The organism is Mammaliicoccus sp. C-M13 (assembly GCF_022386845.1).
GTDB lineage: Bacteria > Bacillota > Bacilli > Staphylococcales > Staphylococcaceae > Mammaliicoccus > Mammaliicoccus lentus.
On record NZ_JAJNHQ010000017.1, the window covers coordinates 1 to 47,469 of the forward strand.

Genomic DNA, 47,469 nt, shown 5'->3' on the forward strand with positions numbered 1-47,469 from the left:
CTACAATATTTTCTTAGTCGATTACATTGTACTAAAGTGAGCTATATTTGGCTCTTTTTTTATTACACAATTATATGGACATATTCAATAAAGGTGTGTGTACTTGGATTATCGTAGGAGTAAATCCAATAAGAGTGTGGTTACTTGGATTATTGTAGGAGTAAATCCAATAAAAACGTGTGTAGTTGGATTAATGAGGTAGAAAATCCAATAAGAGTGTGGTTACTTGGATTAATGAGGTAGAAAATCCAATAAGAGTGTGTCTAATTGGATTATTGTCGGAATAAATCCAACAACAATATCAACTCTTGCTTTTTGATCAATCCAAAAAAAGAGCTAAGGTTTTATGTCCATAGCTCTTTTTCTTATATTTATTTCTATTAAGTCAAGCCTGCACGAACAAAATGGAAGATTATATAAAAATAACATCTCATTTCTAACTGAATAAACAGTGAAATGAGATGTTATTTTGAGTTAGGATTTATGTCCCAGACTTTTTATTCATTATTTATTTAAAAGTTCTTTCTTAAAGAAATCAGATTGTTTTTCTAAAGAAATAGGATCTGAATACAAGAATTCATTAATTGAGTAATAAATGACATGGTCATTTTTAATTGCGTCAGTATTTTTCCAAACGTTACTCTTAGTAAATGCATTATTAGGAGCTTTGCCATCTTGAGTCGGCACTAATAGGTAATCGCCAGTGTACTTTTGGAAATCTTCTTGTGAAACTTCCATGTATCTTTCCTTAGGAATATCTTTCTTAGCATCTGGATCTTGTTTCAAGCCATAACCATTATATATGACATCACTACCTCTACCAAATCCAGGGCCGAACAAATACATAAGTTTAGGTTGGATATCCATAATCGTATAAGTATTATCCTCCCCTAGTTTCTCTTTAACTTCCTTACCATCATCTTTCATTTTCTTATCTAAATCTTTAATCTGTTGTTTTGCATCATCTTCTTTACCAACTAACTTGCCAATATCTTCATGCATATCTTTATAAGTTAAATCCTTAACTCTAAACGATACAGTTGGTGCTATTTTTTTCAATTTATTTATATTTTTATTCTCAGCATATGCAATAATTAAATCAGGCTTCAATTTAGCAACAGCTTCAGGATCTTCAGGATCTACCTTTTTAATATCATCTTGTTTTAAGAACTTTGAATCAGGATATACATTAGTAATTGCTATAGGTTCAACACCTAATTTTTTAAAATTACCATAACTAGCAGTTAAATCTACAATTCTTTTAGGTTTATTAGGAACCTTAATTTTATTACCATCTTGGTCAGTGTATGTAACTTCCTTACTATCACTACTATCTTTGGAATCTTTACTATCATTATTGCCACACGCAGCTAACAAGAATACTAAACATGCCATAAATAAAAATAAATATCTTTTCAATTTTTACACTCCTTTATTGAGAATCTTTATCAATTATACTATTAATTTAGAATTCTACAATATAAAATTGTAAAAAAGATATATTATTCATATTTTGATTAACTAAATAATTTATAAAAGTAAAAAAAAGAAACCCTAATGTACAGGGTTTTAAATATTAAAATAAAGTATATTATTTATCTTTGTTTGAAAAATCATCAAAATATGGATGTACTACTGTTTTTGTTTTTTCTTCTGCTTGAGCGTATATTTCAATTGTAAATTCTCCTGGTGACTTAAAGTAAAATGTATATGAACCATGTGCTAAAGCTGGTTCCCACACTTCAAAACCGTCTTCTTTGAGTGTCTCATATATTCTGTCTACACTTTCTTCATCTTCCTGTGGAAAGCCTATATGGAACGTATCTGGATAACTTGCATTTTCATCTTTTATTAAATTGAATAATAAACCATCATCGTCATTTAATGCTGTAAACATATTTCCAGCGGAAGCAATACATTTTAAACCAAAATATTTTTCTAAAAATTCCTTTGTCGTCACAACATCTTTAACTGCTATATTTATATGATTAAGTTTCATTTTTTTACCTCTTTCTCTTCTTTTGAATTCTGAATTTGAGTTTCTAATAACTCTGTAAATCCTCCTAAAAAACTTTTAATTGTTTCTAATTCTTGTTCATTATAGTTAGAGCTTAATCCTAGCAAATTCTTATTTAAATCTGAAAAAACCTCTTGAACTTCAACTTTTTGTTCATATTGTGGAACGATAATAACTTTACGGCGATCTTCAGGATGCCTTTCTCTTCTCACGTAGCCTACTTTTTCTAATCTATCTACTAATGAAGTAACACTTCCAGTTGTTAATCCTACTTTATTAGCCAACTCGCCTGCTGTGATAGGCCCAGTCTCTCGTAATAAATCTATCGAAGTAAAGTCATGACTGTAAACTTTCAATAATTCAGAAACACGTTGTTGATATAATACAATGCGTGTTCCTAAACCTCTCACCAGAGAAACTAATTCTTCATCAGAATTAGTTATTTCATCTTTATTATTTTCTTTCAAAAGTGCACCTCCTTTTATCTTGATAATCAAGATACTTTGTTGTCTAACTAACTTAACACGTGTGATTTTATATTGCAATGATTTCTGTTTACACACCACTTTCTAAAATTATTTAAAAAGTAAAAAAGACCTTACCTAGCGTTAACTAAGTAAGATCTTTAAGTATGAAATATCTTAAAAGATAGTTATCAATGAATATTGAATATCCCCTAAAATGTATTAACTATAGTAATTTTAGTTCAGTATATAACAATATGTTGCATTAATTCATATTTGCTTTAATCCAATTATATATTTCATCGTTTATCGATATGTATGTAATTTTTCCTTCTCTTGGCCCACTTAAAACACCTAATGTGTGTCCATCTTTATTAAGCAGCGGACCTCCTGATTGTCCAGGATAAGTTTCTAAATCCGTCTCAACGAAGTATTTTGAAGACCCTATTATTTTACCTACATCTCCCCATTGACTTACACCTTCTTCTTCTTCTTCTTTAAAGCCTGGATATCCTACAGAAGAAACTTGTGTGCCTACTTTTTTATTTGAATCTTTCGTCTCCATAGACACTGGAGGAACAACATCACCTATATGTTGATTATTTTTATTAGGTTTTACCTTTATTAACGCAATATCATAACTCCAGCGAGTATTTTGATCTAACCAACCTTCATGTATGATGATGTCTTTTGATTCAAATACACCATACGGTTTTTCATCTTTATTTTGACCAGGCGTTATTTTTACTTTAGTAGCCTTGCCAGCGATGTCATGTTTATAGAGACAGTGAGACGCTGTTAAAACTGTATCTTTAGAAATAACAGTCCCTGTACAACCCGTATGCTTAACTTTCTCTATCTCCCCATTATAGTTTCCAAAATCTATATTTAATTTTGTTACAGATTGATTGACTGGTGATACTAAATTAAGTTCTGCTTTTGCCTGTCCAGACATAAAACCTGAAGCAAGTAGTATAATTATAGTGCTCAAAAATAATATCTTTTTCATTTTTGCTCCTTCTATCTTTTGATGTTCTATTTTGATACGCAAATATTATTATATACTGACTTTTATCATACTAAATTTTCAATAAATATTCCATATATTTCAATTTAAAATTCTAATAAATTTTAAAATATACAAAAAACACCACAATGTTACCTTATTAACATTGCAGTGTCTTAAAAATATTGTAAATATATAGTTTATAGAAAAGAACTCCATTAACTTTTTTTAATAAAGTTTAAAAAACGTAATAAAACAGTTCATATTATTAAATAAATCTATTCCAGTTAAATTCATCAGTAAAAAATTAAGAGGTTCTAATATTTCAATCCCCTCGATATTCACTATCATTTATTTCATGAACAAAAAAAGAGCAAGGTCAACGTGTCAGAGAATTACTCTCTTGACACTTTTTTGACACTTGCTCTTTATAAATTTCCTTCAAATAATGAAGAAAGCTAGTAATATCAACGTCTTGGAGTTGTTGATAATTAAGGTACAAACGGAGAGTGAGGGATTCGAACCCTCGAGACGCTTGTGACGCCTACACACTTTCCAGGCGTGCTCCTTCGGCCAACTCGGACAACTCTCCACATAAAAAAATCAGAAGCGATATTTCACCTCTGATTATATGACCCCTACGGGACTCGAACCCGTGTTACCGCCGTGAAAGGGCGGTGTCTTAACCGCTTGACCAAGGGGCCTTATGGCTCCACAGGTAGGATTCGAACCTACGACCGATCGGTTAACAGCCGATAGCTCTACCACTGAGCTACTGTGGAATAATAATGGAGCGGGTGATCGGAATCGAACCGACATCATCAGCTTGGAAGGCTGAGGTTTTACCACTAAACTACACCCGCGTAGTAAAAATTTATATGGGGCGACTGATGGGAATCGAACCCACGAATGTCGGAACCACAATCCGATGCGTTAACCACTTCGCCACAATCGCCATACTTGTAAAAAAGTATGGCTCAGGACGGAATCGAACCGCCGACACAAGGATTTTCAGTCCTTTGCTCTACCGACTGAGCTACTGAGCCAAATTTATAAATGGCGGTCCCGACGGGAATCGAACCCGCGATCTCCTGCGTGACAGGCAGGCATGTTAACCGCTACACCACGGGACCATCATTGAAAAAAAGTAATTGCGGGAGGCGGATTTGAACCACCGACCTTCGGGTTATGAGCCCGACGAGCTACCGAACTGCTCCATCCCGCTTTAATATTAAATAAATCGGCTACCCTTTTAATATAACACAATTATTAATACTATGTCAAGAAAATATTAAAATTATTTTATTTAAAATGGTGACCCCTACGGGACTCGAACCCGTGTTACCGCCGTGAAAGGGCGGTGTCTTAACCGCTTGACCAAGGGGCCTCTCCATGAGAACTACTTTATTATATATAGAAATATAGAAAAGGTCAATGCTATTTCTTTACTTTCTTTAATAAAAAACAAGTACTTTTAACATCTTCGATACAATTTTCACTAAAGGGAAAAATAGACTTGATTTTTAAAGATTTTTTAAAGATAAAGCTAAAAATTATAATGTGAATTACATAAAAATATAGCCTTATCTTTAAATATAAATCCTTAATTAATTTAAATAATTTATCATTTTATCACTTGCATTTTTCGCCATTTGAACACAATCTGGTAAACCTACCGCTTCAAATGATGCTCCTGTAAGAATTAAATTGTTATAATTATCTTCAATATGTTTTTGTATATGACGAATACGATCAATATGCCCTACTTCATATTGCGGCATACTATTAGGTAATTTCGTTACAATGAAGAATTCAGGTTCACCTTTAATCGTCATAATTTTATTTAAATCATTTAGTGCTACTTGTTTAAGTTGTTCTTCATCTTTATGATGAATAATATTTGACCCAGGCTTACCTACATAAGCTCTTAGTAATACTTTGCCTTCAGGCGTCGTATGTGGCCATTTTTTATTAGTCCATGTGCACGCAGTTATAGCAGTATCGCTCGTTCTAGCTATTACAAAACCAGTACCATCTTTATCATTAAGTACTTGTTCTTTATCAAAAGCCATCACAACTGTAGCAACACTTGTAGAAGGCATATAATTGAAATAATCTAATTCTATATCATCTTGGAACCACTTCACAAAATGTTGGTGTGGCGTTGTTACAATGACACCATCATAATGATGATTTTTACCATTAACTGTGACAACTGTTTTTTTGCCTTTTTGTTTAACATTTTGAACTTCTGAATTTAAATTTATTTTTACATTTCTATCTTCAAGGTTATCTTTTAATGTATTAACGAAAGATTCCAAACCATGTTTGAATTGTTTGAACTGCCCTTTAGGTTTTACAGTAACATTTTGATTCGCTTTATTTTTTGCTTTTTGTGCAATCATACCTTTGATGAGACTACCTTCTTGTTCTTCTTGCTCTTTAAAATGTGGGAAAGTAGTTTTCAAACTTAATTTATCAATGTCTGCACCGTAAATTCCAGACATTAACGGTTCAATTAAATTTTCAAGTACTTCATTTCCTAGTCGGTGTCTAAAAAAGTGACCTATTGATATATCAGTATGCATTGGTTTAACTGGCAAGAAATAATCTAACCCAGCTCTAGCTTTAGCGAGTGGAGATATTAATTGGGTTTTTAAAAATGGTTTTATTTCTGTAGGAATACCCATAATAGAACCACCTGGTATAGGATATAGCTTGTTATGACTGTATATATAAGATTGACCTGTTTTGTTTGTTACTAAATCATCAGCAATCCCTATTTCTTCTGCTAGTTCTGTCATAATAGTTTTTCTACCGAGATATGATTCTGGTCCTAATTCTATTGTATATCCATCTTTACGGTAAGTTTTAATTTTACCGCCAACTCTATCTGATTGTTCATAAACATCTATTTTTAAATCTGAATCTTCTTTTCTTAAATAATGGGCAGCAGATAACCCAGTTATCCCTGCCCCAATTATTGCAATTCGTTTTGACATATTTCACACTTCTTTCTTCTTCGAGAATCGAATTAGAATTTTTTATTTATTGCGGAAACCATAGCCTCAATGAATTTTGGATCGATATTCGGCATAGGCGGTCTATGATAATTTACGCCTAATTCATCACATACTACTTTACATTCATAGTCGTTATCATATAAAACTTCTAAATGTTCACATACAAATCCTACTGGCGTATATATAAAGTGCTTATAACCTTTTTCATTATATAAATCACGTGTTAAATCTTGAACATCTGGTCCTAACCAAGGTTCACCTGTCTGTCCTTCAGATTGCCAACCTACTGAAACATGTTTAATATCTGATTCTTCAGCTAAAATACGAGCTGTTTCTTCTAGTTGATCTGGATAAGGATCATTAGCTTTTTTAATTTTTTCCGGTAAACTATGCGCTGAAACGATAAGTACAGTTTCATCATGACTTTCTTTAGGAATCATTTGTAACGTATCGTTAATCATTGTAGTCCAATATTCAATAAATGCTGGTTCATTATAAAATTGTTCAACATGATGTAGTTTAATACCATATTTATCCGCTTCTTCTTGAGCACGTTTATTATAGCTACCTACTGAGAAGTTTGAATAATGTGGAGCCAATACGATTGTAACAGCCTCATCAATTCCATCTTTATTCATTTGTTCAACTGCATCTTCAATGAAAGGATTGATATGTTTTAGGCCGATATAAAGTTGGAATTCTACATCTTTATAATTTTCATTTAAAGCTCCTTGTAGACTTTCAGCTTGCTTTTTAGTTGTACCCGCTAAAGGTGAAATACCACCAATTGCTTTGTAACGGCTTTTCAAATCTTCAATTTGTTCATCTGAAGGTTTGCGCCCACGTCTAATATGTGTGTAATAAGGCACGATATCACTTTCTTCATAAGGTGTACCGTATGCCATAACTAATAATCCTATTTTTTTACTCATTTTCCTTACTCCCTCTAATAAAATTAAAGCTATTTAATGTGATTACTGTTTTGATTTATATTCTGCTGAATAATCATGTACAAATTTTGCTACGCGTTGTAATGTAGATGGTTGAACTTCTGGAAATACACCATGACCTAAATTAAAGATATAGTTATCATTCATTAAGCCTTGATCTAATATTTGTTTTAATTTATCTTCTATTATTTCCCATGGAGCCATTAATACAGCTGGGTCTAAATTACCTTGTAGCGCTTTTGTTATACCTTTTGCTCTTGCTTCTTTAATTTGTAAACGCCAATCTAAACCAATTACATCTACAGGTAATTGATTCCACTCTTCAATTAAATGACTAGCTCCTACTCCAAATGTTGTAACCGGTACATTTTTCTCTTTAATTGCGCTGAAAATTTTATTCATAGATGGTCGAATAAAGTAATGATAGTCTTCAGCATTTAAAGCCCCTACCCATGAATCAAACACTTGAATCATCTTACAACCTGCATCTATTTGTGCATGTGTATAGCGTATAGACATATCTGCTAACATATCCATCAATTTAAACCATGCTTCAGGTTGCTGATACATAAACGCTTTTGTTTTATTATAATTTTTTGAAGGTCCACCTTCAATCATATAGCTCGCTAAAGTGAAAGGCGCACCTGTAAATCCTATTAAAGGAACATTTAATTGTTCTTGAGTTAATATCTTGATAGTGTCTAAGACATATTTAACATCTTCTTCAGGATTAATTTCTCCTAATTTGTTTATGTCTGAAATGTCCTTAATAGGATTATGAATAACTGGACCTATTCCAGCCTTGATTTCTACATCTACACCAATACCAGTTAATGGCGTCATTATATCCTTATATAAAATTGCTGCGTCCGTATTGTATTGATCAACAGGCAATTTTGTAACATAAGCACATAACTCAGGTTGATGTGTAATTTCAAATAAAGAATATTTTTCTTTAATCTTTCTATATTCAGGTTGAGATCTCCCTGCTTGTCTCATAAACCATACTGGTGTATGCGTTGTTTTTTCTCCTCTTGTTGCCTTTAAAATTGTATCGTTAAACGGTACACTCATTTATTTCACCTCATTATAATCATTACAATCTATTCTAACATATTCTGTTATAAACACATCATTGTGTGAAAAAAGTCATAAATTATACAAAACATTCAGATATATGTTTTATTTTACCGCTTACATGTTTATAATTTAATTAAAGAGATAGGGGGTAAAAAATTATGAACTTTTATATAACAACAGGAACATATCATTTTCTTCAAAACATAATGAAGAAGCATCCAAACGAAAATATTCATCATTATACTAGACAAGATACTACAGTTCTTATTCACGAAACAAATGGTGAATCTGTATTTGCACAACCAAGAGAATATAGTGTTATCGAATCTCGAGGTGAGTTTTACGACCATGAGTTCATAGCAGCAAGCTACATTCCTGTTTCAGAAGAAATGAGACATCGATTTGAAAATCATTATACTAATATCGATAGTGAGTTCGACAGATTTGAAGGTTTTGAATCCTTTAGATTATTACGTCCTAAAAAAGGTGATACTTACATGATTCTTTTAGGTTACGATTCTAATGAATCTTATGAAGACTTTACGAAGTCAGCATTTTTCGCTGAATATTTCTCGAGAGAAGCAACACGAAAATTCTCTGGTGCAGAACAATATTCAACTGCTAACTATACGAAATATTGGTATAGACCTGAAGATGACGAATAAAAATAATAAGAGTCTGTGACATAATCAATGTCACAGACTCTTTTGTTATATTGGCGGTAACTGACTAAATTGAAAATGCAATTATATAAAACTTTTTTCAATCCTAGTCATTCTGTTCCGTTCCTTTTTTAATCTCTTAATAGTTCTTGATGTTTTTTTATTTTTTTAATAGAGGAATCGATAGTTAACCAACCTACAATGAAGAATATTATAAAGAAATATGATGTCGTAACAAATTTCACTATATAAATAATTGATAATATAGCACCTAGTACCCACATCATAGATATTAAAAATTGATGATAACCTTTAATGACTTTACCTTCATTTACTGGCCATACTTGTGGCCATAGTCCATACGCTTGTTGTTTATAAAACTGCGATAATTGTAAAATGAGTAAGTACATAATAAGTGCGCCTAATATTGCCGAAATAATAGCCTGATCAATCCACCATATAAGTATTAGTCCTATAATAAGAAATCTCAATACAATAAAGAATGCATCTTTCCCTCTCGCAAAACTTCTTATAAATAGAAATTTGTACATATAATTTTCATTGAACTTCTTAGAAGATGGTGTTCTTAAGAATAAATCTAAATACTTTCTTCGAACTGTTCTTTCATTTAATACTTTCACATCTGTAAACATATTTACAAGCTTATAATAATTCATCTTATGATTATACTCAATTGCTATTAATGTTTCCCATTGATAGAAAGTTCCTCTATTAATACTCTCCATTAAAATGACTAATGAAATTAGTACTAATATTGTCGTAATTCCTGAAAATAGCCCTACTTTTAACGTTATAAAATAACCACTGGCATAAACAATGAATAATAATATGTTTGCACCCCATACTTCAAGACCATACTTTAACCAAAACCATTTAATAATGAGCCCCATTAAAGGATAAATAAAACTTAATACTATAACTGTAATGTATAAATAAAATTTACTCCCTAATAATTCATAAAATAATGGAAACCCTACAATTAATACGATTATAGGTAGAAACAATCTATTGATATAACTATATATTATTGCTTTTTTGATATAAATACTTAAATGTTTTTCAAATGGTAATAAATATAACTTATCCGCTTCTCTGAAAAGTGTTCTAAGTGGAAATATAGAAACAACTGCTAAAATTACGCTTAATATCAACCTATAATTTATATTTTGTGGTATATCTTGTAGCCAATTACTATAACCTAAAGCAAACGCACCAAGCATAATTGTTAAAAATATAAGAAAGTGACCGTTAAATATAAATTTATTATAATTTAACTTCTCTATTAACTCTTCTTTTTGTCTTGTATTAAATAAACTTTTAGCATCATACATATGTCTCACCTTGTGTTAAATGAATATAAATATCATCCAAAGTAGCATTTGTAAGTCCTGTCTTTTCCCTTAATTCATCTAAGTTTCCCATCGCGATGAGTTTACCTTTATGCAATATAATAAAACGATCACAATATCTTTCAGCAGTTGCTAATATGTGAGTAGACATTAACACTGATGCACCTTGATTTCGTCTTTCAACAATAAGATCTAACATAGTTTGAATACCTAGAGGGTCCAGTCCTAAAAATGGTTCGTCGATAATATATTGTGCTGGTTCAACTAAAAATGCACATACAATCATGACCTTTTGTTTCATACCTTTAGAAAAATGTATTGGGAATACTTTCAATTCATTTTCTAGTCTTAATCTTTTTAATAACGGCATCGCTCTATCTAGTGCTGTTTTCTTATCAATTCCATATGCCATAGCAGTCATATAAATATGTTCTTCTAATGTTAATTCATCATATAATACTGGACTTTCCGGTATATATGTAAGATTTCTTCTATATGATTCTATATCAGATTTTATATCAATATTATTAACAGACATCTCACCTTGTTGTGGTGTCAATAATCCTAATAAGTGTTTAATAGTAGTACTTTTCCCTGCTCCATTTAAACCGATAAGCCCTACTACTTCATTAGCTTTACATTCGAATGAGATATCATGGATGACAGCTTTCTTGCCATAGCCGCCTGTTAAATTATTCACTTTAATTGCCATGTGAACGCACCTCCAAAATACATTGTAGCATGTTCTTATTGTTTCGTTCATCAAATATTATCTTAATCTAATGAGAAGAAACTTTGAGCATGATATAATAAACATAATATTTACATAGGAGATGATAACATGTCAGAAACAATATTCAGCAAAATAATCGATGGAGAAATTCCTTCATTTAAAATTTATGAAAATGAACACGTGTATGCATTTTTAGATATTTCACAAGTTACTAAAGGTCATACGTTATTAATTCCGAAAAAAGCTTCACCAAATATTTATGAAACAGATGCAGAAACGATGAAACATATTTCTGAGGCGTTACCAATTGTTGCTAATGCCATTAAAAAAGCATTTAATCCTGATGGCTTGAACATTATTCAAAATAACGGTGAGTTTGCTTCACAATCTGTATATCATATACACTTCCACCTTATTCCAAGATATAAAGATGATATCGATGGATTTGGCTACATTTGGGAAACAAATGAAGATAAATTAGACGATGCTAAAAAAGAAGAAATTGCAAAAGCTATCCAATCACAATTTTAATAATTGTGCTTATCTCTTCTTTAAATGGGTAAATAAATAACTAAGAGTACTAAGGAGGAAAAATTATGAAATTTACAAGATTCGCTTTAGGTGTAGGTGTTGGACTTGCAACTGGTTTTGCAACAGCAATACTTAACACTGATCGTTCAGGTGATGCTTTACGTACAGATTTAAAATCAACTGCTGATGGATCAAAAGTTCAAATAAATGAAATTAAAGATAACGTAGCAGAAATTAAAGAATATGTTTTAAAAACTAAAGATGAAAGTCAAATAGCTATTCAATCATTAAGTGAAGAAATAAAAACGATGATTAGTCAATTTAAGGCTGATATCGATCCGAATATTGATCGCATTCAAAAAAATATTGAAAATATAAGTAATCGTGGTAATGAAATTCAAAAAGAAATTCAAAATACGAAACTACCATTTCTAAAAAAATAGAAAACATGTTAAAATTATTATATTATTAAAGTGTTACATCTTAGCATGATACATAAGTATCATGCTTTTATTTTACAAATAAAGGGGAGATTGTTATGACGAATGAACGGGATATGATAGAGAAAATGTTATTCACTCATAAAGTTTCACAATTATCGAAAGCTTTATGGAAAACAATCGAAAAGGATTGGCAACAATGGATAAAACCTTTTGATTTAAACATCAATGAACATCATATTTTAATTATTATAAGAAGCTTAGATGAAGCAACTATTTCAGAAGTTAGTAAATACGGTGTTATGCACGTTTCTACAGTATTTAATTTTGCTAAAAACTTAGAAAAACGTGGCTATTTAACAATGCCTAAAAGCCAACACGATAAAAGAACTACTTATTTAGAGTTAACTGATAAAGGATTGTCAGTATTACGTAAAACTTATTTTAGTTATTCAAATGACACAAACAGACTATATGATATAGCTACCGATTATGAGAAAGTTATGTTCAATATGCCAGAATTTACCGATGTTAAATATATCGTTGGTCAAATTTATGGTAGTGACTTTATTAAACATATTGAAGATAACCACGAACAACTTAAAAAATATCTACTTGACGAACAATCAGAAGATGATGCATAATATCAAGATAATTATATCTGAGAAGGTGACATACTTATGTTTCTATGTTCTAAATCCATCAATATACAATCTCGGTATGGACTACAGAGAATTGTATTAATTAGTACTTTAGTTTCATTTTTAACATTTATCGTCACTTACGAAATATTCATGTATTTACAAATTCAACCATTAAAGGACGATAAGTTTATTTTATTCTTATTCGTCCTTTGCTTAATTTATCCAATTCATAAATTTTTGCACCTGATTGTACTCATTTATTATCGTAAGTCATTTAAGATGAATAAAACGACTAAAGCAAAACGTGGTCTACCATTATATAATATACGTGTAGATCAACCAGTAAATAAGATTGTATTTTGTTGTGCACTTATATGCCCTATTGTAACCATAACTGCACTTTCTATTTTTCTAATCAATATCATCCCTCAATATGGACATTATATTTTATTTATTATGTCAGTTAATATAGGTATATCTATTATAGATTTACTTTATTTAAAAATTATATTGTTTACTAAAAAAGGGACTTATATAGAAGAAAGAAAGAATGGCATCGAGTTGTTAACAAAACGTTCACTAAATACAGAACATTTATAGGATATTTTTTGTAATCAATTTCCTAAATGTGCTATATTTATCATTGTATTCTTACAAAAGGAGTTCTAATTTATGAAATCAATTAAAAAATTAGTGTTACCCGTAACACTTTCAGCATCAGTTTTAACATTAGGTGCCTGTGGTAATGGTTCAGATAATTCAGGCGAAACTTTAATCGAAACAAAAGCTGGCGATGTATCATCTCAAGACGTATTAGATAAAATGGGTAGCGATGAAGTCGCTCAAAATGCTTTTCAAATTGTTCTTAACAAAGTCTTAAAAGATAAATATGAGGACAAAGTTGACACTAAAAAATTAGATAAACAAGTTGATAAGCAAATTGAACAATATGGTGGCAAGAAGAAATTCGAAGAAGCATTGCAACAAGAGAAACCTGGTGCAACTTTAAAAGACTTCAAGGAATCACAAAAAACTTCTAAATATCAAGAAGAATTTATTAACGATTCTATAAAAGTTTCTGATAAAGAAATTGAAGAAAATGCTAAAAAAGGTTCTCATATATTAATAAAAGTTAAATCTGAAGATTCTAAAGATGGCTTAAGTGATAAAGAAGCTAAGAAAAAAGCAGACGATTTACTTAAAAAAATCAAAGATAACCCAGATGACTTCGATAAAATAGCTAAAGAAGAAACACAAGACGAAGGTACAAAAGATAAAAATGGTTCATTAGGATTTGTACTTAAAGGTCAAATGGATGAAGCATTTGAAAAATCATTATTTAAACTTAAAGACGGAGAAATTTCTGATGTCGTGAAATCTCAATATGGTTACCATATAATTAGAGCTGACAAAGGCGAAGCTAGTAAAAAACAAAAAGAAAGCCTAAAAGAACAATACCGTCAAATGAAAATTCAAAAAGAACCAAAACTTATCATTAATGCATACAAGAAATTATTAGATGAGTACAAAGTAGACTACAAAGATAAAGATATTAAAAAATCAATCGAAGATAATATCTTAAATGCTAAAGCTCTACAACAGCAACAAATGCAAGCTGCACAACAACAAACAGCTCAATAAATAAAACTACTAAATCCGGCTGGGACATAAATACATGTCTCAGCCTTTTTTATTATAATGAGATTTTTATCCCACTCCCATTTTTTATATGAAGTGTCGCTTTATGTTGCACGTGGACCTTCTCTTGCAATATTCCACGTGCTTTACCTCATAAAAAAGAGTCTGAGACATAAATAATTGTCTCAGACTCTTTTTTGTATTGGCAGTAGCTGACTGGTATGAAAATGCGCTTATAACAAGCTTTTTTCATACCTAGTCATCCTTGCCGGGGTGGGACTACGAAATCTTTTTAATAAAATGAGATTTCTGTCCCACTCCCTATTTCTCGTTATATTAATCTAAAGTTTCAGGTTTATAGAACTGTCTATTTTCTAATGCAAAAATACGTTCTGTAAATTGTCCTTTTTCTACTTTTTTAAGATGTTTTTCAAACATCATCATTCTCGCATCTAAATTATCAATGAAGTGAAGAACTTCTGCTTCTTTGACCATTGGCAGTTTAGGCGATCCATATTCTAATTTACCATGATGGCTTAAGACAAGATGTCTAAGTAACATAACTTCTTCGCCTTCTATATTATGTTCCTTTGCAACTTGAGATATTTCATCACTAATAATTGAAATATGTCCTAATAAATTACCTTCCACTGTATAAGTTGTAGCTACTGGCCCTGAAAGTTCTTTAACTTTTCCTAAATCATGCAAAATAATGCCACTATATAATAAACTACGATTTAAAATAGGATATATATCACATAAGGCTTTTGCCTGTCTCAACATCGTTACAACATGATAACTTAGTCCAGATACAAAGTTATGATGGTGTGAGCTCGCTGCTGGGAAAGTGAAGTAATCTTTTTGGTATTTTTTTAGTAAAATACGTGTGATTCTTTGTAATTTAGCATTTTCAATATCTAATACATATGTCATGATTTCATCTGACATTTCTTCAATTGTTAGAGGTGCTGCTTCTAAAAAGTTTTCTAATTTTACATTGTCTTCTTCAGTAGCTACTCTAAACTTATTTACTTTCATTTGTTTACGTCCACGGTAATCTATAACATCACCTTTAACGCGAATAACTGTTTCTGGAACAAGTAGTTTTATGTCTTCATTAGTGACAGTCCACACTTTTGCTTCGATATCTCCGCTTTTATCTTTTAAATAAAGTGTCATATATGGCTTACCTTGTGCTGTTACGCCTTGAGTTGCACGATGTATTAAGAAGTAATGATCAACCGAATCTCCTGGCTTTAGTGTTTCTATCGTTCTCATTAATTCTTGCCTCCTTCTATTTTTGTCAGAGTTATTGTTTGTTTTTGTGGAACAGAATTATCTTTATTACACGTAAAGTATAACACTTGTATATCTTTAGACATTGACATTAAATATTTAATCATTATTTCTTTACGTTGTTTATCAAAATGAACAAATGCATCGTCAACAATAATTGGAAACGGATAATATTTGTGTAACGACTTAATTAAGCTAAATCTTAAAGCAATATACAATAACTCTTTAGTTGATTGGCTTAATTCAGTTGGATGGAATATTTGACCATTCTCATGCCTTACACTCACCGTTTGTTCATCATATATAACTTGATTATATCTACCTTCTGTTAATGTTTTTAAGATATCTGTGGCATCTTTCACTACAAATGGTAAACGTTTATCTTTAATTTGTTTAATATGAGCTTCAACTAAGCTTTGTAAATAACTTAAAGCTGCCCAATCTTTTGCTGTTTCGTTCACTTTTTCTTTTAATAAATGATATTCATGTCTTAAATTAGATAATGTTTCATCTGTTTCCATCTGGTTAATTTTTGCGGTTAAATCACTAATTTCAGCTTGTACTGATAAATATTTATCATTATATTCATCGACTTGATGTTCTAATTGAGTTCTTTCATTTTCTAAATCTGTTTTTGTCATATAACTAAGTTGCGTATTTTTGTCGTAATCATAGTTTTGATTACTTAAATAGTTTGTTAATTGAGAAAATCTATTTAAATTCTCATGGTACGTTACATACTCTTTATGATGACGATAATAAGATTCTTCATCTTGTACATTAATATAATCGAACAGAGTCTGTATAACGTTGTTATTTTCTTCTAATCTTTCGTTTAAAGCATTAATTTCATTTGTGAGTAAAGCTTGTTGTTCGATATTTCTCGCTTTAATATTAGATTCTTTTTGTTGTTCGTCTAGAGTTTGTTTGACGTCATGGAATAAAGAGATTTCTTGATAATGAATACCCGCATGACTGACAATACTATCAGCTTCTCTGTAAAATGCATTTATTGTTTCTTCTTTTTCATTTCTTATTTTAAATAGCCTATCTATTTCGATTCTGTTTTGTTTAATTTTCTTAATTGTATTTAGAGCATCATTTAATAACTGAGAAGATAATTGATTTGAAACGTGTAGACTTGATTTTGTTTCCTCAATCGCTCGTTCTTTTTTCGCTATGATATCTTCCACTTTTTCTAATTCTTTAGTTAGTTCTGCTTGCTTTGTAGCAAGTATTTCTTGTGATTGATAATAACGATCTAATTCTTGTCTTATTTTTGTTTGTTCTTCTAAATTAAAGTCCAAACTATAAAACTGTTTAAGCTGAGACACCTTCTCCTCAAGTTCATCAATTTCTCTTGAAAATGCTTCATCATGATCTAACTCTTTTGTTTTAATGAAAAATGATAGTACAAGAAGTAATAAACCAACAACGGCAAATATACCACAAAATACAAATTGAGATATAACAAATGCATATATTGCTATCGCAACAAACAGAATTCCACCAATTACTGAGCCTAAACGATATTGTTTTGTTCTTTTCTCATTTTCTTCTTTTTGCTTTTTAAAACTGTCTTCCATCTTTTGATAGAGTGAACGTTTTTCACCGAGCTCTAAAGCCTTTTGATTATATACTTTTTTTTGTTCATAATTTTCATCTGAAACTAAGTCATTGTGTAATCTTTCGATGCTATGATTATAACGCTCTTGTTCAATATCTTGTTGGTTCATCGCACGTTTAATTTGTTCACGTTCAGCGATATTTTCATCTTTAATTCTATTTAACTCAGCAATATGTGTTTTCATTGCTTCAGATGTGTCTACAGATAAATATTCTTCATCCCAACCAATATCTTGACGTAGTAACGTATTATCACGTTCTGTATCTTCAATTTGTTTATTTAACTGCTTTAATTCTTGATGTCTTTCTTTAATATCAGTTTCTCTTTGACGAATGCTATTTAATGCCTTTTCATCACGTTCTGACATCACTTTGACTTGATTTAATGTATGATTTACTTGTGTAAGTTTTTCATTTCGTAAAGTTAAATCTCGCTTAATACTTTCTTTAGCTCTAATAGCGGATTCATAACGCTCTATCCCCTGCTCAGGGAATGTATATGGTTCGATGTTTAATTTTGTTTCTAAATCTTTCCATTCAGCTACATCTTTATGTAAAGATATTTCTTTTTCTTTACTAGATAAACGATTTGTAAGATTACCTAAATTATCTTTTAGTTGGTTTAACCTTCTAGATACTTTATCTTTTTCATCTTGTAACCGTTCATATTCCGCCATTTTCTTTTCTTCGTTTTTAATTTTTATTTCTATATCATTTAACTGTTCAAGTTGAACGTTTAAAATTGGGTTTTTCCCATTTTTCTTATATAATGCATCTTTTTCTAACTGCATTAAATTACTCATACCAGTAAATTCTGTAGAACCTAAAGCACCAGCCTGTAATAAATACATTTGCAATTGATCTTCAGTTAAATTTTTATGAATGTCTTGTAATCCTAAAACATTAAATGAAAAAATACCTTGATATGTTTTTTTATTAATGAAATTTAGTTTTTGTTTAAGCCATTCTTCATCTTTAACTTTACCGTTTGGGAGATAAACTTTAACGTCTCCAGTAACACGACCTTTAACGCGTTCAACTTCTACACTTTGACCATCAAAATCTAGTTCTAATTTACCGCCGTATTGATTGCCTAATCGTGGCTCTAGTCTCGGTTCATTTTCTTTCTTTGTTGGAAACCCAAATAGAATAGAATGAATAAATGCTTGTATAGTGGATTTACCGGCTTCATTCTCTCCATAAATCTGCATAAAACTTTGGTCAAATTTAATTTTACGAGACATGAGTTGGCCATAGCCATAAATTTCTAATGATTTTAATTTCATCGCTTTAACCTCTCATTCTTCTTTTTAAAATTTCTTCGCCACGTTCAATGAGTGCTTCTTTATCAATATCACTAAACGGTTCTAGGAAACGATTTGCTTTAGGATTCATATATAAATCGCTCAATGCATCTTCTAATATTTGGTCATCTTCTAAAATATCATCATTAAATTCGTTAGCTAACATCACTTCAGAATCTTGTTCATAAAATACATTTAATTCTTCAATAAAAATAAAATTAGTTTGATTTTCTTCATACTCTTGAATCAATTGAATAACTTGATTAATTTCTTCTTGCTTAAGTACTTCATCATGCTTTACATATACGTCTAATTGGTAGAAGGCTTTCCCTTCAGTTCGCACACTATCTTTGAACTTTTGAATCGCTTCGTACAATGCATGTTTACCTTTAGCTTTTGTTTCAATTATAGCTTTTTCAAAACGTATATATTGTGTCGGTTTAAATCTGGCTTCTAACTTCGCCTCATCACCTTCTACTAATAAATAGCCTTTTTCGCCTTTTTCTTTAAAATGACGTGCTTGAATATTACCTGGATAGTGAATTTGAGATAGTTCACTAATCATTTGGCGCTCGTGTATATGTCCTAAAGCCCAGTAATGATAAAGTTTACTGTTTAAGTCTTCCACATTAAATTCAGTATATCTGTTTTTGACATTCGAAGCTTGAGAATAAGTTCCATGTAGTAATCCAATATGTATACCTTTATTGCCAGTTGATTCAGGGTATTCATCAACTTTATTTTCATAACTTGCATCTTTTTGATAACTAAATCCATGTAAATAAACGACTTGACCATTTTTTGTGATAAGTTGATATGTTGAAACTTTATCACTAAATACCGTAACGTTTTCTGGCCAAACAGTATGAACTGAATCTGATAATGGGTCGTGATTACCATGGATAATATATACAAATATTTGTTCTTGTTCTAGCTTTTTAAATTGTTCTCTCAAGTAAACTTCCGCACGTAAAGTTCTGTTATCTTGATCAAATAAATCACCTGAAATAATAACAAAGTCAACTTGTTCTTTTATTGCATCATCAATAATATTAGTAAAACTATTATAACCACTCTGTTTAACATCGTTTAAAATAGAAGGGCTTAAATAATGTCTAGATTTAAATGGACTATCAAGATGTAAATCTGCACAATGTATAAATTTAATCATTTAACTAACCTCTTTCACTATTAGTTCATTTTCTTAATTATTTTATTCAAGCACAATTCAATAGAATAATCAGATTAATAAGTAGTCTTTTAATGTATTAATTTTACCATATTCAAGGCATATACGATACATGACAAAGGTAATAAACAACGGTTTAAACCTAAAAAAAGTCTTGTTAGATACGACTACGTACCTAACAAGACTTTTGAAATTAAGAATTATTGTTGACCTTCTTGATTATCTTCAAGACTACCATAAATATCTTCTAATGGTTTCATGATAACACGGTTTAAATCTTGAATAAGTTGACTCATAGCTTGTTCAGCTTGCATTAATTCAGAAATTGTTTCGTTTTGCTCAATTTCTTGTGCTGACTTTTGAGCTCTAGCGATATCTACTTCTGAGATTTCTTCGCCTTGCATTTGTTTGTTTTGTAAATCTAGTTGAACTTCACGGAATTCATCGAATAATTTTTTAGTTTCTGGGTCAGCATTTACTTTTTCGTATTGCTCTTTAATTTTGTTATATTCGTTGCTTTCACGTAAAGTTTGTTCTAGTTCATTCGCTTTGTCATAAATATTTACTTCTGCCATAATAAATTCGCTCCTATAATTAAAAAGTGTATTAGAATATCAATTCCAATAATACTGTATCACACTTCGAAAGCTTATACAAAAATAGCGATTATACCTTGGAACAAGCCTATTATACCACCTAATACAAATCCTAGTAATGTGATTAATTTCAACTCTTTGTTTGAAATTTCTATTACTAACTTTTCAAGATATGACAATTCGAAGCGATCAATTTGTTCTTTAATCAATTCTGCTAATTTCATTCTTTCTAGAATTAAACTAATATTATCTCCAACTTTTTGAATCATATAGTCAATAAATCTTTCTGTACCTTTACCTTCCATATATTCAAATAAACTTGGTACAAGTTCATATAAAGGTGTGTTTAAATATTTATGCATATTAACAGATTCAGTTATTTCATCAGCGATAAGAACTTTTGCTTTATCTTTCCTTTCAAGTGTAACAACTTCATCTAATGATTTTGACATCCACTTTTCATATTGTGTTTGTACTTGTAAATCAATCATATTATGAATTTTTTCTTGCTTAATTACATTTCTCAGTTCTTTTCGAACCTTATATACAATGTCTTCAGTAGTCATAAACATTTGAATCATGCCCACCATTTTTCCTTTTTGTTCGAAAAATTCTTCTACCATTGTATATATATCATTTTTGCCTTTATCAGATGCTAAATAAATATCAATTTTCGATAATATCTCAGGTGTAACACGATTCACTTGTCGACTTAAATCCTCATATATTTCTTCAGGGATTAAACTATGAATTGCATCTTTTTGATGAATTTCATAATATTTATCCACTTTTTGTTCTATTGTATTTTTTAAAGTTTCATTTAATTTTTCTTCCAATGGATAATCAATTCTATTTATAAAATCTTGTGGTGTGTAGTTTTTTTCTTTTAATGTTTTAAATTGAACTTTAATTGTATCTTCAAGAACACTTTTAGTATTAGGGTTAACAAGTTTTTCTTTAAATACTTCCGGAGTCAATAAATGGTTTGTTACCATCTGACCTACTTTTTCCGATAATTCATTTCTTCTTTTTGGAATAAGTCCTGGAGTAAATGGTAGTTTATAACCAAAAATTTTCTTTTCATGGTATGGATGAAATAACATTTTAATAGCGACAAAGTTAGTAAAGCCACCAATAATTGAACCTATTATCATCATTCCTATTATTGTTAATATAGTTGTCATATCTGTTCTCCTTTAAAAAAAGCTACTTCTTTAGAATAATCTAAGAAGTAGCTTTTCACAAATATTAAACAAATAATGATTGAGTTTTACGTAAGAAATATGTTTCTGCTTCACGTTTCTTCGCAGTACCAAATATTGGTTGACGTTCGTCATTTAAAACTCTATACAAATCTGTTTTTTTATTAGATTGTAAAATGTAGCCTGATTTTGCATCAATAGTAGTCCAATAAATATCACTCGTATTATCATGGTTTGGATATGCACAATGATGACGAGAAATAATTTGAATTACCTCTAGAGGGTCACAACCAAATGTTGTGTTTAAAACGTCTGAATCTCTGAATAATGCACAGATAGATACACAAGTTGTCCAGTTTGGTAATACACGTTCTTTTTCTATTTGTACTAAAGTTTTTTTAGATAATCCTACTGTATTCGCCATTGTATCTTGAGTGTAACCTGCCTCAATACGAACCATTTTAAATTTTGTTTGAATTATCGTTGTAAAAGTTTGTTTATCCATCAATAACTACCTTTCTATTTAAATTCTATTATTAATTTATTATATTATGTTGCAAAAATACACGATTTTTTCGAGCACAAGTATCATCATAATACATTTTGCATAAAAATAAAAGAGATAAATTGATTTTTTATCAATTTATCTCTTTAATACGTTGAAATGTTAATTTTTCGCCAATTTTGACTTTTCTCTCTCAGAAAGAATTAATGCACATGCTGCATCACCTGTAATATTTACTGATGTACGTGTCATGTCTAATAATCTATCTATACCGATAATCATACCGATTGCGGCTGGGTTTATACCGATTGATGTTAAAATCATAGCTAACATCACTAATCCCACCCCAGGTACACCAGCTGTACCAATAGATGCTATAACAGCTATTATAACTACAGTAACCATTTGCATTACTGTCAAGTCTATTCCAGATACTTGAGCAATGAATATTGTAGCTACACCTTGCATTATGGCTGTCCCATCCATATTGATTGTTGCACCAAGTGGTTGAACAAATGAACTAACTTCCTTTCTAACTCCCATATCTTTTGTACATTCTAGAGAGATAGGCAACGTTGCATTTGAACTAGATGAACTAAATCCTACAGCAATTGCTGGTAAGAACTTTTTAAAGAACCATAAAGGATTTTTTCCTGCTAAGAATTTGACTGCTCCACCATAAACAACAAAGAAATGTATGAATAAAGCCAACAATACAATGACGAAGTACATACCTAGTTGCTTGATAGCTCCAAAACCGGCATTCGTGAATGCCGTTGCAACTAGACCAAATGTACCTATTGGAGCAAATACATTCATAATCATTGTAACGATATACATGAGTATATCATTGGTCTGTTCGAGAAAAGTCCTGACGACTTCAATTTTATTACCTAATGCTATCATTCCTATACCAATGAAAATCGCAAATGTGATAATTGGTAACATATCTTGTTCAACCATAGACTGCATTGGATTTTTAGGGAATAAATTAATGAGCGTTTGATCGAATGTTTGATTTTCTGGTGCTTCAGCATCCCCAGATTTAGCTTTCTGTTCAGCTCCATATTTCTTAACTTCGTCACTATTTAATAAGTCTCCTTGGCCAGCACCTGGTTTAAATACAAGTGCTAAAGCCATTGCGATAATTATTGCAATAGCTGTTGTTGTTAAGAAAAAGATAACGGTCTTTAAACCAATACCACCAAGCAGCTTAGGATCACCGACACCTACAACACCTAATACGATAGAAACAAACACTACTGGAACTACTAACATGAATATTAGATTCAGAAATATTTGCCCTAGTACATTAAATACATACTGATTAGTATTTTGAACAAAACTATTACCTTCGAAAATATTAAATATAGATCCCACTGCTATACCTAATATTAACGCTATAACAATCTTTAAAGTTAAATTCTTTTTTACTTTCATATTTATACTACCCCCAATTGTTAGCGTAAAATAATTTCTCCATGTCATTATTATATAGTAAGCGCTTTCTTTTTGTAAGACTTATTTAAAATTTTATACAAAAAAAATGAGTTAATATAAAAATTTTGATATTAACTCATTGAAATAATCAAGTATTTAATTGATTAATTGGTGTTCCATAGCGTAAACAGCAGCTTGAGTTCTATCTGAAACTTTAAGCTTATTTAATATATGGCTAACATGGGTTTTTATCGTTTTTTCAGATACAAAAAGTGTTTCTGCTATTTCTTTATTAGTTTTCCCTTTTACCATCTCTTTTAGTACTTCTATTTCCCTCTTTGATAATTTATTAGCTCTGTGTGGTTTTTGTTCACTTTCAGAGATAACAGATTGAACTTTAGGGTGAATTTTTCGTTCACCTTTTAATACGTCTCTTATTGTTTGTATCAGTGCTTCTGGTTCTACATCTTTTATTTCATATCCATCCGCTCCTTTATCAAGCGCGGATATGACATGTTCTTCATCAAGAAAGCTCGTTAAAACTAATACTTTTACGTTTGGATATTTTTTCTTTAGAATACCAGTTATTTCAATACCGTTCATCTCAGGCATTACTAAATCTAGCAATATGATATCTGGTTGTTCATTTTCTTCTAAATAATCTAACAATAATTTTCCAGTTGGAAAATCTGCTACGATATTAAAATCTTTTACTGTATCAATCAAAAATCTTAATCCTTGTCTTACTATATGGTGGTCATCCACTAATATTACTTGATAATTCATTTTTACAACCCCTAATCACATTTAAAGTGGTATTGTTAATTCTATTTTGGTACCTTTATTTGTACTAGAACTGACTTCTATATGTCCTTTCATAACTTGTGCACGCTGTTTCATATTTCTTAAACCATTAGAAACTGTTTTTTCTGTTTTACTACTTTCAAATCCTATGCCTTCATCTATAATAACCACTTTAAATTGTAATTTGTTTTGTTCCATATAAATGTTGGCATGATGTGTTCCAGAGTGTTTCTTAATATTATTTAATGATTCTTGAATAATTCGATAAACATTCTCTTCTATTGTATTCGGTAAGTCAATTAAACCTTCAACTTCAAATTCAGATTCAACGTGAATAAATTGACTGTATTGTTTAATTGCAGAAATAAGACCGTTTTCTAGACCAACAGGTTTTAATTGCCAAATTAAAGCCCTCATTTCATTTACCGCACTTTGACTTGTTTCTTCAATTGTTTGGAATGCTTTTTTAGCCTCTTCGTGATCTGTGATACCTTTAGCAGCATGAGCTGTAATCTTTAAAGAAAATAACATTTGATTTACTGAGTCATGCAAGTCTCTCGCTAATCTGTTTCTTTCATTTATTCTTGCAGCTTCTTTTTCTTGATCTGTTAATATAATCCTTTTGATTGCTGAACCTATTTGAAAAGCTACTGATTCTAATAATTCTAAGTCTTCTTCAGAATATCTTTTTGTTTCTGGCGTGGCAATGTTTAATAAGCCAAATTGTTCATTTCCTGATCTTAAAGGCACTGTAGCGTGATGAGTAATACCATCTGTTTTATCATGATGTTCTCTAGTTGCCTTAACAATTCTAGAACAATTAATGATATTAGAGGCTTTTGTTAATTTTTTATTATGGTAAGCTGTAACACACCAACACGTACCTTCAGTCATATATTGACAATCATTATGTGTTAAAGCAGGCGGTAATGCTTCTTCTGCAACTAATTCATGACGTCCTTCTTCATCAATGAAAAAAATCCACCCTGTATGAAAATTACTTCCATTCACTAATTTTTTAAGAGCACCATGCATCATACTATACATTTCTGTTTCTTCATTTAAAAACTCTGCAATTTCTTTCAATAAACTTGTACGTGTCGGTTTCTCCATTTACATCACCTTTATCATCATTGGTTATACACCTATTATACATACCATCTCTTTATCATTTAAATGTTTAAATTAAGCGGTAAAGATACTTCTTATGTAATTTTCTTGTTATACTAATTATAACTTAAATTTAGTTATAACATCATTTTTCCGATTTTAAGCTAAATATTCTTGGAGGATATCATGAAAATAATAATACCATCGAAATACGAAGGACAAACAATAGAAGAAATGTTTAAATCTTTGCAATTACCTAAGAAAGAATTACATTTATTGAGAATGTCTAAAGAAATAACACTTAATAACGAACCAAGCACGTTGCGTAGTCATGTGTCAAAAGGAGATAAACTTCATATTCCTGTCTTAAATGAAACAAGTCAGTATGTATCAAGCTATCGTCTTGCTGAAGTTAAATATGAAGATGAATATTTTGCAATCGTTGTAAAACCTAAAGGCGTTAAAACTCATCCTAACGATTTACAAGAAGCAAATACTTTAATGAACCATGCTATTTATACTATAGATTCTGATTATGTAGAGCCCGTGCACAGATTAGATCAGGAAACAGTTGGGTTATTACTAGTAGCAAAACATCCTATTGCTAAAAAAATATTGGATCGTATGCTAGAAGATAGACAAATTACGCGTACTTATAAAGCACAAGTAGATAGTTTATTGCCTTTGAAACCACAAACAATCGATATGCCTATCGGTAAAGATAAGTTTCACCCTAATAAACGTCGCGTATCACCTACTGGTCAGCGCGCTGTAACACATATTCTTGAAAGTCATATGCTTGATGAGCACACAGCAGAAGTCGAACTAAAATTAGACACAGGTAGAACACACCAAATCCGTGTACACTTAGCAGAGATTGGTCATCCAGTAGTTGGAGATCCACTTTATAACAATAGTAAACTGAGACAATTGAAACTGCACAGTTACAAAATTGAATTTGAACATCCATTTAAAGATGAATTCGTTTCAGTTACGCTTGAAGATTAAAATATAAAATGAATTAGGGAGTGGGACAGAAATCTCATTTTATTAAAAAGATTTCGTAGTCCCACCCCGGCAAGGATGACTAGGTATGAAAAAAGCTTGATATAATCGCATTTTCATACCAGTCAGCTACTGCTAATACAAAAAACATACTAAGATTAGCTATGAAGAAATCTATGACGATAGATTTTTTCATAGCTATTTTTTATAGTTATAGAGAGGAGTAGACTGTGCGATCTCTTGGGTTTGAAATCCGTAAAAAAAACTAGTCAGCTTTACTCTCGCCTTTTGAAATTCGATTGTAGTATGTTGGGTTCTTGAAACCGTGTATAGGAAAGTGAAATGAGAAAGGTTCAGTAAAGTTATAACTTCTCAAATTTATTAAGGAGGTTTTATTTATCGATTACTTAGGCATTGATATTAGTAAAAAAGATAGTGTGATTGCACACTATATCGATGAAAAATTCCAAAAGGAATTTACTATTCAAAATAACAAAAATGGTTATAATTATTTATTAAATTATTTGAATCGTGTAAATCAGCCAAAATTAATTTTTGAATCCACAGGTATATATTCAAGAGCTATGGTTCGGTTCTGTCGAGTTAACCAAATTAATTATATTGAGTTGAATCCTTTAGAAGCAAAGTTCAAAACAAGCTCTTTAAGGTCTTGGAAAACAGATCAATCAGACGCACATAAGTTAGCCCAAATAGCACCTTTTTTAAATGATTCCGATAGTTTAAATAATACAAATGATGATATTTACTTTGAATTACGTGAGCGTGCTCGATTTCATCTAGAATTCGAAAATGAACAAAATCGATTGAAAGTTGAAATTATTGAGATACTTCATCAAACATTTCCTGGCTTAGAAAAACTATTTAAAAATCGTTATTCAATGATTGCCTTAAATATCGCTGAAATATTTACTCATCCTGATTTTGTTCAACAGAATGATATGGAAAGTATCATTTCTACAATTTTAAAATCTACAGATAAAGGATTATCTCAACAAAAAGCAGAAAGTTATGGAGAAACACTTTTTAAATTAGCGAATGATAGTTACCCTAACGTCAATTCATCTTCGTTCCTAGTTAAAAAAGCACAATTATTAATTCAAAAATTGAAAAAGTCCATTGGACAATTATCACAATTAGATAAAGAAATGATTCAATTAGCTCAAGAACTTGACTGCTTTGAAATTATTTATTCTATACCAGGAATTGGAGATCTAACTGCAGCCATGATAATCGGTGAGCTTGGAGATATATCTCGATTCAAATCAAATAAACAGTTAAATGCTTTTGTAGGAATTGATATCAAACGATATCAATCTGGTGGGACACATTATAGAGATACCATCAATAAACGCGGTAATAAAAAGGCGAGACGCTTATTATTTTTGGTAATAATGAATATTATTCGTGGACAACATCGTTATAATAATCATATTGTAGATTATTACTATAAATTAAGAAAGCAGCCTAATGAGAAATCTCATAAGACTGCTGTTGTCGCATGTATTAATCGACTATTAAAAACATTTCATTATTTAATAATGAAACATAAACTATACGATTACGAAATGTCCCCACATTAAATCGTATAATCACATATAGTCTAACACCTTATTCAAAAAAATAAAATTGGACGGTCTTATTAAGTGATGACTATTTTAAACTTAAGCACTTGACTAATCGTAGGAAGAGAGTCTGGGACAATTATTTATGTCCCAGACTCTAATTATATGTTTTCAAGGATACATTACTTATAATTATTTATCTTTTAAACCTTCGTTTGAATTTATTAAATAAATTAGATTTTTTACTTCTTATTGGTTTTCCTATTTTAATTTCACTTTGCTGTAATTGTTTAGCCTTAAGAATTGCTTCTTCCATCAATATTTGTTGAGAACTAGCTTGTTTGTTTCCAGCATCATTGTAATGATACTTTCCATTTGAATCTTGGATCCTTCCCTTCAGTCCATCATCAAGTTGTAAATTCAAATAGTCTTTTAATCTTTTAACGATGCTTTCATCTAAAATTGGAAATAAAATTTCAACTCGTTTTATCATATTTCTTGTCATCATATCTGCTGATGATAAGTACATTTTTTCTTCACCGTTATGATAAAAATAATATATTCTAGAATGTTCTAGATATCTCCCCACAATGCTAATTACTTCTATATTTTCACTTACACCTTGTATACCTGGCTTTAAACAACAGATACCACGAATTATCAGTTTAATTTTCACTCCATTTTGAGAAGCTTCAAATAATTTCTTTATGACCTTTTTATCTGTTAAAGAATTCATCTTAGCAATAATAAGTCCATTACCATGTTCTTTATGAGCTTCAATTTCTTGATCTATGTGATCAACAAATACATCTCTTATTTCAAATGGCGCTACAATCAGCTCATTATAATTTGGCTTTAATGAATAACCACTTAAATAATTAAAGAAATTAATCGCATCTTCTCCTATATCTGGATTAGTAGTAATGATGCCCATGTCTGTATATAATTTTGCAGTTTTATCATTATAGTTACCTGTTCCTAAATGTACAAACGGCATAACTTTACCGTTAACACGCTTTATCACGAGAGTAATTTTACTATGGGTTTTTAAAAATGTCATTCCATAAATAACATTACAACCTGCATCTTCTAGCATTTTAGCCCACTGTACATTATTTTCTTCGTCAAACCTTGCTTTTAATTCTACTAATACAGTAACCTGTTTACCATTTTCTGCAGCATTTTTCAACGCTTGAATAATAGGTGAATCACTACTTACACGGTAAAGTGTTTGTTTAATGGCAAGTGTATCAGGGTCTTCAGAAGCTTCTTTAATAAACTCTACAATTGGTTTAAATGATTCGTATGGGTGATGGAAGAATATATCTTTTTCTAATGCTAACTCATATATATTATTTTTATTTAAAGACGCAGGAATTTGAGGCGTATGTGGTTTGAATAATTCATTCGGTAACAAATCCTCCAATTGACTAACTAACGAAAATAAAACAGTTAAATCTACAGGCCCATTTACCCTGTATATATCATGATTATCTATTTCAAACTCATTCATGAGAAATATACTTTTTACTTCAGAATCAATATGTCTACTGTCAATTTCTAATCGGACAGCCACACCACTTTTTCTTTCTTTTAAAAATCTTTCAATTTCAATAAGTAAATCTTCAGCACCATCTTCATGTATCGTTAAATCTGCATTTCTTGTAACTCTAAAAGTATAAGTATTAATGACTTCATAACCATTGAATAATTGTTCGATGAATAAAGAAATCACATCTTCAAGAAATACAATATATTTTTTACCTTCGTGTTCAAGTTTAATAATTCTGTCCAATAGAACTGGAACGGGTACAATTGCTGATCTGATTTCTCCATCATCTAGTTTTATATCTACAAATAAATTAAGCATTTTATTATTTAATTTGGGTAATGGTCTGTATGCATCAATGCCTAATGGTGATAAAGTTGGCAGTATTTCTGAGTTGAATTGAGCGTGTAATTGTTCAATTAGAATTTCTGGTAACCTTTCTGGTTGAGTAATATAAATATTATAAGTTTTTAATTTTTCTTTTAATTCATTAAATCTTTTATATTGCAAATCGACATTGATTCTATTTTTTTCTTCAATGCAAATAAGTTGTTCTTTAGGTGTTAATTGCGCTTTGTTCTCAGGTTCATTAAAGTTCATTTTAATTTGGTCTTTTAACCCGGCCACTCTTACCATAAAGAACTCATCTAAATTAGAACTGTGAATTGCTATAAATTTTAATTGTTCAAGTAATGGATTATTAGAATCAAATGCTTCTTCAAGAACACGGTAATTAAAGTCTAACCAACTAAGTTCTCTGTTATTATAGTATTTTGAATTATCTAGATTATATTGTTTAGCTTGTTCTCCCATAATTACCACACCCTTTACAAATTTGCATCGTTTAAAAAGTTAGTACTGTTCTATTAAAACGTATAAACATTAACCTTGAGTAAATTTTATATTAAGTTTTTTTGGTAATAATTTTTCTATATGTTTCTTCTGTCTTTCAGATTGATATTGCTCCGCTATAGGATCTGTTACATATTGTACTTCTAGTACATATTCATCTTTAGATTCTGTCAATGTTAATGAATCAACACAGTCTGTATTTGATACATTAAGTGCATGAGCAAATTTAATTAAACCGCCTAGCTTCTGTATTTGATCTATCTCATTAGTTTTGAACCAATTAGTTTCTTTTGCATAAAATTTTAATAAAGTTTTATTTTTAAAACTTGCTAATAAAGCTAATTTCACTCTCTCTTTATGCGACAATCCATTGATACTACTATTTGCGATTATATAATATGTGTGTTGAGAACTGGAATCTGCATCAATAAATGAACCTAAATAGTATAAATAAGCAGCATCTTTAAATAATGATTTATCACTTTCAGAAATAGTAATATCGTTTATTTCCATTACTTTATTTAGTAGAGTTTCTGCAAGTTTTACGCGTTGTCGTCCATTAGAAGGATTAATATTGTACTCATTTGCTAAATATTTAAGTGCATCAGTGGCCACATTATCTTTATTAAAAGCTTTGGAAAAATCTTCTTTTAATATGGTCATAACAAGTCCTTCTCTTAAACCTTTTCTAGAGAAACTAAATTCTGTTGCATCTACAACCTCGAATAAAGTATTAAATACAATTGAACTTGGCATAATAATGTCTACTCTATCTCTACTTAATCCATCTAAATCTTTCAAATCGTTTTTGTCTGATTTTTTCAATACATCATACACTTCTTCTAAACCTTTTTTATTCATGTCATAACCATGAACACCTGCTATCGGATAATTGTGTAAAGATTGATGAATTCTCGCATTATTTCGTGCAGAACCACCGATACCTATAATTGGTAATCCTTTATTTTTAATCCATTTTTCTGATTCAAATTGATCTTTAACATATTTTTCACATTTTTTTATAGCGTTCTTATCATTATGATTTTTTCCTTCAAAGAACATTTTTTGTAGCGTTACAACTCCAAATGGGAAACTTACTGCATTCATTAGTTTTTTATTTTCAAAATGTGTAATTTCTGTTGAACCACCACCGATATCTACAGTGATTCCATTTTGAATATTAAGCGTATGAGTAGCAGCAAAGAAACCATAAAATGCTTCATCTTCATCAGGAATGACTTCTATATCTAAACCTGTTTTAGTTTTTACTTTTTCTTTAATTTCATTTAAATTCTTCGATTGTCTAACAGCTGCAGTGGCTGCAGGCACTAATTCATCTACATTGAACTTCATAGCAACTTTTTTGAAACTATATAATGTTTCACTTAATATTTCGATACCTTCTTCAGTCATAACTTTATCTTCTGTTAAATATTGACTTAATCTAGCTGGGGTTTTAATGTTTTGTAATTCATTTAATCCTGTTTCATCTGAACATTCAAATATAACGAGTCTAATAGTATTTGAACCGATGTCAATTAAACCTATTCTCTTCATATATACCTCCGAGTGTATCTTTTGATATGCAAAAAGGTGCCTATAGCACCTTTTTGACTTCTTTATATTTCTAATAGCTGCTATTATTCTTTAGAGCTTATCATGTCTTCTGGTTTGATCCATTCATCAAATTGTTCTTCTGTTAATAGACCAGACTGTACTGCAGATTCTTTCAATGTTAAACCATTTTTATGAGCATTTTTAGCTATTGAAGCTGCATTTTCATATCCAATATGTGGATTTAAAGCAGTAACTAACATTAATGATTGATTTAAATATTTATCAATATTTTCATCAATAGGCTCAATACCTATTGCACAGTTATCATTGAATGTTTCCATACCATCTGCTAATAAATAAATTGATTGTAATGTATTGTATAATATTACAGGTTTGAATACGTTTAATTCAAAATTACCTTGTGATGCTGCTATTCCAACCGTAGTATCGTTACCCATTACCTGAACTGATACCATTGTTAGCATTTCACATTGCGTTGGGTTTACTTTACCCGGCATAATTGAAGATCCAGGTTCGTTTTCAGGAATTGAAATTTCCGCTAGACCTGCTCTAGGACCTGAAGATAACCATCTTACATCATTCGCTATCTTCATTAAATCACTAGCTAATGCTTTAAGTGCACCATGTACATAAACAACTTCATCATGAGCTGTTAAAGCATGGAATTTATTTTCAGAAGAAACAAATGGATAACCTAATTGTTCAGCAATTTGTTTCGCAACTTTATCTCCAAATTCAGGATGAGCATTTATACCAGTACCTACTGCTGTACCGCCTATTGCTAAGTTAAGAAGCTGACCTTTAGATTCATTTAATAAAGATTCACATTTATCCAACATGTATCTCCAACCGCTTACTTCTTGTCCTAAAGTTAATGGTGTCGCATCTTGAAGATGCGTTCTACCTATTTTAATAATGTCTTTGAAAGAAGTTTCTTTCTCTTTAAATGTATCTCTTAACTTACTTAATGCAGGTAATAATTTTGATTCTATTTCATGATATAATGCCACATGCATCGCAGTTGGATATGTATCATTCGAACTTTGAGACATGTTGACGTGATCATTTGGATGTACACTTTCCTCTGAACCTTTTTCTTCTAAATAGTTGTTTGCAACGTAACTAACAACTTCGTTAACGTTCATATTACTTTGTGTACCACTACCTGTTTGCCATACAACTAATGGAAAATGTTCATCTAAGTTACCTTTTAAAATTTCATCAGTAGCATATACGATAGCATCTTTCTTATCATCTGATAGCTTACCTAGTTCATGATTAGCAATAGCTGCCGCTCTTTTCAAATGAGCGAATCCGTATATTACTTCAATTGGCATTTGTTCCTTACCAACTGGGAAATTTTGTTTACTTCTTTGTGTTTGCGCTTTCCAAAACTTGTCACTCGGTACTTTTATTTCACCAAAAGTATCATGTTCAATTCTGTAATCCATTTACATTACTCCCCTTTATTACATGTTTAAATCAATTTAACTTCACCTTTATTATAGCCTATAAATATAATGAATAAAACTGTTAGTAGTCTGATAATTCAAATTTGTAAACAATATACAATCGTAAAAGTGCATAATTCAATTTTTTACAAATAAAGATTTTGATATTTGATATTTTTTAAATAAAAAAAGAATTTATGCACTAAGTTCTCATGCATAAATCCTTTTTTGAAAATGTTTGAAGATATATCAACACTAAATTATTTTTCTTCTTTTTCTTCTTCTTTTTCTTCGTCATTTTGTTCAGAGATTTGTTCCATCTCTTTACCTAGTTCTTTGACGTCTTCTAAATCTTGAACCATTTCATTTTCTTCTTCATTTTCATTATGATCAATGTGTTTATCCAAATTGTTCACCTTCTTACGAAAATTGAATTGAGAAGTAAGATCTTACATCTTCAGGTAGACCTTGCGCCGCTTCATTATCTAGTACAACAGTAACCATTCTATGTTGTTTTAATTTTGCTGAATCAACAGAACCATTAGCAGGTTCTTCATATAATTGTTTTACTGCTTTAGCTTTTTCTTTACCTGTAACAAGTAATACGACTTCGCGAGCAGGATGTATCGAAGAATCATAATCTAAACCGATTCTACTATCGTCAGTTAATGTTAAAACATTTAACATTAATTTATTTTTCTTCTTATCAGTATTTACTTTATCTTTAATCACTGATTCAACATCGCCACCAACATCAGTTTTTATGACTTGCTTACTAGGAACACCTAATTCAGTGTAATAGTCTTCTTTACCGTCAAAATCTAAAACATGAATTTGACTAAAATTAACTGGACTCTTTTTTACATTATCGAATAACTCATCAAAAAATGTTGTGTTTTCGTCATTTAGATGTACGCCTACTACCGATGTACTGTCACCATTAAATTGTTTACGTACAATATCAGCGGCATAACGTGCAGCTATACTTTTTGTTTCGAATACTTTAAAATTTAAAGCCATTTTCTCCACTCCTCATTTCAACTTATCTATTATCATGTCAATAATCATTGTTCATTATCTATAATATACCCTTTTTTAATCGTAGTTAAAACATTTATTTCTGAATCAACTATAACAAGGTCTGCTTGTTTACCTTTTTTGATTGAACCTAGCCTATCTTCTACGTTTAATCGTATAGCTTGATTTAAACTAGTTGTTCTCCAAGCTTCTTCTAACGGGATATTTGCGTAGTTCATCAAATTTTTCAATCCTTTATTCATGAGTAAAATACTTCCAGCTAATGAACCATTTTCTAATCGCGCCTCATGATCTTTCACGTGAACATTTTGTCCACCTAAATCATATTCTCCATCTTTCATACCTTTTGCTCTCATTGCATCAGTAATCACGCAGAAATTTTTGTTGCCTTTCGATAAATAAGCTAATTTAACAGACGCTGGATGTGAATGTACACCGTCTACAATAACTTCTGTCGTTAACCTTTCATCTGTCAATGCAGCTCCAAAAACGCCCGGCTCTCTGTGAGTAAATGTAGTTTGAGCATTATATAAATGAGTAATATGCTGTAAGCCATTATCAACTGCTTCTTCTATACCATCATAATCCGTAATCGTATGACCAGCAGAAAAAATCACTTTATCATTAAGTGCCTGTATTGTTTCTTTAGCACCTTCTACTTCCGGAGCTATTGATATAATTTTTATTTTATCTTTAGCTACTGATTGAAATGCTTCAAACTTTGCAACTGAAGGTCTTGCTACATATTTAGGATTTTGCGCACCAACTTTATGCTCAGAAATAAATGGACCTTCTAAATGTACTCCTAATATTTCTGCGCGTTTATCATCTAAAGGCTTATACTCTGCTACATTTTGTAACGCTTTATTAATTGCTTCTGATGATTGTGTCATTGTAGTCGCTAAGAAACTTGTTGTTCCTTCTGATAAAAGATTTTCAGATAGTATATTCAATGTTTCCGGTGTTGCATCCATTGCATCCTGACCATATCCCCCGTGTATATGTATGTCAATAAAGCCTGGAATAATATGTTGACCATTTACATCAACAACTTCTAAATTGCCGCTATATGAACCTTCTTGTATATCTTGTATATATCCATCCTGTATTTTAATATAACCATTTTCTATTTTTCCTTGTTCAGTATAAATTACTGCATTATCTAAAATATAATGTCCCATTTTAAAGTCTCCTTAAAAATTATATTTAAATATTCACCTAATTCGTATATAATAAAGATAACATAACATTACTGGGGGGCTAATTAAATGAATACATTACTAATCTGCATGGTTGGTGTAGCGTTTCTTACTTCAATGTTAACAGCTGGTCGTGATTCTAAAGACTATGGACTTAAAGAAGAAGATTTAAACAAAGAGCTTGAATCTTTAAAACAAAATAATCAATAACTGAGACCCCTACGGCCTCAGTTTTTTTATTTTAAATTTGGATAATCTTGTTGTCTTAATGCTTCATAAATTAATATAGCTGCTGTATTAGATAGATTTAAAGCTCTTACATTATCATTCATAGGTATTCTTAAAGCTGTTTCTTTATATTTTTCTTTAACCCAATCAGGTAAACCACTTGTTTCTCTACCAAACACAAAGTAATGATCTTCATCAGTATTGCTGTAATCAAAATCAGTATGCGGCTGTGTACCGAATTTAGTTAATAAATAATAGTGACCACCTTCTGTTTCTTCAAAAAACTCTTCAATGCTATCGTAATAAGTGATGTTAACGAATTTCCAATAATCTAATCCTGCTCTTCTCAACATCTTATCGTCAGTGCTAAATCCTAATGGTTTAATTAAATGTAAATGTGTGTCTGTAGCAGCACAACTACGTGCAATGTTTCCTGTATTAGCTGGTATTTCTGGTTGATATAAAACTACGTGGTTCGTCATAATTTATTGTCTCCTCATTTCTAATCCTTTAATCATTTCTTCTTGTACTTCTTCAATTTCATGTTCATAATGCGACATGATAAAGGTTCTTGCCTCTTCCCCTTGAATTTGGCCAATCGCCCAATAAGCAGTAGCTCTAATCATTGGTCTAGGGTCTGTTAAAGCAACATCTTTCAATTCAGGTATAGCACTTTCTTCGTTAAAATGTGCCAATGCAACAATCGCATTTCTTTGAATAGGCTTTTTACCTCTCCATGCACCAGCTAAATGTCCATAAGTATTTTTAAATTCTTTATTAGACATCTTTAATAACGGTACTAATCTCGGCTTCAAAATTTCAGGTTCTAGCACGATATCATCATGTTGAGTGTTTATACCTCTATTTCTTGGGCACACTTGTTGGCATGTATCGCAGCCATAAAGACGATTTCCTATCTTATATCGATACTCGTCTTTTAAGTATCCTTTAGTCTGTGTTAAGAAGCTTATACATTTTTGACTGTTTAATTGACCATTACCTACTAGTGCACCTGTAGGACATCTGTCTACACATATATTACAATCTCCGCAACTATCTATCACTGGATCATCGGGCTTAAACGGAATGCTCACAAGCATTTCTCCTAAATAAGTCCAAGTCCCTAAATCCTCATTAATTATGAAACCATTTTTACCTGCAAAACCAAGTCCCGCTCTTTCAGCAACAGCTCTGTCAGATAATACACCTGTATCTACCATTGATTGGATTTCAACATCTGGTACTTTTTCTTTTAAAAATTCTCCAAGTTTATCTAATCGATTTCTCATAATTGTATGATAGTCTTGTCCCCAAGAAGCTCTCGCAAACATACCTCTTCTATCACCGCGCACACTTTTTGGAGCGCCTTTTAATTTGTTAGGATAACCTACTGCGATAGCGATAATCGAGCGTGCTGAAGGCAGTGATAATTTTGGTTCTGTTCTTAAAGCTATATCACTTTCTTCAAACCCAGAAGCATAACCTTTGTTATGGTAATCTGCTAGTTTCTTTTTTAACTCATCAAAAGGATCTGCAGTTGTAAACCCAATGCTATCTATTCCTATTGAATGCGCATAATCTATCACTTCTTGTTTTAATTGATCTAAATTCAAATTTACTCACCTCACTATCAAACATGCCTATATATTTTAACATATTTAATTCTTAAAAATTGCATATCTTTTAATGAAACAAAATTAAAAATAAGTCCGAGACAAATATTTATGTCTTGGACTTATTTTAGCATTTATTTTTAATTTTTTTGTAGTAAATAACTTAAGAAATAATTGTAGTACCGATTGAATTTGAATTAGAACTATTTATTAAAGCGTGTTTAACTGTGCCTGGAATAATTTTAACACTACTACATCCATCTTTAATAGCCGATACAGCACCACTCACCTTTGGTATCATGCCTCCATATATTTCAGTAGTTTCAATATAAGTATTAATTTCTTGTATGCTTAATTCAGATTTAACTTCATCCTCTATTAATACACCAGGAATATCACTTACTAAAAATAAATCTGCATTCATTTCGCTCGCTATTTTATATGCTAAACTATCTGCATTAATATTATATTTTTGACCATTTTCATGATTAATACCAATCGGTGCTATTACAGGTATAGCTAACTTACATATATCTGCTAAAACTGGTTTGTTTACTGAGAGACATTCTGCAACGTATCCATACTTTTCATTTATAGGTTCAATCTCAAATAAGTTAAGATCTATTCCGTTTAATCCTATAGCTAATGTTTCTTTACGGTTCACTTGATGTACAATTTTTGGATTGACTTCACCTATCAATGTATTTACAGTTTGAAGCAAAGTTTGTTCATCAGTAACACGTAAACCATCTAAAAACTTACTTTCAACCCCTAATCTATTGAGCTGTTTTTTAATAAATGGTCCTCCACCATGAACAATAATAGGTGTGTAATTATCTTTTCTTAAAGCATGTATATCTTCTATAATCGTATCGCAAAGGTCACTTAATATGCTACCGCCTATTTTAATTACTGCATACTTCATTTTAAAAACTCCTTATTAGGTGCTATATAAAGCATTAATACGCACATATTCGTATGATAAATCACAACCAAATGCTGTAGATTTAAATAAGCCGTTACCAACTTTAGCTTTAATAACAATAGTGTCCTGTTCCATATTTGCTTTAAGGTCTAATGCATCGAATGGAACTGGCATACCTTGTTTCACAATCAAATGATCACAAAGCCACACGTCCACATTATTTGGAGAAATTGTATTGTCTGCATATCCAATTGCTGTTACAAATCTTCCGAAATTAGGGTCGCCACCATGAATAGCTGTTTTAACTAAACTAGAACCAACGATTGTTTTGGCTATAGCATTATTTTTTTCTTTTGAAATTGCACCTTCAACTTCAACTTTTATTAGTTTTGTAGCACCTTCACCATCTTGGGCAATGCTTTTTGCAAGATGCTCACAAACATAGCGAACCGCTTCAACAAATTTATGCCATTCAGGATGTTCTTTAGTTAACTGTTGTTTACCTACCATTCCATTAGCTAGAAGTAACACCATATCGTTTGTACTCGTGTCACCATCTACAGTAATCATGTTAAAGGTATCATCTACTGTAGGCTTTAATATGTCCTCTAAATCCTCAGCTTGTACGTTAGCATCTGTCGTCATAAACCCTAACATTGTCGCCATATTAGGATTTATCATCCCTGAACCTTTACTAGATCCACCTACAGTTATAACTTCACCATCTATGGTTACTTGAACAGCGATATGCTTCGTTTCTTTATCAGTTGTTAAAATAGATTCATTAAAATCTTTAGAACAAGTTGCACCTTCAATATCTATATGTTCAACGCCGTATTTAATTTTATCCATAGGTAAAAATTCTCCGATTAAACCTGTAGATGCGACAGCTATTTCATGTTCTGGAAGTTGAAGTTTTTCAGAAATCCATTTTTTTGTTTGTATTGCATCCCTTAAACCACGTTCACCTGTACAAGCGTTAGCTATTGCTGAGTTAATAACCACTGCTGATAATTGTTTTGAAACATTTAAACTTGCTTGTGTAACTTGTAAAGGTGCAGCTTTAAACGCATTTTGAGTATATACTGCTGCGCATTGAGCAGGATTTGATGAATATAACCAACCAAAATCTTTCTTTGCTCGACGTAATCCAACATGTATTCCACCTGCTGTGTAACCATTAGGAGATGCGACATCCCCGTCTTGCAAAATCGTTATTTCAGAGTCTATAACTTGCTTAGTTTCTTCAATCATCAAATTCCTCCACTCTATGGGTATATTGGTAATAAATCTAAACCTTCCATCTCATCAAAGTTATATAGTTTATTTAAATTTTGAATTGCTTGTCCACTAGCACCTTTTACAAGGTTATCAATTACTGAAACAATAATAGCTTTATTTCGTTTTTCATCTACATAAATTCCTATATCACAATAGTTACTCCCAAGAACTTCTTTAGTTTTGGGAAAATCTCCTAAATCTCTAATCCTTACAAAAGGCTTATCTTTATACATATCTTTGTATAAAGCATGTAGACTTTCTTCTGTGTAATCTTTTGTTAAATCTATATAAATGGTTGATAATATACCTCTTGTCATTGGCACAAGGTGTGGTGTGAAAGTTACATTAACTTCGGTATTAGAAAGATTCGTGAGATATTGTTCTATCTCTGGTATATGTTTATGTCCACCTAATTTATATGCTGATAAATTTTCATTCATTTCACCATAATGAACATTTTGACTTAAACTTCGTCCAGCTCCTGATACACCAGTCTTTGCATCAATAATAATAGAATCAAGTTTAATTAACTCATCAGTTATTAGCGGATGTAATGCTAATAAAATAGATGTAGGAAAACAGCCAGGGTTTGCAATAATTTGGTTATTTTCATTTACCTCTGACCATTCGGGTAAACTGTAAAATGCTTGATTCAATACAGATTGTTTGGCTGGTTGTTCTCCATAAAATGATTTATATACATTTGGATCTTTTAATCTAAAATCACCTGATAAATCAATTACTTTAATGTCTCTTTCGATTAAGTCAGGAATAAAATGTTTACTAACATTTGAGGGGGTTGCAAAAAATATTAAATCACATTGTACCTCTTTTACATCTAAGCTTGAGAATTCTGCCTGAATACTGTTTTGTAAATGAGGATAAGTATTTTTAATCGCTTCTCCTGATTTAGAATGTGAAAATATATATTTGATTTCAACTTCTTTATGTTGATTTAATAATCTAATTAATTCCACTGCTCCGTATCCACTTCCGCCGACAATTCCAACTTCAATCATTACGACACCTCTTTTTTATATTTGTATTATAAAACTTTTGACAAAAATTGCTTTGTTCTATCATTTTGAGGATTATCAAATATTTGTTCGGGAGTCCCTTCTTCTTGTACTATTCCTTCGTCCATAAATATAACGTGATCACTTACATTTTTAGCAAATCCCATTTCGTGCGTCACCACTACCATTGTCATACCTTCTTTAGCCAAATCTTTCATAACACTCAATACTTCACCTACAACTTCGGGGTCTAATGCCGAAGTTGGTTCATCAAATAATATAACTTGAGGATTCATTGCAAGCGCACGTGCTATTGCAACACGTTGTTTTTGTCCGCCTGATAGTTTAGACGGATAAACATTATATTTATCTTCTAGTCCAACTTTATTTAATAATTGGATGGCTTGGTCATCTAATTCTTTTTTGCTTCCTTTTTTTAATGTTAATGGTGTTAAAGTGACGTTTTCTATTACTTTTTTATGTGGGAATAAATTAAATCCTTGGAAAACCATCCCCATTTTTTGTCTTAATTGGTCTAACTTTGTCCCTTTAGCATTCGTTAAATCATTATTTTTAAATAATATCTGTCCTGAGGTTGGTTCTTCTAATAAGTTCAAACATCTTAAAAGCGTACTTTTACCGCTTCCTGAAGGTCCAATAATAGCAACAACTTCACCTTGTTTAATATTTAAATTAATGCCTTTTAATACTTCGTTTTTTCCAAATGTTTTGTGTAAATCGTTAACTTTAATCACTTACACTGAACCTCCTTTCAGCGAAATACATTACTCTTGATAATGTAAAGGTTAATATGAAGTATAATACCGCTGCGACTAGTAACGGTGTAAATGGATCGAACGAAGCACCTTGTACTACTTGTGCATTAAACATCAGTTCGCTTACACCTATTACAGATACAATTGATGATTCTTTAATAACAGTTACAAATTCATTACCTAAAGCAGGTAAAATATTTTTAATAGCTTGTGGCATAATTACTTGCTTCATCGCTTGAGTTCTATTTAATCCTAATGACCTAGCTGCTTCCATTTGTCCATTATCTACAGCATTAATACCTGCTCTAATTATCTCTGCAATATAAGCACTACAATTAATGATTAATGCGATAATACCGCAAATAAGTGCTGATAAATCGAGTCCGAGTACTGCGGTTGTACCGAAGTACACTAGAAATACTTGTACAAGTAAAGGTGTACCTCTAATAAATTCTATGTACACTGAAACGATAGACTTAAGTATTTTGCTATTACCTAATTTCATTAGTGCTAATACGCAACCAATAATTGCACCTGCTACTACACCTAAGAAAGATAATAGAATTGTAATACCGATACCATGTAAGAAATAAGAACCATACTTACTAAAGAATGAACCATCATCAAACATAGCTTCTGTTGCTTTGTCTTGATAATCCTTTATCAAATTATTATCTCTCACATCTTTTACGCTTTTGTTTACTCTATCCATTAATTCTGGCGAGTTTTTCGGTAAAGCAATCGCGGTTGTTTTATCGGCATCAGAAAATTCAACATCAGAATAAGTTAAATTAGGATTTTTCTCTAGATAAGCGTCTGCAACTGGACCTTCTATAATCATTCCGTCTATTTTTCCAGAATTAAGTGACATGATAACTTCGGGTACCCTAGTAAGAGAGCTAAGTTGTGATTCAGGCATTTCAGTTTTTACAAGTTCTTCTTGAGTCGTTTGCTTTTGAACACCAATCATTTTACCTTTAAAATCATCGACCGTTTTTAATTTGTCTTTATCTTTTTTCTGGACAATCATCCTTTGTTTGACTTCCATATAATAATCCGAAAAATCTACTTCTTTTTTTCTTTCAGGAGTTGGTGCCATACCAGAAATAATCATATCGATTTTTCCAGTTTTTAATGCGCCGAGTAAACTATCAAATTGCATATTCACAATTTTTAATTCTATATCGTTATCTTTTGCTATTTTTTTAGCGAGCTCGATATCAATCCCGGCATATTCTCGATTACCATCCTTAGTATGTTCGAATTCATATGGTGCATAATCAGCTGATAATCCTACTCTTAATTCTCCACGTTCTTTTGCTTTCTCCCATTGATCCGTTTGTGCTGCATTAGCTTGGCTTATACTAATGTTTGGAATCATAAGTGATAAACAAATGATGGCAAAGACAATTTTTAATAATACATTTCTTTTCACAGTTCCAACCTCCTGAATTAATAATATTCATTATTATACGCATTATTGTAATTTTATGCAACAGTGTTTTTTAAAAAATAGTATGAATGTTCAAACACTCATACTTGTTTATCATTATATTTCGTTTAAGCTTTTCCCTGTGTTTATTACTTCAAGTGCGCTATCAAGTGATATCTCAACCATATTCTGAACAGCTGTTTTTGTATAAAATGCTATATGGGGTGAAATTAACACATCATCACGCGACAATAAATCTTTTAATATTTCATCTTTAATAGATTTATTTGAATAATCATATGCAAAATAATCAAATTCATGTTCATATACATCTAAAGCAGCGCTATGTATTTTTCCTTCATTTAATCCTTTCAATAAGGCTTTAGTATCAACTGTAATACCTCTTGAAGTATTCACTAAATATGCACCATTTTTCATATAACTTATCGTTTCTTCATCGATCATATGCATTGTTTCATCATTAGCAGGAACATGCAGAGTTATAAGGTCCGCTTTAGATATAGCTTCTTTTAAGTCATCAAAAAATTCAACATTATCACAACTTTGGTCATAAGGATCATAACCGATAACCTTTGCACCAAATCCATTGAATAATTGAGCTGAGACTTTTCCTATTCGGCCTACTCCGATAACAAGTACGGTCATACTTCTTAATTCATTAGCAATAACATTTTCATCCCATGTAAAATCTTGATTAGAAACACGTTTATGTATTTTATTAATGTTACGAACTAATTCCAATGCTCTACATACCGCAAACTCTGCTATAGCATTAGGACTATATGCTGGTATATTAGTAATTTTAATATCATGTTTTGCTGCTTCTTCTTTATTGAACATATCAAAGCCTGCAGTTCGGCCAGCTATTTGCTTAATTCCTACCTTATTAAGTGCCTCATATATATCATCATCATATTTATGTAGTTGTTGAGTACTAATAGCATCAAATGCTTCTAATGAAGATACATTATCTAATGTTAAATGTTCTTCAACACATACTATTTCATGATTATTTATTTTTCCCCAATTATAAGCAAAATTTTTCTCATCTTCTCTTATATCAAATAATTTTATTTTCATCATTTACTTCCTTTCAATATGCAATATTGTGAATAATCATTAATTGTACAAGAAAACAAAGAAACAAACAATCTATTTTTCAATATATTCTTACTATTCAGAATATAATATGTAGTTTTAGGGCTTATTCTTTTTTACATAAATAAAAGCCAAGGACATAAATCCTTAGCTCAAAAATGGACTACGAAATCTTATTTAACAAAATGAGGTTTCTGGCCCTCTCTCTATGCTTTATTATTAAAAGCAAATATATCTTTTTGATATTTTGGTAATACTTTCAAACATAGTGTGTGTATAATGTATGCACTTATTAAAGGTATAATGAAGTATGCTAATAACAATAATAATACGTTAACTATAAACTGTCCGTCCATATATTTTATAGCATTAGCTGGTCCGACAAAACCTGTGTAGCCAAAACCTGTAGACATTGGTGTTCCTTTGATTCCAACAAAGTAAGTTAATAGTCCACAAATTAATCCATTAAACAGTAACGGTACTGCGATTATAGGATGTTTGAAATAAACTGGTATCATTAGTTTTGCTGCACCAACAATCAATACAATATTTGTGCCTCTATTATTAACTTTCCATGATCCTATTAAGAACGTCATACAAGCTGCTACAATACCCATATTACCTGCGCCAGAGCTTAAACCTTCTAATCCTACAGCAGTAGCAATAGCAACTAAGGAAATAGGTGTTACCATTAATAAAGAGTATGTAATTGCTATTAAGATACACATTAATAATGGATTTAAAGTAGAAAAATGACCAATTAAATTGCCAATACCTTTAGTTACAGTACTTACATAAGGTAAAGTTAACATGCCAATAAATCCACTCACAACAGAAACTAAAATTGGTAATATAAGCATATCTAATGAACCAAATTTTCCTTTTAATTTAATCATTAAGAAACAACTTATTACCAATACAACGATTAAATTTACTACATCCCCAATACTTGCAAATGTATATGTACCATTCTCTATTTTAACAGCACCTGATCCAATCAATCCCGCAGCTCCAATCATAACAGCATCAGTAGCTTGGAATTTAAATTGATTTGCTACAATCACTCCTATTATAAAGCTCATACCAAACTGCATTAACAGTAAAGCTTGGTTAAACATTTCTAATATAGGATGAAACTGTGCTAAGTATGTAAAGAGTACGCCAAGAATAGCATTTGGTATTAAAGCAATAACGATACCAACACCAATACCATTTAAAATATTAGAAAAAAATTCTTTTGCAGTGAAATGTTTATCCATAGTATTCCTCCAGATGTAAATATGTATTAATGATATAGGACTTTATCTTTTTAAACAATCGTATTTTCACATTTATCCTAAACTTCTTAATATTATATAAAATAAAAAAGCCATAAACCTAAGTTTATGGCTTTCAATATAGTACCGGCGGTCGGGCTCGAACCGACACGTCCGCAATGGACACGGGATTTTGAGTCCCGCGTGTCTGCCAATTCCACCACGCCGGCATAACTTTATCCTATAAAAAAATCTTCCCTATGGAAGAAATAATGGAGCGGAAGATAGGATTTGCACCTATATCTCATTCCGGGAAGGAATGTATTCTAAAAGTTGAAATACTCCCGCATTTTAATAATTAATCATTTAGGAAAAATGGAATTGGAGCGGAAGATAGGATTTGCACCTATATCTCATTCCAGGAAGGAATGTATTCTAAGAGTTGAAATACTCCCGCAATATTTATTAATGGAGGCGGCAACCGGATTTGAACCGGTGAATAGAGGTTTTGCAGACCTCGGCCTTACCACTTGGCTATGCCGCCAAACAACTGGGCTAGCTGGATTCGAACCAGCGAGTGACGGAGTCAAAGTCCGTTGCCTTACCGCTTGGCTATAGCCCATTAATAAAAATAAGGGCGGCTGATGGGAATCGAACCCACGAATGTCGGAACCACAATCCGATGCGTTAACCACTTCGCCACAACCGCCATGGCAGGGGTAGTAGGAATCGAACCCACACCAAAGGTTTTGGAGACCTCTATTCTACCGTTGAACTATACCCCTATAAATAATAATGGTGGAGGGAGGCAGATTCGAACTGCCGAACCCGAAGGAGCGGATTTACAGTCCGCCGCGTTTAGCCACTTCGCTATCCCTCCGATAGATGGTGCCGGCCAGAGGACTTGAACCCCCAACCTACTGATTACAAGTCAGTTGCTCTACCAGTTGAGCTAGGCCGGCTTAAACTTTAAAAGATGGCTCAGGACGGAATCGAACCGCCGACACAAGGATTTTCAGTCCTTTGCTCTACCGACTGAGCTACTGAGCCATACATTAAATTTTAAAAAATGGCGGTCCCGACGGGAATCGAACCCGCGATCTCCTGCGTGACAGGCAGGCATGTTAACCGCTACACCACGGGACCTAAAAATAATAATTGCGGGAGGCGGATTTGAACCACCGACCTTCGGGTTATGAGCCCGACGAGCTACCGAACTGCTCCATCCCGCTTTAATAATAAATAATTAGTGTACAAATATAATGGCGGAGGAAGAGGGATTCGAACCCCCGCGAGCCGTTAAGCCCCTGTCGGTTTTCAAGACCGATCCCTTCAGCCGAACTTGGGTATTCCTCCACTATATAAGTATGGACCTTGCAGGACTCGAACCTGCGACCCAACGGTTATGAGCCGTTTGCTCTGACCAACTGAGCTAAAGGTCCAAAATCAAAATATGTATGACATATTTAATTTTAATGGCGGCAGAGGGGATCGAACCCCCGACCTCACGGGTATGAACCGTACGCTCTAGCCAGCTGAGCTACGCCGCCATAATGGTAATGTATTAATTTTAAATGGTGGAGACTAGCGGGATCGAACCGCTGACCTCCTGCGTGCAAAGCAGGCGCTCTCCCATCTGAGCTAAGCCCCCATTTAATATATAACTTTTAAAGAGTCGGGAAGACAGGATTCGAACCTGCGACCCCTTGGTCCCAAACCAAGTGCTCTACCAAGCTGAGCTACTTCCCGTAACCTTAACTGGTCATTACGCGCCCGAGAGGAGTCGAACCCCTAGCCTCTTGATCCGTAGTCAAACGCTCTATCCAATTGAGCTACGGGCGCATATTAAAATGGTGCCGAGGACCGGAATCGAACCGGTACGATAATCACTTATCGCAGGATTTTAAGTCCTGTGCGTCTGCCAGTTCCGCCACCCCG

42 protein-coding genes and 27 tRNA genes are annotated in these 47,469 nt (G+C 31.6%); 9 read left to right on the forward strand and 60 right to left on the reverse strand.

Going from position 1 to position 47,469, the window contains the following annotated elements; genetic code table 11:
* Nucleotides 1-504 precede the first annotated feature (504 nt).
* The 16 genes from LQ615_RS11810 to hemE form a co-directional block, all read right to left on the reverse strand.
* Nucleotides 505-1,419, reverse strand: coding sequence for an ABC transporter substrate-binding protein (locus tag LQ615_RS11810; RefSeq protein WP_182094003.1), 915 nt, complete (start codon nucleotides 1,417-1,419; stop codon nucleotides 505-507).
* 172 nt (nucleotides 1,420-1,591) lie between these two features.
* Nucleotides 1,592-1,999: a VOC family protein gene (locus LQ615_RS11815; RefSeq protein ID WP_239704155.1), complete on the reverse strand. Its 408-nt coding sequence runs from the start codon at nucleotides 1,997-1,999 to the stop codon at nucleotides 1,592-1,594.
* Nucleotides 1,996-2,484 carry a MarR family winged helix-turn-helix transcriptional regulator gene (locus LQ615_RS11820; protein WP_064211352.1) on the reverse strand — a complete coding sequence of 163 codons (489 nt, stop codon included), beginning with the start codon at nucleotides 2,482-2,484 and terminating at the stop codon, nucleotides 1,996-1,998. The genes LQ615_RS11815 and LQ615_RS11820 overlap by 4 nt, the downstream gene beginning before the upstream one ends.
* Nucleotides 2,485-2,746: 262 nt before the next feature.
* Entirely contained in the window at nucleotides 2,747-3,490 is a 744-nt protein-coding gene (locus tag LQ615_RS11825) for a trypsin-like serine peptidase (protein WP_239704154.1), read from the reverse strand.
* A 500-nt stretch (nucleotides 3,491-3,990) separates the two neighbouring features.
* Nucleotides 3,991-4,079, reverse strand: a tRNA-Ser gene (locus LQ615_RS11830).
* A gap of 40 nt (nucleotides 4,080-4,119) precedes the next feature.
* Nucleotides 4,120-4,191 (reverse strand) — tRNA-Glu (locus LQ615_RS11835).
* A gap of 3 nt (nucleotides 4,192-4,194) precedes the next feature.
* Nucleotides 4,195-4,269: transfer RNA gene (locus tag LQ615_RS11840), tRNA-Asn, on the reverse strand.
* A 7-nt stretch (nucleotides 4,270-4,276) separates the two neighbouring features.
* A tRNA-Gly gene (locus LQ615_RS11845) sits at nucleotides 4,277-4,350 on the reverse strand.
* Between the two features lie 16 nt (nucleotides 4,351-4,366).
* A tRNA-His gene (locus LQ615_RS11850) sits at nucleotides 4,367-4,442 on the reverse strand.
* Nucleotides 4,443-4,460: 18 nt separating this feature from the next.
* Nucleotides 4,461-4,533: transfer RNA gene (locus LQ615_RS11855), tRNA-Phe, on the reverse strand.
* 11 nt (nucleotides 4,534-4,544) lie between these two features.
* Nucleotides 4,545-4,620, reverse strand: a tRNA-Asp gene (locus LQ615_RS11860).
* Between the two features lie 18 nt (nucleotides 4,621-4,638).
* Nucleotides 4,639-4,712 (reverse strand) — tRNA-Met (locus LQ615_RS11865).
* An 87-nt stretch (nucleotides 4,713-4,799) separates the two neighbouring features.
* Nucleotides 4,800-4,874 (reverse strand) — tRNA-Glu (locus tag LQ615_RS11870).
* A gap of 220 nt (nucleotides 4,875-5,094) precedes the next feature.
* Entirely contained in the window at nucleotides 5,095-6,489 is a 1,395-nt protein-coding gene (gene hemY, locus LQ615_RS11875; RefSeq protein ID WP_239704153.1) for a protoporphyrinogen oxidase, read from the reverse strand.
* Nucleotides 6,490-6,521: 32 nt separating this feature from the next.
* On the reverse strand, nucleotides 6,522-7,442 hold the full coding sequence (gene hemH / locus LQ615_RS11880) for a ferrochelatase (protein WP_017001051.1): 921 nt from the start codon (nucleotides 7,440-7,442) through the stop codon (nucleotides 6,522-6,524).
* A 42-nt stretch (nucleotides 7,443-7,484) separates the two neighbouring features.
* Nucleotides 7,485-8,534 (reverse strand): uroporphyrinogen decarboxylase, encoded by a 1,050-nt coding sequence (hemE, locus tag LQ615_RS11885; protein ID WP_017001050.1) that lies wholly within the window; start codon nucleotides 8,532-8,534, stop codon nucleotides 7,485-7,487.
* A gap of 164 nt (nucleotides 8,535-8,698) precedes the next feature.
* Between hemE and LQ615_RS11890 the strand changes: the two genes are divergently transcribed.
* Entirely contained in the window at nucleotides 8,699-9,205 is a 507-nt protein-coding gene (locus tag LQ615_RS11890; protein WP_017001049.1) for an antibiotic biosynthesis monooxygenase family protein, read from the forward strand.
* 128 nt (nucleotides 9,206-9,333) lie between these two features.
* Here LQ615_RS11890 and ecsB read toward each other — a convergent pair whose 3' ends face one another.
* Together ecsB and LQ615_RS11900 are read right to left on the reverse strand one after the other, a co-directional pair.
* The gene (gene ecsB / locus LQ615_RS11895) at nucleotides 9,334-10,554 is read right to left on the reverse strand and encodes an ABC transporter permease EcsB (RefSeq protein ID WP_064211355.1); all 1,221 of its coding nucleotides are present in this window, start codon (nucleotides 10,552-10,554) and stop codon (nucleotides 9,334-9,336) included.
* Nucleotides 10,547-11,284, reverse strand: a complete 738-nt coding sequence (locus LQ615_RS11900; protein WP_017001047.1) for an ABC transporter ATP-binding protein — start codon at nucleotides 11,282-11,284, stop codon at nucleotides 10,547-10,549. Before LQ615_RS11900 ends, ecsB begins: the two co-directional genes overlap by 8 nt.
* A 129-nt stretch (nucleotides 11,285-11,413) precedes the next feature.
* Here LQ615_RS11900 and LQ615_RS11905 point away from each other — a divergent pair, with 129 nt between their 5' ends.
* The 5 genes from LQ615_RS11905 (at nucleotide 11,414) to LQ615_RS11925 (ending at nucleotide 14,561) form a co-directional block, all read left to right on the forward strand.
* Complete coding sequence (locus LQ615_RS11905) at nucleotides 11,414-11,836, forward strand: HIT family protein (protein ID WP_017001046.1); 423 nt, start codon at nucleotides 11,414-11,416, stop codon at nucleotides 11,834-11,836.
* Between the two features lie 65 nt (nucleotides 11,837-11,901).
* On the forward strand, nucleotides 11,902-12,279 hold the full coding sequence (locus LQ615_RS11910) for a YtxH domain-containing protein (protein ID WP_017001045.1): 378 nt from the start codon (nucleotides 11,902-11,904) through the stop codon (nucleotides 12,277-12,279).
* Nucleotides 12,280-12,374: 95 nt separating this feature from the next.
* Nucleotides 12,375-12,920: an HTH-type transcriptional regulator Hpr gene (locus LQ615_RS11915; RefSeq protein ID WP_017001044.1), complete on the forward strand. Its 546-nt coding sequence runs from the start codon at nucleotides 12,375-12,377 to the stop codon at nucleotides 12,918-12,920.
* Nucleotides 12,921-12,956: 36 nt separating this feature from the next.
* Nucleotides 12,957-13,520: a DUF3267 domain-containing protein gene (locus tag LQ615_RS11920; protein ID WP_017001043.1), complete on the forward strand. Its 564-nt coding sequence runs from the start codon at nucleotides 12,957-12,959 to the stop codon at nucleotides 13,518-13,520.
* A 72-nt stretch (nucleotides 13,521-13,592) separates the two neighbouring features.
* Nucleotides 13,593-14,561 (forward strand): peptidylprolyl isomerase, encoded by a 969-nt coding sequence (locus LQ615_RS11925; RefSeq protein WP_017001042.1) that lies wholly within the window; start codon nucleotides 13,593-13,595, stop codon nucleotides 14,559-14,561.
* A 333-nt stretch (nucleotides 14,562-14,894) separates the two neighbouring features.
* Here the strand turns inward: LQ615_RS11925 and yhaM are convergent, their stop codons facing one another.
* The 9 genes from yhaM to LQ615_RS11970 form a co-directional block, all read right to left on the reverse strand.
* The gene (yhaM, locus tag LQ615_RS11930) at nucleotides 14,895-15,836 is read right to left on the reverse strand and encodes a 3'-5' exoribonuclease YhaM (protein WP_016999941.1); all 942 of its coding nucleotides are present in this window, start codon (nucleotides 15,834-15,836) and stop codon (nucleotides 14,895-14,897) included.
* Nucleotides 15,836-18,766 (reverse strand): ATP-binding protein, encoded by a 2,931-nt coding sequence (locus LQ615_RS11935; protein WP_239704152.1) that lies wholly within the window; start codon nucleotides 18,764-18,766, stop codon nucleotides 15,836-15,838. The genes yhaM and LQ615_RS11935 overlap by 1 nt, the downstream gene beginning before the upstream one ends.
* Before the next feature lie 4 nt (nucleotides 18,767-18,770).
* Entirely contained in the window at nucleotides 18,771-19,955 is a 1,185-nt protein-coding gene (locus tag LQ615_RS11940; protein ID WP_016999943.1) for a metallophosphoesterase family protein, read from the reverse strand.
* A gap of 218 nt (nucleotides 19,956-20,173) precedes the next feature.
* Nucleotides 20,174-20,548, reverse strand: coding sequence for a YlbF/YmcA family competence regulator (locus tag LQ615_RS11945; RefSeq protein WP_016999944.1), 375 nt, complete (start codon nucleotides 20,546-20,548; stop codon nucleotides 20,174-20,176).
* Nucleotides 20,549-20,622: 74 nt separating this feature from the next.
* Nucleotides 20,623-21,753: a DUF445 domain-containing protein gene (locus tag LQ615_RS11950; RefSeq protein WP_239704151.1), complete on the reverse strand. Its 1,131-nt coding sequence runs from the start codon at nucleotides 21,751-21,753 to the stop codon at nucleotides 20,623-20,625.
* 64 nt (nucleotides 21,754-21,817) lie between these two features.
* Nucleotides 21,818-22,276: an XRE family transcriptional regulator XdrA gene (gene xdrA, locus LQ615_RS11955; protein ID WP_016999946.1), complete on the reverse strand. Its 459-nt coding sequence runs from the start codon at nucleotides 22,274-22,276 to the stop codon at nucleotides 21,818-21,820.
* A 162-nt stretch (nucleotides 22,277-22,438) separates the two neighbouring features.
* Complete coding sequence (locus tag LQ615_RS11960; RefSeq protein WP_064211358.1) at nucleotides 22,439-23,716, reverse strand: dicarboxylate/amino acid:cation symporter; 1,278 nt, start codon at nucleotides 23,714-23,716, stop codon at nucleotides 22,439-22,441.
* Between the two features lie 156 nt (nucleotides 23,717-23,872).
* Entirely contained in the window at nucleotides 23,873-24,502 is a 630-nt protein-coding gene (locus tag LQ615_RS11965; protein WP_016999947.1) for a response regulator, read from the reverse strand.
* A 21-nt stretch (nucleotides 24,503-24,523) separates the two neighbouring features.
* On the reverse strand, nucleotides 24,524-25,633 hold the full coding sequence (locus LQ615_RS11970) for a GAF domain-containing sensor histidine kinase (RefSeq protein ID WP_016999948.1): 1,110 nt from the start codon (nucleotides 25,631-25,633) through the stop codon (nucleotides 24,524-24,526).
* Nucleotides 25,634-25,816: 183 nt separating this feature from the next.
* Here LQ615_RS11970 and LQ615_RS11975 point away from each other — a divergent pair, with 183 nt between their 5' ends.
* Together LQ615_RS11975 and LQ615_RS11980 are read left to right on the forward strand one after the other, a co-directional pair.
* Nucleotides 25,817-26,638, forward strand: a complete 822-nt coding sequence (locus tag LQ615_RS11975; protein WP_016999949.1) for an RluA family pseudouridine synthase — start codon at nucleotides 25,817-25,819, stop codon at nucleotides 26,636-26,638.
* 395 nt (nucleotides 26,639-27,033) lie between these two features.
* Complete coding sequence (locus LQ615_RS11980) at nucleotides 27,034-28,236, forward strand: IS110 family RNA-guided transposase (RefSeq protein WP_345772872.1); 1,203 nt, start codon at nucleotides 27,034-27,036, stop codon at nucleotides 28,234-28,236.
* A 178-nt stretch (nucleotides 28,237-28,414) separates the two neighbouring features.
* On the opposite strand, the gene LQ615_RS11985 is transcribed toward LQ615_RS11980, so the two are convergent.
* The 6 genes from LQ615_RS11985 to nagA form a co-directional block, all read right to left on the reverse strand.
* Nucleotides 28,415-30,580 carry an RNA degradosome polyphosphate kinase gene (locus LQ615_RS11985; RefSeq protein ID WP_064211360.1) on the reverse strand — a complete coding sequence of 722 codons (2,166 nt, stop codon included), beginning with the start codon at nucleotides 30,578-30,580 and terminating at the stop codon, nucleotides 28,415-28,417.
* Between the two features lie 69 nt (nucleotides 30,581-30,649).
* Nucleotides 30,650-32,176, reverse strand: a complete 1,527-nt coding sequence (locus LQ615_RS11990; RefSeq protein ID WP_239704175.1) for a Ppx/GppA family phosphatase — start codon at nucleotides 32,174-32,176, stop codon at nucleotides 30,650-30,652.
* An 83-nt stretch (nucleotides 32,177-32,259) separates the two neighbouring features.
* Nucleotides 32,260-33,648, reverse strand: coding sequence for a class II fumarate hydratase (fumC, locus tag LQ615_RS11995; RefSeq protein ID WP_064205113.1), 1,389 nt, complete (start codon nucleotides 33,646-33,648; stop codon nucleotides 32,260-32,262).
* Between the two features lie 260 nt (nucleotides 33,649-33,908).
* Entirely contained in the window at nucleotides 33,909-34,055 is a 147-nt protein-coding gene (locus tag LQ615_RS12000; RefSeq protein WP_167751609.1) for an SAS053 family DNA gyrase inhibitor, read from the reverse strand.
* 13 nt (nucleotides 34,056-34,068) lie between these two features.
* Nucleotides 34,069-34,668 carry a 6-phosphogluconolactonase gene (locus LQ615_RS12005; protein WP_016999960.1) on the reverse strand — a complete coding sequence of 200 codons (600 nt, stop codon included), beginning with the start codon at nucleotides 34,666-34,668 and terminating at the stop codon, nucleotides 34,069-34,071.
* Nucleotides 34,669-34,712: 44 nt separating this feature from the next.
* The gene (gene nagA / locus LQ615_RS12010) at nucleotides 34,713-35,867 is read right to left on the reverse strand and encodes an N-acetylglucosamine-6-phosphate deacetylase (protein ID WP_239704176.1); all 1,155 of its coding nucleotides are present in this window, start codon (nucleotides 35,865-35,867) and stop codon (nucleotides 34,713-34,715) included.
* 87 nt (nucleotides 35,868-35,954) lie between these two features.
* Here nagA and LQ615_RS12015 point away from each other — a divergent pair, with 87 nt between their 5' ends.
* The gene (locus tag LQ615_RS12015) at nucleotides 35,955-36,095 is read left to right on the forward strand and encodes a hypothetical protein (RefSeq protein ID WP_016999958.1); all 141 of its coding nucleotides are present in this window, start codon (nucleotides 35,955-35,957) and stop codon (nucleotides 36,093-36,095) included.
* Between the two features lie 26 nt (nucleotides 36,096-36,121).
* Here LQ615_RS12015 and trmL read toward each other — a convergent pair whose 3' ends face one another.
* From trmL to LQ615_RS12150, 27 genes are all read right to left on the reverse strand, one after another.
* Nucleotides 36,122-36,595 carry a tRNA (uridine(34)/cytosine(34)/5-carboxymethylaminomethyluridine(34)-2'-O)-methyltransferase TrmL gene (trmL, locus tag LQ615_RS12020; protein WP_064211362.1) on the reverse strand — a complete coding sequence of 158 codons (474 nt, stop codon included), beginning with the start codon at nucleotides 36,593-36,595 and terminating at the stop codon, nucleotides 36,122-36,124.
* A 3-nt stretch (nucleotides 36,596-36,598) separates the two neighbouring features.
* Entirely contained in the window at nucleotides 36,599-37,726 is a 1,128-nt protein-coding gene (queG, locus tag LQ615_RS12025) for a tRNA epoxyqueuosine(34) reductase QueG (protein ID WP_016999956.1), read from the reverse strand.
* A 163-nt stretch (nucleotides 37,727-37,889) separates the two neighbouring features.
* The gene (gene argB, locus LQ615_RS12030) at nucleotides 37,890-38,651 is read right to left on the reverse strand and encodes an acetylglutamate kinase (protein WP_016999955.1); all 762 of its coding nucleotides are present in this window, start codon (nucleotides 38,649-38,651) and stop codon (nucleotides 37,890-37,892) included.
* A gap of 15 nt (nucleotides 38,652-38,666) precedes the next feature.
* Nucleotides 38,667-39,905 carry a bifunctional glutamate N-acetyltransferase/amino-acid acetyltransferase ArgJ gene (argJ, locus tag LQ615_RS12035; protein WP_064205110.1) on the reverse strand — a complete coding sequence of 413 codons (1,239 nt, stop codon included), beginning with the start codon at nucleotides 39,903-39,905 and terminating at the stop codon, nucleotides 38,667-38,669.
* 14 nt (nucleotides 39,906-39,919) lie between these two features.
* Entirely contained in the window at nucleotides 39,920-40,951 is a 1,032-nt protein-coding gene (gene argC / locus LQ615_RS12040; protein ID WP_064205109.1) for an N-acetyl-gamma-glutamyl-phosphate reductase, read from the reverse strand.
* A 26-nt stretch (nucleotides 40,952-40,977) separates the two neighbouring features.
* Nucleotides 40,978-41,703, reverse strand: a complete 726-nt coding sequence (locus LQ615_RS12045) for an amino acid ABC transporter ATP-binding protein (protein ID WP_016999953.1) — start codon at nucleotides 41,701-41,703, stop codon at nucleotides 40,978-40,980.
* On the reverse strand, nucleotides 41,696-43,159 hold the full coding sequence (locus LQ615_RS12050; protein WP_239704177.1) for an ABC transporter substrate-binding protein/permease: 1,464 nt from the start codon (nucleotides 43,157-43,159) through the stop codon (nucleotides 41,696-41,698). Before LQ615_RS12050 ends, LQ615_RS12045 begins: the two co-directional genes overlap by 8 nt.
* A 114-nt stretch (nucleotides 43,160-43,273) precedes the next feature.
* Nucleotides 43,274-44,257 (reverse strand): D-2-hydroxyacid dehydrogenase, encoded by a 984-nt coding sequence (locus tag LQ615_RS12055; protein ID WP_239705577.1) that lies wholly within the window; start codon nucleotides 44,255-44,257, stop codon nucleotides 43,274-43,276.
* Nucleotides 44,258-44,481: 224 nt separating this feature from the next.
* A complete protein-coding gene (locus tag LQ615_RS12060; RefSeq protein ID WP_064211366.1) occupies nucleotides 44,482-45,534 on the reverse strand; it encodes a PTS sugar transporter subunit IIC in 1,053 nt (350 codons plus the stop codon).
* Between the two features lie 142 nt (nucleotides 45,535-45,676).
* A tRNA-Leu gene (locus tag LQ615_RS12065) sits at nucleotides 45,677-45,761 on the reverse strand.
* A 43-nt stretch (nucleotides 45,762-45,804) separates the two neighbouring features.
* Nucleotides 45,805-45,879 (reverse strand) — tRNA-Gly (locus tag LQ615_RS12070).
* A gap of 34 nt (nucleotides 45,880-45,913) precedes the next feature.
* A tRNA-Gly gene (locus tag LQ615_RS12075) sits at nucleotides 45,914-45,988 on the reverse strand.
* Nucleotides 45,989-46,000: 12 nt separating this feature from the next.
* Nucleotides 46,001-46,075 (reverse strand) — tRNA-Cys (locus tag LQ615_RS12080).
* 6 nt (nucleotides 46,076-46,081) lie between these two features.
* A tRNA-Gln gene (locus LQ615_RS12085) sits at nucleotides 46,082-46,153 on the reverse strand.
* A gap of 14 nt (nucleotides 46,154-46,167) precedes the next feature.
* Nucleotides 46,168-46,240 (reverse strand) — tRNA-His (locus tag LQ615_RS12090).
* A 2-nt stretch (nucleotides 46,241-46,242) separates the two neighbouring features.
* Nucleotides 46,243-46,316 (reverse strand) — tRNA-Trp (locus LQ615_RS12095).
* 11 nt (nucleotides 46,317-46,327) lie between these two features.
* A tRNA-Tyr gene (locus LQ615_RS12100) sits at nucleotides 46,328-46,411 on the reverse strand.
* A gap of 6 nt (nucleotides 46,412-46,417) precedes the next feature.
* Nucleotides 46,418-46,493: transfer RNA gene (locus LQ615_RS12105), tRNA-Thr, on the reverse strand.
* Between the two features lie 15 nt (nucleotides 46,494-46,508).
* Nucleotides 46,509-46,581: transfer RNA gene (locus LQ615_RS12110), tRNA-Phe, on the reverse strand.
* Nucleotides 46,582-46,601: 20 nt separating this feature from the next.
* Nucleotides 46,602-46,677 (reverse strand) — tRNA-Asp (locus LQ615_RS12115).
* 12 nt (nucleotides 46,678-46,689) lie between these two features.
* A tRNA-Met gene (locus tag LQ615_RS12120) sits at nucleotides 46,690-46,763 on the reverse strand.
* 31 nt (nucleotides 46,764-46,794) lie between these two features.
* Nucleotides 46,795-46,887, reverse strand: a tRNA-Ser gene (locus LQ615_RS12125).
* Between the two features lie 12 nt (nucleotides 46,888-46,899).
* Nucleotides 46,900-46,973, reverse strand: a tRNA-Ile gene (locus LQ615_RS12130).
* A gap of 34 nt (nucleotides 46,974-47,007) precedes the next feature.
* Nucleotides 47,008-47,081, reverse strand: a tRNA-Met gene (locus LQ615_RS12135).
* Nucleotides 47,082-47,106: 25 nt separating this feature from the next.
* Nucleotides 47,107-47,182 (reverse strand) — tRNA-Ala (locus tag LQ615_RS12140).
* 24 nt (nucleotides 47,183-47,206) lie between these two features.
* Nucleotides 47,207-47,280: transfer RNA gene (locus LQ615_RS12145), tRNA-Pro, on the reverse strand.
* Between the two features lie 19 nt (nucleotides 47,281-47,299).
* A tRNA-Arg gene (locus tag LQ615_RS12150) sits at nucleotides 47,300-47,373 on the reverse strand.
* Nucleotides 47,374-47,469 lie beyond the last annotated feature (96 nt).

What these genes read in the sequence shown, in the direction of transcription:
- LQ615_RS11975 (WP_016999949.1), top strand. Translation starts at nt 25,817, where the DNA reads ATGAAAATAATAATACCATCGAAATACGAAGGACAAACAATAGAAGAA.
- LQ615_RS12015 (WP_016999958.1), top strand. Translation starts at nt 35,955, where the DNA reads ATGAATACATTACTAATCTGCATGGTTGGTGTAGCGTTTCTTACTTCA.
- LQ615_RS11925 (WP_017001042.1), top strand. Translation starts at nt 13,593, where the DNA reads ATGAAATCAATTAAAAAATTAGTGTTACCCGTAACACTTTCAGCATCA.
- argJ (WP_064205110.1), bottom strand. Translation starts at nt 39,905, where the DNA reads ATGATTGAAGAAACTAAGCAAGTTATAGACTCTGAAATAACGATTTTG.
- LQ615_RS11890 (WP_017001049.1), top strand. Translation starts at nt 8,699, where the DNA reads ATGAACTTTTATATAACAACAGGAACATATCATTTTCTTCAAAACATA.
- LQ615_RS11965 (WP_016999947.1), bottom strand. Translation starts at nt 24,502, where the DNA reads ATGAATTATCAAGTAATATTAGTGGATGACCACCATATAGTAAGACAA.
- argC (WP_064205109.1), bottom strand. Translation starts at nt 40,951, where the DNA reads ATGATTGAAGTTGGAATTGTCGGCGGAAGTGGATACGGAGCAGTGGAA.
- LQ615_RS12055 (WP_239705577.1), bottom strand. Translation starts at nt 44,257, where the DNA reads ATGAAAATAAAATTATTTGATATAAGAGAAGATGAGAAAAATTTTGCT.
- ecsB (WP_064211355.1), bottom strand. Translation starts at nt 10,554, where the DNA reads ATGTATGATGCTAAAAGTTTATTTAATACAAGACAAAAAGAAGAGTTA.
- LQ615_RS12060 (WP_064211366.1), bottom strand. Translation starts at nt 45,534, where the DNA reads ATGGATAAACATTTCACTGCAAAAGAATTTTTTTCTAATATTTTAAAT.
- hemH (WP_017001051.1), bottom strand. Translation starts at nt 7,442, where the DNA reads ATGAGTAAAAAAATAGGATTATTAGTTATGGCATACGGTACACCTTAT.
- LQ615_RS12005 (WP_016999960.1), bottom strand. Translation starts at nt 34,668, where the DNA reads ATGGCTTTAAATTTTAAAGTATTCGAAACAAAAAGTATAGCTGCACGT.
- trmL (WP_064211362.1), bottom strand. Translation starts at nt 36,595, where the DNA reads ATGACGAACCACGTAGTTTTATATCAACCAGAAATACCAGCTAATACA.
- xdrA (WP_016999946.1), bottom strand. Translation starts at nt 22,276, where the DNA reads ATGGATAAACAAACTTTTACAACGATAATTCAAACAAAATTTAAAATG.
- hemY (WP_239704153.1), bottom strand. Translation starts at nt 6,489, where the DNA reads ATGTCAAAACGAATTGCAATAATTGGGGCAGGGATAACTGGGTTATCT.
- LQ615_RS11815 (WP_239704155.1), bottom strand. Translation starts at nt 1,999, where the DNA reads ATGAAACTTAATCATATAAATATAGCAGTTAAAGATGTTGTGACGACA.
- LQ615_RS11970 (WP_016999948.1), bottom strand. Translation starts at nt 25,633, where the DNA reads ATGGAGAAACCGACACGTACAAGTTTATTGAAAGAAATTGCAGAGTTT.
- LQ615_RS11960 (WP_064211358.1), bottom strand. Translation starts at nt 23,716, where the DNA reads ATGAAAGTAAAAAAGAATTTAACTTTAAAGATTGTTATAGCGTTAATA.
- LQ615_RS11950 (WP_239704151.1), bottom strand. Translation starts at nt 21,753, where the DNA reads ATGACAACTATATTAACAATAATAGGAATGATGATAATAGGTTCAATT.
- hemE (WP_017001050.1), bottom strand. Translation starts at nt 8,534, where the DNA reads ATGAGTGTACCGTTTAACGATACAATTTTAAAGGCAACAAGAGGAGAA.
- LQ615_RS11935 (WP_239704152.1), bottom strand. Translation starts at nt 18,766, where the DNA reads ATGAAATTAAAATCATTAGAAATTTATGGCTATGGCCAACTCATGTCT.
- LQ615_RS11900 (WP_017001047.1), bottom strand. Translation starts at nt 11,284, where the DNA reads ATGGCAATTAAAGTGAATAATTTAACAGGCGGCTATGGCAAGAAAGCT.
- LQ615_RS11915 (WP_017001044.1), top strand. Translation starts at nt 12,375, where the DNA reads ATGACGAATGAACGGGATATGATAGAGAAAATGTTATTCACTCATAAA.
- fumC (WP_064205113.1), bottom strand. Translation starts at nt 33,648, where the DNA reads ATGGATTACAGAATTGAACATGATACTTTTGGTGAAATAAAAGTACCG.
- LQ615_RS11990 (WP_239704175.1), bottom strand. Translation starts at nt 32,176, where the DNA reads ATGAAGAGAATAGGTTTAATTGACATCGGTTCAAATACTATTAGACTC.
- LQ615_RS11910 (WP_017001045.1), top strand. Translation starts at nt 11,902, where the DNA reads ATGAAATTTACAAGATTCGCTTTAGGTGTAGGTGTTGGACTTGCAACT.
- nagA (WP_239704176.1), bottom strand. Translation starts at nt 35,867, where the DNA reads ATGGGACATTATATTTTAGATAATGCAGTAATTTATACTGAACAAGGA.
- argB (WP_016999955.1), bottom strand. Translation starts at nt 38,651, where the DNA reads ATGAAGTATGCAGTAATTAAAATAGGCGGTAGCATATTAAGTGACCTT.
- LQ615_RS11825 (WP_239704154.1), bottom strand. Translation starts at nt 3,490, where the DNA reads ATGAAAAAGATATTATTTTTGAGCACTATAATTATACTACTTGCTTCA.
- LQ615_RS11945 (WP_016999944.1), bottom strand. Translation starts at nt 20,548, where the DNA reads ATGGCAGAAGTAAATATTTATGACAAAGCGAATGAACTAGAACAAACT.
- LQ615_RS11940 (WP_016999943.1), bottom strand. Translation starts at nt 19,955, where the DNA reads ATGATTAAATTTATACATTGTGCAGATTTACATCTTGATAGTCCATTT.
- LQ615_RS11905 (WP_017001046.1), top strand. Translation starts at nt 11,414, where the DNA reads ATGTCAGAAACAATATTCAGCAAAATAATCGATGGAGAAATTCCTTCA.
- LQ615_RS11920 (WP_017001043.1), top strand. Translation starts at nt 12,957, where the DNA reads ATGTTTCTATGTTCTAAATCCATCAATATACAATCTCGGTATGGACTA.
- LQ615_RS11985 (WP_064211360.1), bottom strand. Translation starts at nt 30,580, where the DNA reads ATGGGAGAACAAGCTAAACAATATAATCTAGATAATTCAAAATACTAT.
- yhaM (WP_016999941.1), bottom strand. Translation starts at nt 15,836, where the DNA reads ATGAGAACGATAGAAACACTAAAGCCAGGAGATTCGGTTGATCATTAC.